Source organism: Rhodovulum steppense, from assembly GCF_004339675.1.
GTDB classification, from domain to species: Bacteria; Pseudomonadota; Alphaproteobacteria; order Rhodobacterales; family Rhodobacteraceae; genus Rhodovulum; species Rhodovulum steppense.
In genome coordinates, this window is sequence record NZ_SLVM01000007.1 from 115344 (window position 1) to 162888 (window position 47545).

Here is a 47545-nt window from a genome sequence, read left to right on the forward strand (position 1 = left end):
GGCGCAGAAGGCCTCGTACCGCTTGGTGACATCATCCGCGGCCGCGGCATCAAGGTTCCGGTAAGCCGCCGAGAGGCTGTCGGTCCGATGTTCATGCGGCACACCGCCGAGCGTCCAGAGCGCGTTCTGGAGGTTCTCCGCCAGCGCGGTGAAGCTCTCCCCGCCCAAGACCACGGCGACGTGTTCCCAACTGCTGTAGGCCAGGACAAAATGGTAAAGGCGATGCGCGAGCAGCTGCCCCCCGATCGTCACGCCCAGGGTGCCCGCATCGGTGAAGTCCGACAGGGCCATCCGCCCCGGCTCGGGTGTCTGGCGGAAGATCACGTCGCACTCGGGCCCGTGCAGGGCACGCCAGTCGCGGACCCGCCGCTCCAGCGTTCGGCGCACGCGGTCGTCCGGGAAGGCTTCGGGGTCGGTCAGCTGGAGGTGCCGCATCAAGGTGACGGCCTGAACGGCAGGATCGCGCTTGAGGATCGGCAGCAGCACCGCGTCCCACACCGCAGCGAGCGGGTCAGGCACGGTGCGGCCCCGGGCAGGCTTGCGTTGGGAGGGAAGGCGCGGATCAGCCTCGATCCGGCGGGCGGTGCGTTCGCTGAACCCTGCGCGGGCGGCAGCGACACGCTGGCTGTAATGGAGACGGTCAGTCATGTAGACTCTCACTTGCTGGTCGGTGACGGGTTTGCCCGGCACGGTCGGATCTCCGTTTGGCTTCAGAGACCTCGACCCTACCGGCCCGCAGCGGCCAGCACCCACTCCCCGGAAGAGAGCCGCGCCGGTGGCCCCAGCCTACGGTCGGGCTACGCCCTCCCTCCGGCTGGGGCCACCGGCCATCTCGGTTGACGCTGTCGGCCAAATTGGTTGTCGCTCATCAAACATGAGCCATCTGCGACAGTCTGGCGTTCGGGTCATGCGCACAGGCCGGAGGGCGCCGTCCCCCGAAGCCCGCTCGACCGTGCCCGCGTTTCTCGCCTAACGAGGACGAAACAGGTGACCCGGCGTGGCGCCGGGATCGCGTCCGGTTCGGTCGCGCCGGGGATGCCGGCGCGTCGGCTCTTTCGATCCGTGGCCCCGGGGGGATTCGTCGCCAGGCTTCGAACGCCCCCGCAGAGTTGGGGGAACCGCCGGTTCCCCCATGCAAGTCGGCCGCTGTCCGGCCCGGAAGGGGTGTCCCCGCCTTCCTCCGCCTCTGGCTCCGTGCAGACGGGTGATCCCCCTCCCTTCCGCGCCGACAGCCAACTTGCATGGCCCCCCCTGCCCTCGCCGGGAGGCAGTCCGGCAAGAGAAGCGCGCGCAGGGCGCAGCTCACCTGCTAGACCGCCCAACAGTTTCGGCAAAAGACCGGACAGGGGCGCACCACAAAGGAGCGACAGAAAATGGCTGCTGAGAAACGCGACATCTACCAGCATGTGACCGACCAGATCATCGGCCAGATCGAGGCGGGAACCCCGCCTTGGCGCCAGCCCTGGACCGGCGGCCAGTCCGGCGTCCACTTCCCCGTCCGCCACAATGGCGAGGAGTATCGCGGGATCAATGTCCTGATGCTCTGGGCGACCGCGGCGCGCAAGGGCTACGTCTCGGCGCGCTGGATGACCTATCGGCAGGCCCAGGAGCTGGGCGGGCAGCTCCGCAAGGGTGAGAAATCCGCCATTGTGGTCAAATACGGGACCATCGAGCGGGAAGGCGAGGATGGCGAGGAGCGCAGCATCCCCTATTGCCGCGCCTACCGGGTGTTCAACGCCGACCAGATCGAGGGCCTGCCCGAGGCCTGTTACATCCGGCCCGACCCCCCGCGCGACCTCGGCACGACCGCGGATCCCGCGCTGGACGCCTTCGTCCGGGCGACGGGCGCCGTGATCATCACGACCGAGGAGCCCCGCGCCTATTACGACCTCGCCCGAGACCACATCCACATGCCGCCCATCGGCACGTTCTTCTCGGCCAGCGGCTATTACGGCACGCTCGCCCATGAACTGACCCACTGGACCGGGGCCGACGCGCGCCTGGCCCGGATCCGGCGGTTTGCCGACCGGAAGACCTATGCCTTCGAGGAACTGGTCGCCGAGATCGGCGCCTGCATGCTCGGTGTCCGGCTGGGCGTCGAACCGCAATTCGACCAGAGCGGGGCCTATGTCGAAAGCTGGCTTGCGGCCCTCAAGGAGGACAAGCGCGCGATCTTCCGCGCCGCCTCGGAAGCCCAGAAGGCGTTGGATTTCATCATGGCGCAGGCCGGCAAGGAAACGGAGGCGGCCGCGTGAGCGGCCCCCCTGCCCCACGTGTCAGTGCGCGGTGCGAAGCCATGGGCGGCTCGTCGATGGTGACCTGTAAAGTGCCGATGACCGCTCTGGGCGGCGGGCTGATCGCACTTCAGGCCGTGGCGGTCTCGACCGGCCTGCCCTTCACGCTGGTGCTGCTGGCGGCCTGCTACGCGATCATCCGCGGCCTGCTGAACGAGCCGCGCTGAGGCTTCGACTGAACCGGTGATCGGCCGCGTAACCACCGGGATCAGCCTCCGGCAAGCCCGGTGCGGTTCACAACCGAGGCCAAAAAGTATCCGGTCAGGACGGTCCTGCGATCAAAGCAGGTCGGCGAATTGCTCCAGATCGGCAACCGTGGCGACCAGCCCTTGCTGCGTCAGGATCGCGAGATACTCGTCAACGCTTTTAGGCGGGTTCTTCAGACGCGCGCGAACTCTGCGCAGCGCCGAGCAAACAAGACCGGGCGCGAGAGAAAGTTGATTTCGGAAAAAATCGTCCGGATGCTGGCTCTCTATGCCGAAGGGCGCAAGGGCCTCTGGCGGGAAGTCCTTCAGGTTCTGGGTCAAGATGCGTCACAGCGCCCGACGATAGCCGCCGCCAGAACGTGGCGATCATCGGGGTCGGGTAATGTGATGGCCGGCACCAAGGCCTCATAGCCGGTGACCAGACAATCGCGTGTGGCCCTGTCCATCAAGTCGCGGGTTCGCTCCAGCGCCGCCCGCTCCCGATGAGGTTCGTTACGCAGAAGAGCGTCGATCCATTCCCGATGGATGTCGGCCGTCCACTTGGCCTTGAAAAGGTCCGTGACCGCCAACTGCATCAGCGCATCGCGCATCGGCGCGGGATATAGGACGTTCGCGTCGAACAGTACCGTGTACTGGCTCATCTGGACCCATAGCCCATGTCCTGCTCTTGAGCGTCCGCGGCCAGTTGATCGAGCACCGCTTCGCGCTCGCTGTCGATCGCGGCCTTGTAGGACATCACGTCCTCCATGCGGACGCGGCGATGCTTGCCGACCTTCCGATGCGGGATGCTGCCATCCTCGAGCAGCTTGATCAGGAACGGCCGCGAGACGTTCAGGACCTCAGCTGCCTGCACTGTCGAGAGCTCGGCGTTCTCGGGGATGAGGGTGACCCCGCGCCCCGCTGCCATCGCCTCAAGGATCTCCATGAGCAGTGATACGGCGCCCGCCGGAAGCTCGATCGGCGTCGTCTGTTCCGAGTCTGTAACGCGAAGCTTCAATGGTGCCCGCGCCTGCACATAGCGTGACAATGCCTGCCCAGAGACGCGCGCGATCGCCGCGTCCTGCGGTGTCGGTGGCAGGTGCCGGTGTGCCAACATGGCCATGATGGTGTCCTCTCCTTCCTCTGCTGTCTATCACCATATATGAAATAAGTGTATTAAGTGCAGCGGTTTTTGTGCACATCCTGCTTTGCGCGGGCTCTGACACCTCTTCCCTGCGGCCGAGCGGCTTGCCGCCCCGCAGGCCGAGGCCGGACTGACGGTTGCCGCGCTTGCGGAGCGCATCCAGGAGGTCCATCCGGGCGTCGAGCAGATCCGCCGGTCGTCCTCGGGCCGGATCACCGCCTACTGCTTCGATCAGGGCGCGCCCGGTGCCGCCGTGATCGACCCCGCGACCGGGCAGGACGTGGCCTCGGCCGACCCGAACCAACTCGAGCGCTGGCTCACCAACCTTCATCGCTCGCTGTTCCTCGGTGACGGCGGGCGCATCGCCATGGCGGCGGGTGCGGCGGCGATGCTGGTCCTCTCGCTTTCCGGCGCGGCGCTGGTCGCGCGGCGTATGGGCGGTTGGCGGCACTGGTTCGCGCCTCTGCGGGGTTCCCTCGCGGGCAGGCTGCACGTCGAGATCGCCCGGATCGCCGTTTTCGGCCTCATTTTGTCGTCCACCACAGCCCTCTGGATGACGGGCGTCCACCTTCGGTCTTCTGCCCGACGGAGGCGCCATGCCAGCCGTCCCCGCCGAGGTCAGCGGTGAGACGGGGGGCGCTCCGGACCAGATGGCCACGCTGCGGCAGACGCCCGTCGCCAAGCTCTCGGCCGAGGCCTAGGCAAATGCCGGACCGCACAGGGTTCGCTGACTCGACGGGACAGCATTTGCATTTGGCAAGTCGCCGGTGATGGCGTGGTACTTCCTGGCCGACGACGGCACCACCATGCGCAGGATCCCCCCGCAAAAAAGGCCGGGGTCGTCAAGGGCGGGCGGATTGCGGGCGCGTCCTGGGCAGCCCCGGCGGCGCGTGGCATGCCGGGCCGCGGATCACTCGGCCGCGATGCGGCTGGTGCGCATGACGCCGTCCGTCGGCAGCCGGAACTGGCGCACCAGATCGACCAGCGCGCCGGCTTCCTCGCGCAGACCCTGACCGGCCGCCGATGTCTGTGCCAGCGTGGCGGCGTTGTTCTGCACATCCTTTTCGAGCGCACCGACCGCGGTGTTGATCTCGGTAATCCCTGTCGCCTGATCCACGGTATTGCCCGCGATCTCGGTGACCTTCTCGACGACATGCAGGATCGACTCCTGGATCGCCGACAGCGCCGTGACCGAATCCGATACCAGCCTCACGCCATCGGCCACATGCGCTTCGCTGCTGCGGATCGCCGCCGATCGCTGAGGCTAGGCCAGGGGTTCGTATATTGCCCGCGCAGCATCTCAGGGGCGGTTGACCGGCACGGCGTCGAATTCGGGAACGTCGAGGCCAAGCCCGATATTGCGGGAAAGGTGGTGTGCCTGCTGTCGGATCACGTCGCAGAGACCTTTCGCGGCTGGGCGTGGGAGCTCGTCGGCTGCCTTGAGGAGTGTCTGGATGATCGACGCGGTCCGCCGCTGCTGCGGCTTGCCGAAGCTACGCGCGCCAAGTGCCTTCAGGAAGTGATCGAGATCTTCCCCGGTGATGTCGTCGGCAACCCGTGCCTCCCCGATGCGAAACGACATCTCGTGGGTCACGTTGTCGAGCATGACCGGGTCGATATCGTAGGCAGGCGCAAGCTCGGGTTTCGACCCGGTATGGAGAAGCGCATGGTTTTTCGCGTGATTGTCGGAATTCCCGAGGACGAGATTCACCAAGGTGATCTCGAAAAAGGCCTGCCGCGCTTTCGCTGGGACGCGGGTTGCATCGAGAAGGCGGCCGATCGCGCCCGCCGTGAAGGCCCTACCTTCCCCGCCGTTGCGTTCGTATTTCAGCCAATGGCCGAATCCGAGTGCCTGGCAGAAGTCTTCCTGATGCACCCGATGCACAACGTTCCCGTCGAGGCGGCGGTCGAAGCGTGCCACGAGAAGGCCCTTCAGGTCCCCTTCGCCCAACACGCAGGTTTCGGCCACCTGGTGCGTCTGGGCCCTGGCCATTAGGCGCGTGGCGAGGTGCTCGCGCAGGACCGAGGTCATGTCCGCCGCCCTTGGCACCTTCAGGATATGCGTCGTCGGTGCGCCGCTACCCGGATGCGGCAACCCCAGGCGCCCGTCGGGCAGTCGCGCGAGCGCGATCTTTCCCTGAACGCCAGCCAGTGGCGACGGATCCTCCGTTTGTGGCGGAACGCGCCGGTGATCCCGCAAGGAGACCATGATTTCTGCAAGTGACCCGGCGACGGGGAGCGGGTTCGTCACGGCCGACAGGGCTCCGGGTATCGCGGGCGAGCCGTCGAGCGCGCCATAGTCCAGGTCGAGCCGTCCCGGTCGCTTTCCCGGCGGGGACCCTTCCGGCACGCAGCTGATCGCACCGGGGCAATCGGCTCCTAGATGAAAGAGCAATCCGACGATATCGCGCTCCGAGATGCCGTGGCGCTGCATGATCTGATCGCGCATCTCGTTCTCGAAGAGCAGGTTGGAAAAGAAACCTCGCGTGATGACATCGCCATAAGGCTCTTCCCGTATCGGCATCGACAACGAGACCGGATGGGGAATGGCGTCTGTGATGTAGGCGAAAGACATGGTGCCGTCCTCCGAGGAGGAGAGTTTCCCGACAGGTTCCAGGCCAGCCTCGAGATAGACATCGAGGACGGTCATCTTCGATCCACGCCTTCGGGCGGCGTGACCTCGAGAGTCACGCCGAGGTCGCGGCAGATCTGGAGAACGAGACCCAGTTGGGCGGTCTCCTTGCCCTGCTCGATGCTCCGGATCGTCGGTCGGGATATCCCGGTCTGAAGCGACAGCGCCTCCTGCGTGATTCCGAGCGCCTTCCGCGTTCGCCTCAGTACGGTGCCGAGAGATGCGGCATCTGTAATCGGGAGTGTGGTCATGGGTCCCAAATGGAAAAAATCATTTTCAAATGCGGTCTATAAGGTAAGACGGCCTCAAAAGGCAAGGATCTTTTCCATTGCCGTGAAGCAAGAGTGAGTCGAGCAAAAAGGAAAAGATCACTTCCATATTTTGCCATGCTGCAGATATCGATGCCAGTCGCCGCGCCGTCCGGGGCGTTGCGCTCATCATGAATGGCCGCTTCGGGGAACGCCTGGCCGGCGCCATCCGCGCCGATCCGGAGCTGGCGACGAACAAGCTCGCCGAGGCAAGGGGAAGGTTCCTTGAGTGGCGGCCCTTCAAAATGCCATGGAAGAGGACATCCGTCCGAAGGAGCAACTATCGGCGCGCCAACACGTCGCCATGCGCGACCGCTACGCTGACGCTATCACGGGGTGATGATCGCAAGTAACGGAAGATGGGAATGTTCAGTACGCGCGTCCTTTTCGGTTCAACTGCACTGATGCTGGCCGCGGCTTGCCAGCCGACCACGGAGCAACTTGTCAAGCAGGGGAAACCGATCGAACTCATTTATCCTACGAAGTCCGGCGTAACTGCCGCAGGCAGGCAAAAAGACTTCACCAATTGCAGGATAGAGGCGGCTCAACGCGTACCGCAGCACACAATGACGCGCACGACACCCACCTACACCACACCCATTCAAACGCAGTGCTACAACTACGGTTACACGGTAAGCTGCAACACCACCGGTGGCCAAACCTATGGGGGCAACACCTACACCTATGACGCGAACTTGGAGCTTCGCGCGGCGGCCGAAGCACAATGCTTGCATCGAAAGGGCTACACGTTGACGACTATCCCCAAGTGCCCGCCTGGAGAAAAAACAAAGCCCGTCCGCGAGCAACTGTATGCCTTGTCCCGAAATACTTGCTACGTGGCTGACGAAAAGGGAAACTACGCTGTAACTGAAAAGCTCCGATGAGGCAGGGCGGCGGGCTTTGATGATGTGACCGTCCCCCTTTGTGGATCATTGCAGACCCACCTTGGCACATCGATGCCGTCGGGGGGGGGGCGGTCAGGTCACGTCCGTCAAGCTGGGGAACGTCCGAAAAACGTCCGTCCCCTCGGTTGATCAAATACACATTGACGCCAAATAGCCTTCTAACCTGCGGCTGGGGTCAATACCGGCGCCGATCATGATCCCTTCACTTCCATAGAAAACGCCGTGATTACAGAATGCTGAGTTTCCAAAGGCGGAAGGGTCACGTTTCCGTGCTGATCCACACCATGGCGCGCACTAGGGCCTCGACATCGAGCTTGCGTTTGCCCGAGCGCAGGGCACGGCCGAGGGCGCGATCGAAGCCGAGATCCTTCCACAACTCGTGCAGCGCGAAGACGTCGCCATAGGCCCGGGCCGGCTCATGGGTGATCTCGTCCGAGGTGTCGGCGAGGCGCTCCTAATGCCAGCGAAAAAATGGCACCTTTTTGTCACTCTCCCGTACAAGATCATGAAAAATCGACCCCAGTGAGGGTTGCGGACTGGGGATGCGTCTGCGTCTGCACGTTCGGCCAGCGCCTGCCAATGGCGCTGGAAGCTGGGCAGGCGCAGCGCGGAAAGCATGGCGGGCAGCGCGTGGACATCGACGGGGCGGGGAGCGGCGGGGGCGGTCATGCGCAGCCCTCCAGCAGGGCGTCGAAGCTGGCCAGTTCTGTCAGGGCGACGGGGGTGTCGATCGGGAGGGCCCGCTGTGGCGGCTCCAGTCGTTCCTTCAGCCGGCGGGCCTCGGGCAGCTCGCCCCGACCGAGGCTGTCGGCGATCAGGAGGGCCAGTTCGGCCTCGCAGCCTTCGTCATGGGCGAGGCAGAGCAGGTCGACCATGCGACGGCAGGCGTCGCGGCGGGGCAAGGCGGCGGAGAAGGCGGCCCAGGCCTCGGCGTATTCCGGGCGCGGAAACAGGCCGTCGCGATAGACCGAACCTGCCAGCGCCTGCGGCTTGCGGCGCAGGGCATGAATCACATGGCGATAGTTGACGCAATGGACGCGCACGCCGTCATCACGCCCCCGGCGTCGCGGGTGGGTGACGACATGGGTGGCGCCAAGGAAGGCCTCGATCCGGTCGTCGTAGACGTGAACCCGCAGCCGCTGACCGATCAGCTGCGAGGGCGCGGAGTAGAACACGCTGTGAACGAGGAAGCCCCCGGTCTTCGTCACGCCGGCCTAAAAGATCAAGAACTTGCGGGCCTGCAACGAAGCGCGCCACGCCCATGGCCTTGCGGGGTTCGACACCTCGCTGCCGGTTGCACCGCCCCGGCGCTGCCCGGATTGCGGGCTCACCCAGACGGGGCGCAGCGCGTGCCTCAACAGTTTCAGGCGGTCGCAGGCGGTAGCGGCAGGCGCGGGCCGCGCAGTGGTTGCGGCGCATCGCTGCGCGTGAAGCGTCCCGGCGGAAGCAGGATGTCGGCCAGGGTATAGCGGTCAAAGGCCGCAATGAAGGCCCCCACGCTCTCGTTGACAACCTCTGCAAGACGGCAACCGCGCGTGATCGGACACATGTTTTCGGTCTGGAAACACTCGACCATCCCGAAATCCGGCTCGGTCTTGCGCAACAGCACGCCCAGGTTGATCTGTTCGGGTGCCCGTGCCAGCATGAAGCCGCCATGATGGCCGCGCAGGGCGCTGACATAGCCCTCGGCCGACAGGAACATCACCACCTTCTTGAGGTGCATCCGCGAGATGCCGAAAAGCTGCGCCGTCTCCTCGACGGTCACGCGCTCGCCGGGGCGGCTGGCGGCGAAAAGCAGTGCGCGCAGGGCGTAGTCGCTGAACTTGGTGAGTCGCATGCAGGGCCTCCGAAACTGTTCGGCCGGTTTGCGGAAATATGTCGGCCACGGACTTGACATGGCTCAACCCGCGCCGACCCCGGGCAACAGCCAAGGCGGGAAGTTTTTCGATTCCGGCCGGCTTCCTGATGAAAATCACCATTTCAGGAGCATTCGCCTTGATCCTGATCAATGTCGTCTCCGCCCGGATCGGAAAGGTTGCGGTATGCAATCGCGTACCCGCCATCCGTTCCTGCCCCTGCTGCTTGCCCTGGCCTTGGTCCTGTCTGGACTTGCGCAAGGTCATGCGCTGGCCGGGACTGCGGCAGGCCAGATCGAGATGGAGATCTGCGCAGGCGGCGAGGCCCGCCGCGTGGTGATCGACGCGCTTGGCGCTCCGGTGGATCCGGACGAAACCTGCCAGCGCAAGCTCTGCCCCGATTGCGTGTCCGTCAAGGACGCCACGCTGGCAGGCGCCCCTGCGCCTGTCGGCCACCGGTTGCCGCGCCGCGGCGCAAGGGCCCGCCCCGCTTTCCGTTTCCGTCCGCACCGCCGGCCGCAGGCCGCGCAGGCGCGCGCCCCTCCAAGCATGGCCTGATCTGATGTTCCCTGCCCCCGCGCCGATCCGTTCCGTCCCGTTCCGACCCGCCCACCTCCGGCGCGTGGTGGCCTTGGCCCTGGCCCTGTTGCTCTGCCTGCTTCCGGCGCTGGCCATGGCGCAGGCGCCCCATCTGCCGCGCTATCTGGCCGAAACGGCCCCGGACAGCATCGTGGCGGGCGCCACGGGGTTCGGCGAGATGCGCACCGATATGCCGGTGGCGCCGATCCTCGGACCCGAGGGGCAGTTCGGCTGGGTTTTCGTCAACTCCGATTTCGTCGGCACCACCGGCTATTCCGGCAAGCCGATCCACATCATGGTCGCGGTTGACGACGATGCGCGGATCATCGGGCTGAACCTTGTCCAACACTGGGAACCGATCGTGCTGATCGGCATTCCCGAAATCCGCATCCGCACCCTGATGCAGGAGCATGTCGGGCTTGACCTTGCGGCCGCCGCAGCCGCAGGCGGGTCGTTCGAGATGCTCAACATCATTTCGGGCGTGACCGTCACCATCATGGTGATCGACGATTCCATCGTCCGCTCGGGTATTCGCGTGGCCCGCTCCCTGGGCCTCGGCGGGCTGGCGCCGCCCGGCGAACCGGTCGGCCCGCAGTTCGAGATCGACCCCGCCGCCGTGGCCGCCCCGGGCTGGATGACGCTGCTGGGCGACGGCACGCTGCGGCGGATGTCGCTGGATGTGGGGCAGGTGAACGACGCCTTCGCCGATCTCGATGATCCGCGCGCCGCTGCCCGGCCCCTCGCCGACCCGCCCGAGACCTCGTTCATCGACCTTTACGCCGCGCTGGTGAGCGTGCCCGCCATCGGCGAGCGGCTGCTCGGCCCGGCCGAGCACGCCAATCTGCGCCGCTGGCTGAACGAGGAAGAACACGCGATCCTGGTGGCCGGGCGGGGCACCTATTCCTTCAAGGGCTCAGGCTATGTCCGCGGTGGCCTGTTTGACCGGATCGTGCTGGTGCAGGGCGACATGTCGATCCGCTTTCGCGACCGCGACCACCGCCGACTGGGCGAGATCGCCGCCAGCGGGTCGCCGCGCTTTGCCGAACTTGACCTGTTCCGCATCCCCGCCGATGCGGGCTTCGACCCGACCGAGCCCTGGCGGCTGCAACTTCTGGTGCAGCGCGACGTGGCGGCGCTGGAGCGGGCATTCACCACCTTCGACCTGGCCTATCAACTGCCCCTGCCCTATCTGCGCGAAATTCCTCGCGCCGTCGCGCCGATTCCCGACATGGTGCAGGACACCGAGGCCGAACGCGCCGCGCAACTGGCGCTGATCGACCGCATCTGGCGCGACCGCGCCCGGGAGATCGCCGGACTGCTGATGATGCTGTCGGTGCTGACCGGGGCCTTCTTCTTCCAGATGGTCCTGACCCGGTCGGAACGGGCGGTCTACTGGTTCCGGATGGGGTTTCTCGGCTTCTCGCTTGTCTTCCTGGGCTGGTACGCGGCGGCACAACTCAGCGTGGTGAACATCCTGTCGCTGGTGCAATCCATGCGCTCGGGATTCAGCTGGCAGGCCTTCATGCTGGACCCGCTGACCTTCATCCTGTGGTGGGCGGTGGCCGCGGCGCTGATCTTCTGGGGACGCGGGGCCTATTGCGGCTGGCTGTGCCCGTTCGGCGCGTTGCAGGAACTGACGAACCAGATCGCGCGGGCACTGAAGGTTCCGCAAATCAGGATCCCCTGGACGCTGCACGAACGCCTTTGGCCGGCGAAATACATCATCTTTCTGGTGATGTTCGCGGCCAGCCTTGCCGCCGTGCCCTGGGCGAGCCAGCTCAACGAGGTCGAACCCTTCAAGACCGCGATCGTGCTGCGCTTCGACCGCGCCTGGCCCTTCGTGACCTTTGCGCTGGCGCTGCTGTTCATCGGGCTCTTCGTCGAACGCTTCTATTGCCGCTATCTCTGCCCGCTGGGCGCGGCGCTGGCGATCCCGGCCCGTATCCGCATGTTCGACTGGCTCAAGCGCTATCCCGAATGTGGCAGGCCCTGCCAGACCTGTGCCAACGAATGCTTCGTCCAGGCGATCCACCCCACCGGCGAGATCAATCCCAACGAATGCCTGAACTGCATGCACTGCCAGGTTCTTTACCAGTCCAAATCGAAATGCCCCGTCGTGATCCGCCAGATCAAGCGGCGTGCCGCGGTCGGCGGCAAGCCCGCCGGGGCGCTGGACAGCTTCCACACCGATACCCTCGCAGACAGGAAGGAGAAAACCCATGTCTGAGCGAACGAAACCCGACGGGATCAGCCGGCGCGGCCTTCTGGGCGCGACCGCCGGCGGCGCTGCCCTGGGCGTCACGGGCGCGCTTGGCGCCAGCCTCGCACCCTCGCGCGCTTCGGCCCAGACCTCGGCCGCGGCACAGGCCCATGTGGGGCCGGGCGAACTGGACGAATATTACGGCTTCTGGTCCTCGGGCCAGACCGGCGAACTGCGCATCCTCGGCGTGCCGTCCATGCGCGAACTGATGCGCATTCCCGTGTTCAACACCTGCTCGGCGACCGGCTGGGGCATCACCAACGAGTCGCTCGCCATCATGAACGGGAACCTCACCGAAAAGACCCGGAAATACATGGAGGCGAACGGGTTGAAGGTGCTGCCCAACGGCGACCTGCACCACGTCCACATGTCCTTCACCGAAGGCAAGTATGACGGCCGGTTCCTGTTCATGAACGACAAGGCCAACAGCCGCATCGCCCGCGTCCGCTGCGACGTGATGAAATGCGACCGGATCGTCCAGATCCCCAATGCCAAGGCGATCCACGGGCTGCGTCCGCAGAAATGGCCGCGCACCAACTATGTCTTCGCCAATGGCGAGGACGAGGCGCCGATGATCAATGACGGCCAGATCCTGGACGAGCCCGACAAGTACGTGAACTTCTATACCGCCCTGAACGCGGACACGATGGAGGTGGCCTGGCAGGTGATGGTGTCGGGCAATCTCGACAACACCGATGCCGATTACGAGGGCAAATGGGCCTTCTCGACCTCGTACAACTCGGAAATGGGCATGACCCTGCCCGACATGACCGCCGCGGACATGGACCATGTGGTGGTCTTCAACATCGCCGAGATCGAACGCGGCATCGTCGAGGGCGACTTTGTCGAACTCAACGGCGTCAAGGTGATCGACGGGCGCAAGGGGGTGAACAAGAAATACACCCGCTACATCCCGATCCCCAACAACCCGCATGGCTGCAACATGGCACCGGACAAGATCCACCTGTGCATCGGCGGCAAGCTCTCGCCCACGGTCAGCGTGATCGACGTGCGCAGGCTGGATGCGTATTTCGAGGATGACAGTCTCGATCCACGCTATCCGGTCGTGGCCGAGCCGGAACTGGGCCTCGGGCCGCTGCACACCGCCTTCGACGGCAAGGGCAACGCCTATACCACGCTCTTCCTCGACAGCCAGATCGTGTTCTGGAACATCGAGGGCGCCGTGCGCGCCCATGACGGTGAGAATGTCGATCCGATCATCTCCAAGACCGACGTGCATTACCAGCCCGGCCACAACTCGACCACCATGGGCGAGACCCTGGACGCGGACGGCAAGTTCTTCGTCTCGATGAACAAGTTCTCAAAGGATCGGTTCCTGAATGTCGGTCCGCTGAAGCCCGAGAACGAACAGCTTTTCGTCATCGACGGCGACCGGCTGCATCTGGTGCACGACGGACCGACCTTCGCCGAACCGCACGACTCGATCCTCGTGCACCGTTCGGTGATGAACCCCGTCCATGTCTGGGACCGCAACGACCCATCATGGGCCGCGGCGCGCGCTCAGGCCGAGGCCGACGGTGTGGACCTGGACTGGGGCGAAGACGTGATCCGCGACGGCAACAAGGTGCGCGTCTACATGCACTCGATGGCGCCGAGTTTCAGCCTTGAGAGCTTCACCGTGCAGGAGGGCGACGAGGTCACGGTCTATGTCACCAACCAGGACGACATCGAGGATCTGACCCACGGCTTCTGCCTGGGCGATCATGGCATCGCGATGGAGATCAGCCCGCAACAGACCGCCTCTGTCACCTTCGTCGCGGCCAAGCCCGGGGTCTTCTGGTACTATTGCCAGTGGTTCTGCCACGCGCTGCACATGGAGATGCGCGGGCGGATGTTCGTCGAACCGCGGGACGCCTGAGCCATGCGCCGGCGCGTCCGCACTCTCGCGCTGGCGTTGCTCGCCGCTTTCCCTGTCGGGGAAGCGGCGGCCGAGCGGCTGGTGCCCGCCAAACCCGGGGCGCTTGCCGCCGCCCTCGCCGGTGTGTCCGCCGGCGAGGTGCTGATCCTCGCACCGGGCCTGCATGAGGGTCCGGTGCGACTTGATCGCCCCGTAACGCTGGACGGGCGCGGGCAGGCCGTGCTGGATGCCGGTGGGCATGGCAGCGTGATCACCGTGACCGGCCCGGACGTGACGGTCCGCGGGTTGACCATCCGCGGCTCGGGCTCGTCGCACCAGGACATCGACGCAGGCGTAAAGCTCGACCGCAGCGCCACCGGCGCGCTGATCTCGGACAACCGCATTCTCGGCAACCTTGTCGGCGTCCATGTCTTTGGCGCCCGCGACAGCGAGGTGCGCGGCAACACCATCGAGGGCCGTCGCCACCACCGCATGAACGAGCGCGGCAATGGCGTCTATGTCTGGAACGCGCCCGGAACGGTGGTCGAGGGCAACGACATCCGCTGGGGGCGCGACGGCATCTTCGCCAACGCCTCGCGCGAGAATGTCTTTCGCGGCAACCTGTTCCGCGACCTGCGCTTTGCCGTGCACTACATGTACACCCACAGCAGCGAGGTCTCGGGAAATGTCTCGCTGGGCAATCACCTCGGCTTCGCGGTGATGTTCTCGAACCGCGTGACGGTCACCGACAACCTGTCGCTGATGGACCGCAGCCATGGCGTGATGCTGAACTTCGCGAACAATGCCGATGTGCGCGGCAATCTCGTGCGCGGCGGCACAACCGAGAAATGCACCTTCATCTACAACGCGCATCGCAACCTGATCGTTGGCAACCGCTTCGAGGGTTGCGAGATCGGCATCCATTTCACCGCCGGCTCCGAGCGCAATGCGCTGACCGGCAACGCCTTCATCGGCAACCGGACGCAGGTGAAATATGTCGGCACCCGCGATATCGAATGGAGCGTGGGCGAGCGCGGCAATTACTGGTCCGACCACCCCGCCTTTGACCTGAACGGCGACGGCATCGCCGATGCGCGTTTCCGCCCCAACGACCTGATGGACCATATCCTGTGGTCGCAGCCCGCCGCGGCGCTATTGATTGGCTCGCCTGCGGTGCAACTGGTGCGCTGGAGCCAGGCCGCCTTTCCCGCCATCCTGCCCGGCGGCGTGGTGGACAGCCATCCGCTGATGCGCCCGCCCGAAATCGCCGTTCCCCCCCACATCGCCGCGCTGGAGGCCGAGGCCCGGCCCGCATGGCTGCATGGAAGACTATCCGATGACGAGCCTGACGATCTCACATCTCACTAAGCGCTTCGAGGGCGTCACGGCGCTGGACGATGTCGGCTTCGACGTCGCCCCGGGCGAGCGCGTGGCGCTGCTGGGCCATAACGGGGCGGGAAAGTCCACGCTTATGAAGATCGTGCTGGGGCTGATCCCCGCCAGTTCGGGCAGCGTTGCGCTGATGGGTGCAGCCCCGGGCAGCCGGGCGGCGCGCAGTCTTGCCGCCTATCTGCCCGAGAACGTGGCGTTTCACCCTGCGCTCACGGGGCTGGAGCAGCTCGGTTTCTATCTGCGCATGCGCGGCGAGCCTGCGCGGGGCGCCATGCCGCTTCTGGAAAAGGTCGGGCTGGGCCATGCCGCCCGCCGCCGCATCGGCACCTATTCCAAGGGCATGCGCCAGCGCGTCGGGCTGGCGCAGGCGCTGATCGGACGGCCCCGGCTGATGGTGCTGGACGAGCCGACCAGCGGATTGGACCCGGTCTCGCGCCGCGAATTCTATGCCATCCTCGACGAGCTGGCGGGCGAGGGCGCGGCGATCCTGCTGTCCTCGCACGCCCTGACCGAGGTCGAGGCCCGGACCGACCGCATCGTGATCCTGTCGCAGGGGCGGCTCAGGGCGAACGACACGCTGGCAAACCTGCGCCGCAAGGCCGCGCTGCCGATACGGTTGCAGGTGACCGCGCGGCCCGACACCGCCGACAGCGTGGCCGGCCAGCTTGCCGGCGCGCGGCGCAACGGGGTGATGGTGGACCTGATGTGCCGCCATCACGAGAAACTTGCCCGGCTGGGCCAGATCGCCGGGCTTCAGCCCCTCATCGAGGATGTCGAGGTGCTGCCGCCCAGCCTTGAAGACCTTTACAGCCATTACAGCCGGAGCGAAGGCCAATGACCCGCATCCTTGCCGCCGCCGCCGCCGAGGCCCGCATCGCGCTGCGCAACCGCTGGGTCGCCATCGCCGTCGCCATGATGGCGCTGTTTTCCATGGTGCTGTCGGCCACCGGCAGTGCCCCCACCGGCATTCTCGGCGCCGACCGTCTGTCGGTGACGGTGGCGAGCCTGACCAGCCTTGCCGTCTATCTCGTGCCCCTCGTCGCGCTTTTGATGGCCTTCGACGCGGTCGCGGGCGAGGTCGAACGCGGCACGCTGCCGCTGGTGCTGACATATCCCGTCTCGCGCGCCGAACTGATCCTGGGCAAGTTCCTAGCCCATCTCGGGGTGCTCGCGCTGGCCGTGGCGGTGGGCTACGGCATTGCCGCCGCGGCTGCGATCTGGACCGATCCGCGGGCACAGGCGGGGTTGCCCGCGCTCTGGCGGCTGGGCTGGAGCTCGGTGCTGCTGGGCGCGACCTTCCTTGGCATCGGCTATGCGCTGTCGGCGCTGGCGCGGCGGCCCGGGGCGGCGGCGGGTCTGGCGATCGGGCTCTGGCTGGTGCTGATCGTGCTGTACGATCTGGGTCTGCTGGCCGCGGTGGTGACCGATGGCGGCGGCCGGTTCACCACGCAGGTCTTCCCGTGGCTGCTGCTGGCCAATCCGGCCGATGCCTTCCGCCTCTACAACCTCGCCGCGTCCGAGGCGACCGCCGCCGCCGCCGGTCTCGGCGGTGCTGCCAGCACCATCCCCACGACACTGGCGCTGGCCTCGGTCGCGCTCTGGCCGCTGTTCTCGCTTGTCCTTGCCACACTGGCCTTCCGGAGGGTCACGCCATGAGACCTTTTCTCGCCGCCCTTGTCCTTGTCCCGCTCGTCGCGTGCCGCGATGATCTGGCCGACCTGCCCGCCCCTGTCACCATGACCGCAGAGGCGGTTGGCCATTACTGCCAGATGGACCTGCTTGAACATCCCGGGCCCAAGGGACAGGTGCATCTGACCGGCCTGCCCCACCCGCTGTTCTTCAGCCAGGTGCGCGATTCCATCGCCTATCAGCGCATGCCCGAACAAAGCCACATGATCGCGGTCATCTACGTTTCGGACATGGGCGCGCCGGGCGCCAGTTGGGACGACCCGGGTGCGGCGAACTGGATCGCCGCCGAGACGGCCCATTTCGTCGTCGGCTCGGCCATCGCCGGGGGTATGGGCGCGCCCGAACTGGTGCCCTTTTCCGACCCCGCCCGCGCTGCCGCCTTCGCCGCCAGGAATGGCGGGCAGGTGCTGCGGCTGGCCGACATCCCCGACGCCGCCGTGCTGACCCCGGTCGAGATCGAGGGCGATATCGGCGCCGGGGACGATGGCGATTTCCTGAACCGGCTGCGCGCGCTTCAGGCCGAACAGGAGAGTTGAACCATGCCCACCCGCCGCCGCCTGCTGACCATCGCTGCGGCTGCCGCCGCCTGTGCCGGGCTTCCCGCCGGTGCCGCACCGCTGACACGCTGGCAGGGTGTTGCGCTGGGGGCACCGGCCTCGATCCACCTTGCCCACCCGCAGGCCGACAGGCTGATCGCAAGGGCTCTGGCCGAGATCGCCCGGCTTGAGGCCATCTTCAGCATGCACAGGCCGGATTCGGCGCTTGCCCGGCTCAACCACACAGGGCGGCTGGACGCGCCGCCTTTCGAGCTTCTCGAATGCCTGTCGCTCTGCGCCGCCGTCCATGCCGCCAGCGGCGGTGCTTTCGACCCCTCGGTGCAACCACTCTGGCGGCTGCATGCCGAAACCCACGCGACGAGCCGCGCCCCCAGCGCCGCCGAGATCGCCGCCACCCTGCCACGCATCGGCTGGACCGGCGTGCAGGCCGAGGCACAGGCGATCACGCTTCTCCGGCCCGGCATGGCGCTGACGCTCAACGGCGTGGCGCAGGGGCTCATCGCCGACAAGGTGGCCGACCTGCTGGCGGCCGAGGGACTGACCGACATTCTGGTGAACACCGGCGAGTTCCGCGCGCTCGGCGGCCAGCCCGAGGGCGGCCCATGGCCGGTGCATCTGGACGACGCCGCAGCGACGCCCGTGCGCCTGCGCGACCGCGCGCTGGCCAGTTCCGGCCCCCTTGGCACCACCTTCGACGCGGCAGGCCGCGCGGGCCACATCCTCGATCCGCGCACCGGCAGCCCTGCCCCGCCGCGCTGGCGGCTGGTCAGCGTCACCGCCCCCCGCGCGGGGCTCGCCGACGCGCTGTCCACCGCGGCCTGCCTGCTTGACGAAACCGGCATCGCCGCGATGATTGCCGATTTCCCCGAGGCGCGGCTTGTTGGTCTTGAGGTCTGAACACCATCTTCCTCCGCACCCCACGAAACCCCTGCACCACGCCCCGGCGCCGGATCATGGAGCGAGGGCAGGCTCGGTGGTTGTCATGGGTGGCTTCAGGATCAACGGGTTCTTGTGTAATGACCGCAGAATAGAATTCTTTCGCGGATAACATGGGGGATTTTCGATCGCGGCATTTCCAGCCCTCCAGCCCGGCCACCGCGCACGGCGCATGTGACGCCGGAAAACGGCTCTGTTCTGGCCCAAAACGCAGGAACCGGCCTTCCGCGCGCCCCGCAAACGTCCTTGCATACGATGACAAACGGTCGTTTACTGGTGACATCGTGAATTGAAAGGCGCCCCACCCCATGCCCCTGATCGGCTATGCCCGCGTCTCGACCGAGGACCAGACCCCCCTGCCCCAGACCCAGGCCCTGAAATCAGCGGGCTGCGCCGAGATCCACGAGGAACAGGCCTCGGGCGGCAACCGCGCCCGCCCCGTGCTGGCCCGCGTGCTGGAGAGGATCGGCAAGGGCGACACGCTGGTGGTCGTGCGCATCGATCGGCTGGCGCGGTCGCTGTCGCATCTGCTCGAGGTGATCGAGCGGCTGGAGGCCAAGGGCGCGCATTTCCGCTCGCTGCAAGACCCGATCGACACGGCCTCGCCGCAGGGCAAGTTCACGCTTCAGGTGCTGGGCGCCGCGGCCGAGTTCGAGCGCGCCCTGATCCGCGAGCGCACCGTGGCCGGGCTGGCCAGCGCCCGCGCCCAGGGCCGGATCGGCGGCAATCCCGGCCTGCGCGCCCGCGATCCGGCGGCGCTGCGCAAGGTGCGCCTCGCCCGGCTGGACGGCTACATGCAGCGTCTGGGCGAGACCGCGCAGGACTGGGTGCCGCATGTCCGCCGCCTGCGCCCCGACATGGCGTGGGAGGATGTGCTGCGCATCGTCAACGCCCCCCTGCCCCCGGACCGGCGCTGGACGCAAAGCCGCCTGCTGCGCGCGGTCAAGTCCTATGTCCGCGACGGCTACCTGCCCGACACGGTCCTGGGCCGCGCCGGACGCCGCGAAACCGACGAACGCCTGCCCGCCATCGTCGCCGCGATCAAGGGCGCCGACCCCGACATCACCCTGCAAGCCATCTGCGACCGGCTTGAGGCGATGCGCGAACGCACCCCCCGCGGCCGGACCCGCTGGCAGGTGTCATCGGTCAAGATGCTGCTGGATCGGGCAGAACGGTTGGGCTTGCTCGGCTGAGCAAGGAGGAAACAACCCGCTCATGCAAACGGGTTCACAATCCGCAACTGGTTTTCAACGAGCAGGCCATCTTGCATGTCCTCGCTCCACAGCGTGGTGCAACCCGCAATCAATGCGCTTGCCACGATCATCGCGTCGTAGATCGAGAAGCCGTAGCGCTCCGCCAAGGCACGGCCTACGTCATGGGTGTGCAGCGTCAGGTCTTCGACGGGACATAATGCGCGCACGCCCTCGAGAAACGCCCCGGACTCCTCCCAACTGAGCCCGGCTTTGCGCCGACAGTTGACCAGCATCTCGTTCAGGACCTGGACGCTGATCCGGGGCCCCTGCCCCAGAATGACCTCGGCTCGATCGGACTTCGGGCCGTTGTCGAGCAGGTAGAGGACAATATTCGTGTCCGCGAACTCAGCGCTCATGCGTGACGTCGCGGCTCAGGCGTTCCGAAGCAGGCAACTTGCCCCGGAAGCGGCGCAGGCCGGTCAGCACCTCGTCCGCGCGCGCGAGGCGCCGTACTCTCACCTTCCCGTCGTCCTTGATCAGGTCGATCTGATCGCCTTCTTTGAGGTCAAGCTCACGGACAAGTTCCGCGGGCAAGCGGACGGCTAGCGAGTTGCCCCATTTTGCGACCTGCATCGTGACCTCCTGTAAGGATATACTTTCGTGAACGTATATCAATGGGGTTCGGAGGGCAAGCGAGACCTCTTGCCCGAGCCACTCTTGTGCGTGACTCAACGCCTGACACCAGATTTAGAAATAGCTTGCGCGAATCTGGTCGGTCAGGCAATAGTCTCGAAAAATACCGCGCGGTCACATAAAAATCGCGCCCACGGATCGAGGCAGAGATGAGCGAAGCCGAGCAAGACCTAGACATTGCTATCGGGCACTACGCAGAGCTTCTCGCGTCGAACCTTCACGCGCAACGTGCGGCTCACTTCCCTCCCGACGCCAAGAAGGTCATGCGCAGCCTGACCAGCGGCGAAGCGGCCGAGTTGCTCGGCGTCGATCATACCTATCTTCGCAAGCTTCATCGAGAAGGAAAGATCGCTGACGTCGAGACGACTGCGGGAAGTCACCGTCGGTATACGCTGGATGATGTCTGGGACATCCGCCACGCCCTTGAGGCAAATGCAAAAAAACCTGGCACCTACGTCCCGGGACGCCGTGCCGGGGACGAGCTTCAGGTTGTCTCTGTCGTCAATTTCAAGGGCGGGTCCGGTAAGACGACCACGTCGGCGCACCTTGCGCAACGCTTGGCGCTCAAGGGATATCGGGTGCTCGCGATCGACCTCGACCCTCAGGCCTCCCTTTCCGCGCTGCATGGCATCCAACCTGAACTGGATTTGATGGAGGGCGGCACCCTCTATGACGCGGTGCGCTACGATGAGCCGGTTCCGATTTCGGATGTGATCCGCAAGACCTACATCCGCGGTCTTGACCTGATTCCCGGCAACCTCGAACTCATGGAATTCGAGCACGAAACGCCCGCCGCCATTCAGCGTGGTGGCGCGCGTGCCTTTTTCGCGCGTGTGCGTGACGCGCTCGACAGTGTCGAAGCGGACTATGACGTCGTCGTCATCGACTGCCCGCCGCAGCTTGGCTTTCTGACCATGTCCGCCCTGTCTGCATCTTCTGGGGTCCTTGTAACCGTTCACCCGCAAATGCTCGATCTGATGTCCATGTCGCAGTTCCTGCGCATGACCGCTGATCTGCTTGGTGTCATCCGGGATGCCGGTGCAAATCTTCGTTTCGATTGGCTGCGTTTCCTCCCGACCCGATACAAGGTGGGTGATGCCCCGCAGACAGAGGTTATTGCCTTCATCCGCGGTCTGTTCGGTAGGTCAGTTCTGACCAACCATATGGTTGAGTCGACCGCGATCTCTGACGCAGGGCTGACGAAGCAGACGCTCTATGAGGCCGACAAGAAGGACTTCACGCGTCAGACTTTCGACCGCGCAATCGAGTCCATGAACGCTGTCAACGACGAGATCGCGACGATCATTCAGAACACGTGGGGCCGCAATGGCAAGAAAGCCTAAACTGGGGCTGCCGTTGCAGACCCTTCGCAACGCGCCCGACGCGCTCGAGGGGCGCAGGCTGCGCGGCGGCGTCTTCGAAATTGAGCCTGACCAAATCGAGGCCGCAGGTCGGCTCGATGACCGGCTGCAGATCGAGACTGAGGGTCTCAAAGCGTCGATTTCCAAGAATGGACAGCGCGTGCCGATCCTCGTCCGGCCGCTTGAGGGTGACCGCTACAGCCTGATCTATGGCCGTCGTCGACTGGAAGCTTGCAGGGAACTGGGGATCAAGGTCCGCGCCATCGTCACGGAGATGGAGGGCGATCAGGCGCTTCGCGATCAGCTTTTGGAGAACCAGGAGCGGCGGGATCTGAGCTTCATCGAACGCGCGCTTGTCGCCGCCGCCTTGCTTGACGGTGACCATCTGAGCGCATCCGAACGCACGAACAAGGGTGTCGCCGAGGTTCTCAATTTGACCGAGGCAGGAGTTTCTCAGCTGTTAGGCGTGGTTCGCACCGTTGGGGAGGACTTGATCCTAGCCATTGGTGCTGCGCCGGGTATCGGTCGGCCCCGATGGGAAGAGCTCAAGAAGTTGCTTGGGTCTACGGATGTCGAGCGCGAACGGCTCGCCGCTTTGGCCGGTGAGGCGAAGACCGCCCACCAAGGCGGTATCGACGAGAAATCCGATCATGCATTTTTGGCCGTCCTCTCTGCTGCAGGGAAGCCCGAACAGATCACATCCTCGTCTCGCCCTCGAGGGCAGCTCGGCAGGGTCATTCCGGGCGTCGGTGCCGCCACTGTCACGACCGGACGTCGTGGAAAGCAACTCAAGCTCGAGTTGAAGGCCGAGGATAGTGATTTCGTCAGCTGGTTGGAGGGCAATGCCCCACAGCTGATCGCCGAGCTTCACGAGCGCTGGAAGCGCTCGGAAGATTGAGGAAGAGCAACAACCAAAAAGGAGGCACGAGACAGGCAGAAAAGAAAAAGGCCCCGAGAAGCTAGCTTCACGAGACCTTTCTTAGGTTTCGCACGGGACCAGCCCGCTACAAAACTCAGTTTTCGCACCTCTGAACGTAGCGATCTGGTCCCTTTCCCGCAAGCGCAAAGCGATTCGCGGGCCAGGGAAATTTTGCCTTCGTGAACTGACAACATGGAGTACACGCCGATCTCGCCGTTTATGCGGCCAATTTCGCACGCCCATCTGCATGTAGTTGAGCGGTCTGAGGGATCAGTTCCGGCTAGGCCCGCCAACAAGTGGGAGCTCTTGCGCGAGCTGTCCAAGGCTCAAGGGGCCTTCGGGGTCACAGAGCGCGATCTGACCGTCCTCCAAGGGCTTCTCAGCTTTTTTCCGGGCGATGCGCTTGGCGGGAACGCGGAAATGGTCGTCTTCCCCTCCAACAAGGCGATCTGCGAGCGGCTGAACGGCATGCCCTGCTCGACGATGCGTCGCCACCTTGCCCGTCTGGTGGAAGCTGGCTTGCTTGCGCGGCGCGATAGCCCCAATGGGAAGCGCTATGTCCGCAAGCATGGCGAAGAGCGGGTGGCCTTCGGCTTCGACCTCTCGCCGCTCTACTGCCGGGCAGAGGAGATCGCAAGGGCGGCAGAAGCAGTGCGGGAAGCCGAGGACCGAATGCGGCGACTGAGAGAGGTCGTGAGCCTCATGCGGCGCGACATCGCCGCCCTGGCGGAGTTCGGGGAGGAGGTGCAGCCCGGGCTCGGTCTATGGCACCAGCTCCGCGATAAGGCCGCGCTCACGGCCCGTGCGCTACGCCGCAAGCTTTCGCTTGAGGATCTGTCGGCTTGCCGGACCGACCTTGAGACCCTTCTTGATCATGCGCGCAACGTCATCGATGGTCCAGAGACAGAAAAAATGAACACCAATGATGCCCTATCTGAGCATCACCATCTTAATTCAATAAAAGACTCTACCGATTTTGAACCTGCCTTGAATAAAGGCGGGCCGGCGGGTCCCGGATCCGAACTGGAGCTGGAGCTGGAGCCTGAGGCGGAGATTGAAGAGCCGGACATAAGGCGGGCGCCAAGGATCCCGCTCCATCTGGTGATCAGTGGCTGTCCGTCGCTCAAGACCTTCTACCATGGGGATATCCGACACTGGCACCAGCTATTCGACGCCGCGTGCCATGTCCGACCGGCGATGGGGATCAGTGCATCGGCTTGGGAAGAAGCGCAGCGCTGCATGGGACCAGAGCAGGCGTCGATCGTCCTTGTTGCCATGCTGGAACGTTTTGCCGAAATCAGGTCGCCCGGCGGATACCTGCGTGCGCTGACGTCCAAGGCGGCGGCGGGAGAATTCTCCTGCGGGCCGATGGTCATGGCGCTGATCGCCCGACGGAACGCGGCTTAACAGCTGTTAAGTGCTCGGAGAATGCAGGCCGATTGGTGGTGATTTAACAGCTGTTAAGTCGATTCTTGGCAGCCACCCGGTGTTCAAGAGGGAAAGGACTGGGGGTTTGAGGGTGACGGGAAGCGAGATCGGGAGAGAGGCTTCCGGCGCCCGTCTTGGAGAAGTTCTGATGGCCAAAGCAGCCCAGAAAGTCACCCTGTCCCCCTCGCGGGACGTCCCCTTCGACAAGCTCGTCCTGAGCCAGTCCAACGTCCGGCGCATCAAGGCGGGCGTCTCGGTCGAGGAACTGGCCGAGGACATCGCGCGGCGCGGGCTCCTGCAGAGCTTGAACGTCCGGCCCGTGCTCGATGCTGACGGTGTCGAGACCGGCATGTTCGAGATCCCGGCCGGCGGCCGTCGCTTCCAGGCGCTGTCGCTGCTGGTGAAGCAGAAGCGGCTGACGAAGACCGCGCCGATCCCCTGCATCGTGCGGGATGCCGCATCGGAGATCCTGGCCGAGGACGACTCGCTCGCGGAGAACATGCAGCGCGTCGCCCTGCACCCGCTTGACCAGTTCCGCGCCTTCGTGGCCCTGCGCGAAAAGGGTCAGGGCGAAGAAGCGATCGCGGCCGCCTTCTTCGTCACGCCCCAGATCGTCAAGCAGCGCCTGAAACTCGCCTCCGTGGCCCCTGCCCTGCTCGACGTCTATGCCGAGGATGGCATGACGCTGGAACAGCTCACAGCTTTCACGGTGAACCCGGATCACGCACGTCAGATGCAGGTCTGGGATGCAGTGAGGAACTCCTGGAACAAGGAGCCCTACGCGATCCGGCGCATGCTGACCGAGACCTCGGTCAGGGCCTCGGATGGTCGCGCGGTCTTCGTCGGTATCGATGCCTATGAGGCGGCGGGCGGTGGCGTCCTGCGCGATCTGTTCCAGGCCGATGACGGTGGCTGGCTCGAGCACCCTGCCCTGCTCGACCGGCTGGTCACCGAGAAGCTTCAGGCGGAAGCCGAAGCGCTCGCTTCCGAGGGCTGGAAGTGGATCGAGGTGGCGACCGATCTGCCCTATGGCTACAGCCACGGGCTCAGGCGTCTGGCCGGTGATCCGGCGCCGATGACCGACGAGGAAAGCGCCGCGCATGCCGCGCTCCTCGCCGAGTATCGTGCGCTGGAGGGGGAATACGCCGGCAATGACGAATACCCCGAGGAGATCGATGCCCGGCTCGGTCAGCTAGAGGCGGCGATGGAGGCTCTCGAACAGCGTCCGTTGATCTTCGACCCGGCCGAGGTCGCTTGCGCGGGCGCCTTCGTGACGCTGGATCGGGATGGCAGCCTCGCGGTCTATCGTGGCTATGTCCGGCCTGAGGACGAACCGCGGGAAGAGTCCGCGGTCCCGGGCGACGGCGATGCGGATGCGACGGGGCAGGGGGCAGTTGCTGGAATCCCCGGTTGGCAGCCTTCGGCGTCGTCCGCGGGCGTGACCGTCATCACCTCGGGTGGGCAGCCGATCGGCACGGACCCGTCCGATGATGACGATGACGGGGCGCTGAAGCCATTGCCCGAGCGGTTGGTCATGGAACTGACCGCACATCGGACGCTGGCGCTGCGCGAGGCCATCGGGCGATCTCCCGACGTGGCGTTGACGCTCCTGCTCCTGAAGCTCGTCTCGGACACCTTCCGCACGTCGAGTTCCTCGGGCAGCTGCCTCGAGGCCTCGGTCCGCCATGTCTACATGACCGCGCAGGCGCCCGATCTGAAGGACAGCGTCGTGGCCAAGCTCGTCGACGAGCGTCACGCAGCGTGGGAGGCCGATCTGCCCCTCGGCGACGATGCCGCCCTCTGGGACTATCTGGCCGCGCTCGACCAGAGCAGCCGACTGGCTCTGCTGGCGCACTGCCTCAGCTTCGGGATCAACGCGCTGCATGAGAAGGTGAACCCCTATGGTGCGGGCATTTCTGCCAGCGGCCTGGCGCGGCGGATGGCGCAGGCCGATCTCGTGGCCCGGGCGGTCGACCTCGACATGGTCGAAGCCGGCTGGGAGCCGACGGTCGACGGCTATCTCAACCGCGTGCCCAAGGCCCGGATCCTCGAGGCCGTGCGCGAGGCGAAGGGGGAGGGGACAGCGCAGCTTCTCGACCATCTGAAGAAGGGCGAGATGGCCAGTGAGGCCGAGCGTCTTCTGAAGGGCAGCGGCTGGTTGCCCGAGGTCCTGCGCCGCGCCGATCTGGAAGCACGTGACGGTGAGGCGATCGCAGAAGGGCAGGGGGAGGACGCAGGTCAGCCCGAGGATATCGATCTCCCCGCCTTCCTGACCGCCGATCTGCCGGAGAACGCCGCGTCGATGATGGCGGCAGAGTGATCCGAGCCATCCGGGGGCGGGGAAACCCGCCCCCAGTCAAACAAAATACCGCGATATCAATAAGATGAATGCGAAAGCGCGCATTCGGGAAGAGGAATCATGTCTGCAACGACCATCATCGACACAGCCCCCCTTGGGGCGCTGATCCGCTACACCGACGGCAGTCCCAGGCCGCCGGCACGTTTCACCAAGAAGCTCGCGGCTTGGGAACGATCAAACGGCGTCGGTCGTCTCGTGAAGAAGGAACCACCCCGGCCGTATCCGACCTGGACGGCACCGGCCTCCTTCACGCTGCACGAGGGGAACTTCTCGTCGGACGGGGTGCTCCTCGTCACCATCATGCGCAGCCATTCGACCGATAGCCGCCTTGTCTTCGAGGTGGCCGAGGAACCCAAGCCCGGGCAGGTGCGCGTGCTGCTGGACTTCGGTGGCAACACCGAGCTGTTGCATCTGGCGGAATCCATCATCGCGGCCGGGCTCTGGATCGCGCGGGAAGGCTATCGCAACGCGCGGCTCGAAATCGTCGGTGCCGAGGACGGCGATAGGGCAGGGGGCGCGGACCTGGCCGCCTGAGCCCTGACAAGGCGTGAGGGGCCTGCCGAAAGGCGGGCCTCTCACCAACCACAACCTAGTCCCGCGATGTCGCGGGGCGCCGAAGGTTCCATCCCCCAAGAAGTAGGTCTTCAACCAAGAGCCTGGCCGGGAGGCTGGCGGCGTTAGAAGCATCAGCGGGACAATGGGCTCCTGACGTCGGAGCACCATCCCCCGCTCGCCATTCCCTTCCTTGCCCCGAATCCCGTCTTCGAGATCAACCCCAAGGGGTCGGACTACGGGCGAGCCCGTGCCGCCGGGCGGATTCGGCCCCGTTTGAAGAGGGGGCCGAACGCACCCGGTGATGTCAGCCAGTCTTCGGGCCTGCGGGGTCCTGTCGCGCGGGGGATGGTCCCCCGCCTCCAAGACAGGAGCCAAACAGATGTCCCGCAAAGATGCTCACGCTTTCGCCGCCTCCCTCGCCGCCACGCTCATGGTCTCCATCGTCGTCTTCCAGGCAGGGGATGGAACCTATGGCGCTGTCCCCGCCGATGAAATCGACGGCGACGAGGTCGTGATCGTTTCGGAATACGATCCCTTCGGGTGAGGCATTGGCCTCACTTCCAGCGGGCTCGGGGACGGCGCTGATGCGCCTCCCGATCTATCGCCGACCGCGTGATCGGCGGTGCCGATCTTGGGAACCCAGTGTGCCACTTGCGCACATCGTGGTACCCAAGGGCGGAAAGCGGACCGCTGGCTCTGCGGCATTGCCTCCGCAGCATTCCGCAAAACCGCCCGCTCACGCCGACGAAGCGAACGGGCGCGAACCGGATCAATCTGTGCAGCAATTTCCCGGACCTCCACGAAACCTCCACGGAACCTCCCCGTTTTGTCAACGCCGGCATGTCATCTGGCGCAGCAGAACCGATCCGTGGATTTCCGACATGACATGCCTGCTTGTTCCAAGGCTACTTCTGATCTGCTGCCTTGCTGCGGCGCCGACCCTCGCTTCCGCCGTCGAGGTCTTGGCCGGGGCCGAGCCGGCTGGCGACCGGCCCGTCCAGCTGACGCTCGTCACCCTGACGCCTGAACGGATCGTGCTTTCCGATACATTCCCGGGACGCGTCGCGGCGTGGCGACGGGTGGAGATTCGGCCGCAGGTGGGCGGGATCATCCTGGAGCGGCCGGTGACCGAGGGGATGCGGGTCGCGGCCGGAGACGTGCTGTTCCGCATCGACCCCGCGCCGCTGAAGGCCGATCTCGCGACCGCCGAGGCGGGGCTTGCCCGCGCCAAGGCCGCGGAGGCCCATGCACGGCGCGGTCTGGAACGGTCCGACGCACTGATGGCGAAGAACGCCACCAGCGGCGAGAAGAACGACGCCGCCCGCAATGATCTGGCGCTGGCCGAGGCGAACCGCGCCGAAGCGCAGGCCATCGTCGATCGCCGCCGGTTGGATCTGGAGTTTGCCACGCTGTGCACCCCCATTGCGGGCCATGTCGCGGGCGGGCTGGCCGATGTCGGGGGGCTGGCGGCGCCGGGCGCCGAGCGGGTGCTGGCCGTGGTGCAGGATCTTGACCGGGTGCATGTCGATCTCCGCCTGCCCGCGGCCTCGCTCGACGCTATCCGGACCGCCGCCGCAGCGGGGCTGGGCGGGGTCGAGATCCTGATCGACGGAGACCGGCCCCATGTACGGCAGGGACAGCTGAAAACCTTGGACGTGATCGTCGATCCGGGCACCGGCACCGTCTCGGTCCGGGTCGAGGTCGAGAACCCCGGCCTTGCCCTGCTGCCCGGCATGTATGTCCGCGCCCGGCTGCCGCGCGGCGTGCTGCCCGAGGCGCTGCTTGTCCCCGAGGACGCGGTGCTGCGCGACGAGGCGGGCCAGGCGCAGGTCGTGGTCGTATCCGGCGCTGGCCGGGCGGCGCGGCGCCCCGTGACGCTGGGCGACGCCATCGGCGGGCGCGTGGTGGTCACCTCCGGGCTGAGGCCCGGCGAGGTGATTGCCATTCGCGGGCAGGACCGCGTGGCCGACGGCGTGCCGGTTCCCGTGGCGGCCATGGCCGCCGATGCAGCCCCTGCCTCCGTGAAGAACTGAAGCCCGAGCCGATCCCATGTCCCGTTTCTTCATCGACCGCCCGATCTTTGCCATGGTCATCGCGATCTTCATCGCGCTGGCCGGGCTCGTGGCCATTCCGCAGCTTCCGGTGGCGCGCTTCCCCGACATCGCGCCCCCCGGCATCAGTATCTTTGCCACCTATGCCGGCGCGGATGCCCGGACCGTCAACGACAGCGTGGTCCGCCCGATCGAGAAGGAACTCTCCAGCGTCCGGAACGTGCTTCATGTCGAATCCACCGCGGATTCGACCGGAGGCGCGAATGTCTTTGTGACCTTCAAGCCCGGCACCGATCCCGAGATGGCGCAGGTCGATGTCCAGAACCGGCTGAAGAACGCCGAGGCCCTGCTGCCCGAGCCGGTGCGCCGCGCGGGTATCGGCGTCGAGGCGGCCGAGTCCGGTTTCCTGATGGTCATCACGCTGAAATCGCGCGAGGGCGCGACGGACGAACTGAGCCTCGGCGAATACCTGTCGCGCACCCTTGCCGAAGAGATCAAGCGCCTCCCCGGCGTGGGGCGGGTGCAGCCCTTCGGGTCCGACCGCGCGATGCGGGTCTGGGTCGATCCGGCGAAGCTGGCGGCCTACGGGCTGACCATGGCCGACGTGACCGAGGCGATCGCGCGCGACAACGCGCCCACGACGCCGGGCCGTGTCGGCGAAGAGCCGACGGTGCCCGGCACGCGGCTCTCGACGCCGCTGATCCTGCGCGGCCAGCTGACGACGCCCGAGGCCTTCGCCGCCATCCCGCTGCGCGCGCAGGCCGACGGGTCGCGGCTGGAGCTGGGCGACGTGGCGCGGGTGGAGTCGGGCGCGCAGACGCTCGCCTTCAGCGTCAGCAGCAACGGCAAGCCCGCCGCCGCCGCCGCGATCCAGATGTCGCCCGGCGCCAATGCCGTGCGCACCGCCGCCGCCATCGAGGCGCGGCTGGCCGAGCTGCGCCCCGCGCTGCCCGGCGACATGGAGCTGTCGATCTCCTACAACACCGCGCCCTTCGTGAAGGTGTCGATCGCCAAGGTGATCAGCACCCTGATCGAGGCGATGGTGCTGGTCTTCTTCGTGATGTTGCTGTTCCTGCAGAACCTGCGCTGCACGCTGATCCCGACCCTCGTGGCGCCGATCGCGCTTCTGGGCACCTTCGCCGTCATGGCCGTCGCGGGCTATTCGATCAACGTGCTGACCATGTTCGGCATGGTGCTCGCCATCGGCATCATCGTTGACGATGCCATCGTCGTGGTCGAGAACGTCGAGCGGATCATGACCCGGCAGGGTGTCACGCCCCGCGCTGCCACCCGGCAGGCCATGCAGGGGATCTCGGGCGCCATCGTCGGCATCACGCTCGTCCTCGCGGCCGTCTTCATCCCGATGGGGTTCGCGGGCGGATCGGTCGGCGCGATCTACCGGCAGTTCACCCTGTCGATGGCGGTCTCGATCCTGCTGTCGGCGTTTCTGGCGCTGACGCTGACGCCCGCGCTCTGCGCCACACTCCTGAGGCCCGGAACGGGTCACGCCACGCGGGGTTTCTTCGGCGGGTTCAACCGCCGGTTCGAGGCGCTGAGCGCGCGTTACACCGGCTGGGTCGGCTGGGGGCTGCGCCGCGGCGGGCGGATGCTGGTGCTCTATGCCGCCCTTCTGACGGTGCTGGCGGTGGGCTACCAGCGCCTGCCGACCGCCTTCGTGCCCGACGAGGATCAGGGCAGCTTCATGGCCGCCGTCGAACTGCCCGCCGGGGCCACGGCCGAACGCACGCGCGCCATCGTGGCCGCCTACGAGGCCTACACCGCCACCCGGCACGACATCGTGGAGAATACGGTGATCCTGGGCTTCGGCTTCTCGGGCTCGGGCCCCAACGCCGCGCAGGCCTTCACCAGCCTCAGGGACTGGAGCGAGCGCAGCTCGACCGTCGACGACGAGATCGCCGCGGCCGAGGCGGCGATGGCCGATGTTCCCGAAGGCATGGTCATGATCCTGAAGCCGCCGGCGATCGAGTCGCTCGGCACGACCTCGGGCTTTTCGCTGCGGCTGGAAGACCGCGCCAACGCCGGCCCCGCCGCGCTGAAGGCGGCGGAGGACCGGCTGATCGCGCTGGCCGCGGAAAGCCCGCTTCTCAGCGACGTGATGTCGGAGGGGCTGCCCGACGGCCCCAGCATCGAGCTGCAGGTCGACCGGCCGAAGGCGCAGGCGCTTGGCCTGTCGTTCGCCGCCATCAACGACACGATCTCGACCGCGGTCGGCTCGGGCTATGTCAACGACTTCCCGAACGGCGGACGCCTGCAACAGGTCATCGTGCAGGCCGACGCCCCCAACCGAATGCACGTCGAGGATGTGCTGCGCCTTGAAGTGCGCAACTCCGAGGGCGGCATGGTGCCGCTGTCCGAGGTGGTGACGCCGGCCTGGACCACGGCTCCGCTGCAACTGGCGCGTTACAACGGCTATCCCGCGGCCCGCATCTCGGGTTCGGCCGCGCCGGGCACCTCGAGCGGCGCCGCGATGGCCGAGATGGAGCGGCTGGCGCAGGCGCTGCCGGAGGGTTTCGCGCTGGAATGGACGGGACAGTCCCTGCAGGAGAAGCAGTCGGCCGGTCAGGCGCCGATGTTGCTGGCGGCGTCGATGCTGGTGGTGTTCCTGGTGCTGGCCGCCCTTTACGAAAGCTGGTCGATCCCGCTGGCGGTGCTGCTGGTGGTGCCGCTGGGCGTGCTGGGCGCGGTGCTGGCGGTGCTGGCGCGCGGCGGCGAGAACGACGTGTTCTTCAAGGTGGGCCTCGTCACCATCATCGGCCTCTCGGCCAAGAACGCCATCCTGATGATCGAATTCGCGCGCCACCTGCGCGGCCAGGGCGTGGGGCCGCATCGCGCGATCCTGCGCGCGGCGCGCCTTCGGCTGCGGCCGATCCTGATGACCTCGCTCGCCTTCATCCTCGGCGTGGTGCCGCTGATGCTGGCGCGCGGCGCCGGGTCCGAGATCCAGAACGCCATTGGCACCGGCGTCTTCGGCGGCATGGTCTCGGCCACGGTGCTGGCGATCTTCTTCATACCCGTGCTCTATGTCACGGTCAGCCGGATCGGCCGGGGCCTCTCCGCCCCCGGCCTGTCCGCCCCTCCCGTCCGGACCGCAAAGCCATGACCAACGCCCTGATCCTGATCATCGAAGACGAACCCGAGATCGCCGAGATCCTCGAGACCTATTTCGCCCGCGAGGGGTTCCGGGTGATCTGCGCGGGCGACGGGCCGACCGGCCTTGCCCATCACCAGCGGCTGCGGCCCGATCTGGTGGTGCTCGACATCAAGCTGCCGGGACAGGACGGCTACGAGGTGCTGGCGGCGATCCGGCGCCGGGGCGCGACGCCGGTGATCATGGTGACCGCGCTGGCCGAGGATCTGGACAAGCTGCAGGCGCTGCGCATCGGCGCGGACGACTACGTGGTCAAGCCCTTCAACCCGCTTGAGGTGGTGGCCCGCGCGCGGGCGGTGCTGCGCCGCACCCTCGGACGGGGGCCCGAGACCATTCTCCGCCTCGGGCCGCTGACGGTCGATCCGCAGGCGCACCGCGCGGTGGTCGAGACCGGCCGGGGTCCGGTCCCGCTGGACCTGACGCCGACCGAGTTCCGCATCCTCGCCCACATGGCCGCGTCACCGGGGCGCGCCTTCGCGCGCGCCGATCTCGTCGACGCCTGCCTGCCCGAAGGCGAGGCGCTCGACCGCACCGTGGACAGCCACGTCAGCAACCTGCGCCGCAAGCTGGCCGCGGCGGGGGCCGAGGGGCTGCTGAGCGGCGTGCGCGGCGTGGGCTACCGGCTGGAGGCACTCGATGCACCGTGAACGCGGCGGCAGCCTCAATTCCCGCATCACCCTCGCCATGATCGGGCTGACGCTGACGGCCTTTGCCGTCGTCTATGTCGGGATGATGGCCTATTTCTTCGTCATCTACGAATGGCTCTATCCGCAGGCCACCCCTGACGAGAGCTGGCGGCTGGGCGACACGGTGATGGTCGGGCTCGTGCTGGGCTTCGGGCTCATGACGGCCTCGCTCATCGGCTGGCGACTGGCGCGCCGGATCATCGCGCCGCTCAAGACGGTCGCCGCCGCCGCGCGCCGGATCGCCACCGGCGACTTCTCGGCCCGGGCCGATCTGCCGCCCGGCAGCTTCGGCGAGGCGCGGGATCTGGTCGCCGACTTCAACCGCATGGCCGAGCGCCTGCAACATGCCGAGACCGAGCTTGCCTATTCCAATTCCGCCATCGCGCACGAGTTGCGCACGCCGCTGACCATCCTGCGCGGGCGGCTGCAGGGGCTGCTTGACGGCGTGTTCGAGCCGGGCCCGCAATTCTACTGTCGGCTGATTGCGCATGTCGATGACCTCTCCGGCATCGTCGAGGAGTTGCGCACGCTCGCGCTGAGCAATGCGGGCCAGCTGGATCTTGCCGTCACACCGGTCGATCTGGCCGACGAAGCCGCGGCCGCGCTGACCGCGCTGGAAGCCGAACTGGCCGCGGCGGGCATCGCGGTGACGCGCAACCTCGACCCGGCCGCCACCCTCGCCGACCGGGCACGGCTGAGGCAGGCCTTCGTCGCGGTGCTCGAGAACGCCTGCCGCTACGCGCCGCACGCGCCGGTTCAGGTGGAGACCGGCATCGACGGCACCGATGTGGTCTTTCGCTGCACTGACGGCGGTCCCGGCCTTTCCGAGGCCGGCCGGGCCCGCGCCTTCGACCGGTTCTGGCGCGCCGACGAGTCGCGCGGGCGCAGCCTTGGCGGCTCGGGTCTGGGCCTGCCCATCGTGCGCGCCATCGCCCGCGCCCATGGCGGCGAGGCGCTGATCCTGGCCTCCGACACGCCCGGCCTTGCGGTCGAGATCCGCCTGCCGCGCCGCGCATCGCCCGTTTCCGGCTGAGACCTCCATGTTCCCTGTTCACGACGACAGCGCAGGCTACGACGACCTCGCCGCCCGCCACGTGTCCGTGCGCCGCGTGCTTGGGCTGTTTGCCCCCTATCGCATCCGGATCGCCGGGGTGGCGGCGCTGATGATCCTCGCCTCGGCCATCGGGCTGGCCGGTCCCTTCCTGCTGCGCGCCGTGATCGACGTGGCGCTGCCGCAGCACGACCTGACGCTGCTGCTCGGGCTGGTGGCGGGGATGGTCGCGGTGGCGCTGGCTGCCGCCGCGGTAGGGGCGCTGCAGGTGGTGCTGACCTCGCGCATCGGGCAGGCGATCCTGCACGACCTGCGGGTCAGGCTCTACGCCCATCTGCAAAGCCTGTCGCTGGGCTTTTTCGCCGGCACCCGGACCGGCGAGGTGCAGTCGCGCATCGCAGGCGACATCTCGGGGTTGCAATCGCTGATGACCGAGACCGGCAGCGACCTCGGCCGCGCACTGAGCGCGGTCGCGATGACTGCCGTCGCCATTCTGATCCTCGACTGGCGGCTGGCCGTGTTCGTGCTGCTGATCGTGCCGGGAACGGTGCTGATCAGCCACCGTGTCGCCCACCTGCGCGAGACGCCGACCTGTCGGCGGTGGTGCAGGAAACCCTGTCGGTCCCGGGTGTCATCCTGGCCCGTACCATGGCGCGCGGCCCGCACCTGACGCAGCGGTTCGCCCGCATCTCGGGCGATCTGGCGCGGCTCGAGGTCCGCTCGCACACGGCCGGCGAGTGGCAGTGGATGCTGATCGGCTTTGCGCTGGCGGTCCTGCCCGCGCTGACGCTGCTTGCGGGCGGGTTGCTCATGCGCACCGACGATCCGGCCAGCGTCGGCACGCTGGTCGCGATGATCGCCCTGCAGGAACAACTTCTCTGGCCGTTCGAGCAACTGCTCGAGATCGGCCGTGACATGCGCAAGGCGCGTGCGCTCTTCGCCCGCATCTTCGAATATCTCGACAGGCCGGTCGAAATCACCGAGCGCGCGGACCCGGTCATCCTGCCGCGCGCCCGGATGCGGGGCGAAGTCCAGCTCGATCGCGTCCGCTTCGCCTATGCCCCAAGCGGCCGCCCCGCCGTTCATGACGTCAGCCTGACCATCCCCGCGGGCAGCCGCATAGCCATCGTGGGGCCCACGGGCTCGGGCAAGACGACGCTCGGCTATCTTCTTGCGCGGCTCCATGACGTCGACGGCGGAGCGATCCGCTTCGACGGCGTGGACCTGCGCGACCTGAGCTTCGACACGCTGGCGCAGATGCTGGGCGTGGTGTCGTAGGAGCCGTATCTTCTCCACGCCTCGGTGGCCGAGAACCTGCGCTTTGCCAAACCAGATGCGTCCGAAGCCGACCTGATCGCCGCCGCACGGGTAGCCCAGATTCACGATCATGTGGTGGCGCTCCCCGATGGCTACGACACTCTGGTGGGCGAGGGCGGCCATCGTTTCTCGGGCGGCGAGAAGCAGCGGCTGGCGCTGGCCCGGACCATCCTGCGCGATCCGCCGATCCTGCTGCTCGACGAGGCGACGAGCGCCCTCGACACCCGCACCGAACGCGCCATGTCGCTGGCGCTGGACGAGTTGTCGAAGGGACGGACCACGATCACGATCGCGCATCGTCTCTCGACGATCCGGGGTGCCGACCGGATCATCGTGATGCAGGCCGGACACCTGGTCGAGCAAGGCACGCACGACGAACTGGTCGACCGGGCCGGGCTCTACGCGAGCCTGCTGCGCGCGGGGTGAACCATCTCGGGCGCGATACCCAACCCAAGGTCGTTCGGGAAGTGCCGCGATCGTAGGCCCGTGTCGACGATCTGACCGAAGACGCCCCACAGCGCACGGGCTGCACCGTGCGCGCCTTTCCGAGAGCCCTCGACCGGTTTTGCTTCGCAATGCAGGAGTGGCCGCTTCTGTGAAGACGCTCACGACGCGGCGTGTTGGTCAACTGGCGGCGATGGGCCGAGTGTGCAGGTCAGAAGCTGCCCTGCACCGTTCCCATCATGCGAGGCGGCAGATCAGCATAGAGATTGCAAAGCGGTTCGTCGGCCCCGATGCCGCCTCCTGCCTCCTGCCTCCTGCTGCCACAATCAGCTAAGAATTTGGCGCAAATGGCCTTGCAAGACGACTTATCTACCCTTTGCTGTTGCGGGTGCAGAGAGCATCCCATTCCCGTCTCAGCAGCGCGTATTGCATGGTGTTCTCGTAGATCGGTTGCCCGGCATCGTCGTTCCGGAAGGAGATGTAGTCTAGGAACAGCCCCTCCCGCCGCATACCCAACTGCTCGCAGAGCTTCTGCGAGGGCAGGTTGTGATCCGCGACATAGGCGTAGAGGCGGCGGATGCCTTGGACCTCGAACAGATCCGTGAAGAGGGCATGCGCGGCCTCGAAGGCATAGCCCCGTCCTGAAAACGCCGGATTGAAGTTCCACCCGACCGAGACCGTGTCGTCCTCGGGATGCGCGAACAGGTCCCCGATCAGCTGGTCGCTGTCCTTGAGGCAGACGGCGATCTGGGCGTCATCGGCGCCGCGACGGTCGGCCTCGGCCAAGGCGGCATCCATGTCCCGCAGGGTCAGCGAGAGAAAACAGCTCGCGACCGGGGATTCCAGATAGGCCAGCAGCCCGGCCGCGTCCTCGCGGCGGAAGTTTCGCAGAATGAGGCGGTCGGTTTCGATCGGTTTCATGGGTTTCGCTTTCGGTCCGGGGTCAATGGTTTGTGGCATCGGCGGGCTGGCGGTGCCCGGCAAGGGCGATCCAGACGGCCGCCGCCAGCGCCATGATCACCGCCGCCGCGCTGGTCAGCAGGACGGCATGGGTCTGACTGAAGGCCGCCCTGCCGACCGCGATCAGCGCCGCGCTCTGGACATCCGACAGCCCCGCGGCGACGATATAGGCATCGCCGATGCTGCGGGATGCAACGGCGGCCAGGTCGGGGGACAGCGACGCAGGTATCTCGATAGCGCGAGCGAAGGTGCTGGCCATGAACACGCCGAAGACGGTGATGCCTAGGCCGGTCCCCAGCTCGTAGCCCGTGGCCTCCAGCGATCCCGCCGCGCCGCCCTTTTCGGCCTCGACGGCGCCCATGATCGCGATGGAGGACGCGGTCAGCCCGATGCTGAGCGTCAGCCCCAGCAGGGCCAGCGCCGCGGGCACATGCCAGCCGGGATCGTGGAAATCCTGACGCGCCAGAAACAGCAGAGCCAGCGCCGCCACCGCCAGCGACAGGGCCGCGACCAGGCGCAGGCCGAGGCGGTTGGACAGCCAGCCCGCGACCGGCCCGCCCACCGCCGCCGCCGCCATGATCGGCACCATGAACAGCCCCGCCTCCAGCGGCGTCTTGCCCAGCACGTATTGCAGCTCCTGCGCCAAGGTCAGCTCAACCCCGGCCAGCGCACCGGAGGCCACCAGCGCCATCATCAGACCCGCCAGGATGGCCGGGCGCGACAGCAGCGACAGGTCCAGCATCGGTGCCGCAGCAAGCAACTGCATCCGCACGAAGACCACCAGCAGGGCCGCACCGCCTGCGATCACGGCAGCCGTCAGCGCGGCCGGGTGCTTGGCGCCGAAGCCTGCCTTGATGCCATAGACCACCGCGATCATCCCCGCGATCAGCAGCAGCGCCTGACCGACGGGCCAAGGGCCCGGGGTCACGCGCTCGGCCCGGGGCAGCAGCAGAAAGCATGCCGGGCCCACGACCAGCATGACCGGCACGTTGATCAGAAAGACCGAGCCCCACCAAAAATGCTCCAGCAGCGCGCCACCGACCAAGGGACCCATGGCCGCACCCGCGGCCCCGACCGTCCCCCAGAGGCCGAGCGCCATGGCGCGTTCGCCCGGATCCTCGAAGGTCTTGCGGATCAGCCCCAGCACGCAGGGCATGATCATCGCCCCGCCAAGCGCCAGCACCACCCGTGCGCCGATCAGCTGCGCCGGGCTCTGCGCGAAGGCCGCGAAGGCCGAGGCGACGGCGAAGACCAGCAGCCCGCACAGCAGGACACGCCGGTTGCCGACCCGGTCCGACAGCGTGCCCAGCGGCACCAGCAGGCCTGCCATGAGCAGCGGATAGATGTCGATGATCCACAGCACCTCGGTCCCCGTCGCGCCGAGCGCCTGTGTCAGCCGGGGCACCGCGACATGCAGGATCGTCATGTCCAGAACTACCGGCAGGAAGGCCAGCATCACCGCCAGCAGGACCAGCCAGCGCTTCGGATCGGGACGGGGGGTGGTCATGGCGCACCTGTTGATGCCTTTGACAGGCGCCGATATAAATACATATGTATGGATTTCAATGGGGCGGAGGACAGCGATGGGGCGGACGGCGATGATCACCCGTGACAGGCTGCTGGAGGTGGCCGAGGACATCGTGCGCAGCCGCGGCGGGGCGGCGCTGACCATCGGCGCGCTGGCGCAGGCCGCGGGCGTGTCCAAGGGCGGGGTGCAGTATTCCTTCGCCAGCAAGGACGCGATCGTGCGCGCGCTGATCGACCGCTGGACGGCGCAGTTCGACGCGCTGCTGGGCGATCCGCCACCCGAGGATCCAGTGCTCTTCGTCGATCGCTACATCGCGGCGACTCGTGCCTCGCAGCAGGCGCTGGATGCCAAGATGGCGGCCCTGCTGGTCAGCTATCTGGAGGATCCGGCCAACCTGCGCGAGACCCGCGCCTGGTATCGCGGCGTCTTCGCCCGCCTGTCAGGCGATGGGCCGGAGGCCCGCGCCGCCCGCGTGGCCTTTCTGGCGGTCGAGGGCCTGTTCCTGATGCGCATCAACGGCATCGACGACAAGGACAGCTGGGCGGGCCTGCTGGACGACGTGGAGGCAACCTTGCTGAGGCTAATCGAAACACCAGTCAAGTGAACGGGTCGACATGCCCAAATGCGCTTGCCCCGCATGATGACGGCCAAGCCTTCAACTGATGGCTAGGTCGCTCGCGGACTTCCCTGCCTCCAACGCCTCCACGAACCACTGCGGTTTGCGCCCCCGGCCGGACCAGGTGAGTGCCGGGTTCTCAGGGTGCCGGTATTTCGCCGCTGCCGGAGCACGGGTGATTTTCGTCTCGGTGCCGACAAGTTCGGCCAGGGAGTAGCCCAGATCCCGGGCGAGAGCTTCCACCTTGGCGCGGGCTTCCGCCTTCTGCCGGTCCTCGAATGTGGAGATCGCCTTGGCGACGTCCCCCTGCATTTTCTTCAGTTCGCTGAGCGACAGTGCCTCGAGATCGTAATCAGCCATAGATGCGCTCCGTGTCCTGAATGTCCCGTTATTGATAGTCTGTCGCGGCAGAGTGCCGCAATTCCCGGAAGGCAAGGGCAGGGGTGGCGGAGGCTTGTGATAGCTGTTTTCGCCGCCATGCAGGTGCTGGACTGGGGTCAGACTGTCCCGATCGGCAGGGTACAAGTTCTGCCATGGGCTCCCGCGCATCTCTGTCTCCTGGGCCATCCCGTCGACTGACAATCCCCTAATCCCGTTCGGTCTCTCGCGCGCAACCCCGCGTCAGTCCGGGCCGTGTTGGCCGCCTCCGGCGTCCTGCCCGCACCAACCCGGTCCTCTGGGGGTTTCCGGCGTCCGTGCCGTCCGCCGTGCACGCGTCAACCGACGGGCTTTTTCCGGGTCTTGTCGACGGGACGGTCCCGAAGACAGGACACACAGGAGCTTGACCCATGCAGAACATCGTCATCCTCGCCGGCAACATTGGCCAGAAACCCGAAGTCCGCACCACCCAGGGGGCTACCCGCATCACCAACTTCAGCCTCGCCACCTCGCGCCCCCGCCTTTCGGAAGGTCGCGTCCTGCGCGACGAGAACGGCTACCGGATCATGGACACGGAATGGCACCGCATCACCTGCTTCAACGGTCTCGGCAAGACGGTCGCGGAGCATTGCGAAAAGGGCATGAAGGTCCTCGTCCACGGCCGCATCCACTACACCAAGTGGATCGACAGCATGGGCAACGACCGCTACGGCTGCGAGATCATCGCCGAGAAGGTCGACTTCCTGAGCCGCCCGAAATCGGCCGAGAACGAAAACCCCGAGCTGGTCGACCGCGACGACGAGATCCCGTTCTGAGGAACGGGGCCTCCCCCTCGGGCCCGGCGGGGTAACCCGCCGGGTTCGGCGCGTGCTGACGGCAAGCCGCGCAGCGCGGCACCGGCATAGTTTGAAAAACATCGCTAATCTGTGCCAACTTCCTCGCAAAGGAGATCGCGACGATGGCCACGATGAACGTCTCTTTGCCCGGTCCCATGAAGGCTTGGGTCGAGGCTCAGACTCAGGACGGGCGCTACAGCAATGCCAGCGATTATGTGCGCGACCAGATCCGCTGCGATCAGGACCGCCAGCAGGCCATTTCCGAGTTGCAGCGGCTTGTCGATGAAGGTCTCGCAAGCGGTCCGGGTGCGCGTCTGGATGTGGAGGCATTTCTTGCCCGCAAGCGGGAGCAGAATACCAGAGCCGAAGATCGTTGAATACCATCTCTCACCCGCGGGGGCCGATCATCGAGAGGACTTGCGCATGAAGGTCGAGGACGAAGAGCGCATCGCGGCCAATCTCTCGAAGATCATGGCGATGATCTGCATCCGCAACACGCGGCTGGAGGATTTGCATGCCGGCATGCAGCCGGTGACGCTGACTGGTGATTACTCGGACGTCAGGGTGATAGACGCGACGGGCCAGACCATTCCGTGGCGCGAGGTTTCGCATGTCGATGATGCGCAGATGGCGGACTTGATGCGGGAGATCGTCAACCGGCTGTTCACTTTCCACATGAGGCGGGACGACCCGAGCTTCCGGGACCATCTGGAGCGCTGGATGACCGCGTCGAATAAATGGGACAACCCGGTGCTCGATACGGCCTTTCTCGACGCAGTGGCCGAGCCGGGAGCCGCCCCGAAAACCCGAGGCGCCTGACGGCTTGACGGTGCCCAAGTCCCAGCCGGAGGCCCGGCCTGCGATGACGGCCTGCGCATCAGCGTGCCGAGAGTCAGAGGGGGGCTGGTCGCTTTCGTGACGGGTTGAGGGCTGGGAGAGTGGCTCCCGGCGCCTGTCACGGGAGATAACCGATGGGCGTTGTTGACATTTTGGATCCGGATCAGCCGGTGCGGACTGGCGGCTGGAAAGTGGATGTGAGCCGGGGTGAGCGGAACGGGCGGGTGTCGTCGGAATGGTTCAACCGGCCCGATGACGAGCGGTATCTTTCGCTCGATGATCTCTGGGCCAACGTGAAGGCTCGGTCCGAGCGCAGCCGCAGCCGTGTGGTGCAGACGGCCGACATCCGCGTCGAGGCGACGCGCGAGAGCGCCGAACGACTGCACCTTGTCCTGCCGAAGGCGCCGGAGCCGGTCGCGCCCACGCACTGGGCCTTCGGCCAGCTTGCCAGCATCGTCGGCGCCCCGGCCTCGTACCTGCGGCAGTTGCCCGCGCCGCTGGCGGGGATCAACCTGCAATACGGTCTGACCAACCACCGCGCAGAGCAAGTGAAGACTTTCGAAACCGAAGATGGCCGCACCGAACTGCGCGCAGTGACCGGCCCCGACTACGGCCGTATCCACGACCACGAACTGGTCGAGGCGGTGCAGCGCATCGCGGGCAATGGCACCGGCGACACGCGCTGGAAGGTGCCGGGCGTGCTCGACTGGTCGACCGGCGTCTACAACCCCGATGTCGAGATCAGCCGCGACACGACCACGCTCTATGCGTCGGACCGGGATGTCTTCCTGTTCCTGGTCGACGATCAAAACCCGATCGAGGCGGGCCGCCTGCCTGACGGTTCCCCCGATCTCTACTTCCGGGGCTTCTACTGCTGGAACTCCGAGGTGGGGGCCAAGACCCTCGGCATGGCGAGCTTCTACCTGCGGGCGGTGTGCCAGAACCGTAACCTATGGGGCGTCGAGGATTTTCAGGAGATCAAGATCCGCCACTCGAAATACGCCGCCTCCCGCTTCGCCCATGAGGCCGCCCCGGCGCTGACACGGTTCGCCAATTCCTCGCCGCAGGGCTTCGTGAACGGCATCAAGGCGGCGCGGCAACAGATCGTCGCGCGGACGGACGAGGACCGGGATGACTTTCTGCGTAAACGTGGCTTCTCGAAGGCCGAATCCGGCAAGATCATCGAGAAGGTGCTGATGGAAGAGGGCCGCCCGCCCGAAAGCATCTTCGATTTCGTGCAGGGCATCACGCGGCTTGCGCGCGACAAGACCCAGCAGGATGCCCGCCTCGACATGGAAGGGCGCGCCAAGAAGCTCCTCGACCGGGTCGGCTGACGCGGACCCCGCCACAGCGACCGCCCGCATGCGCGGCGGTCGCGCTTTCCCCTTCCAAATGCATGCCGCTGGCCCCGCCCCGAGAGGGCAGGGGGCCTTGGTGTGTGCAAGTCAGCGAGACCCCTATGACCCCCCAGGAAGAAACCGTCATCCTTGAGGCCCGTGACATCCTCGGCCGATACCTCAGCCAGAACGCGGTCATCGGCAGCTGGCAGGCGCTGATGGACTATTGCGCACTGACCGTCCGCGGGCCCATCGAGCGCTTCCACGTCCTCTACCTCGACCGCAAGAACAGTGTCATTTCCGATGAGCTTCTCTCGACCGGCACGGTTGACCATGTCCCGGTCTATCCGCGCGAGGCGATCAAGCGGGCGCTGATGCTGAACGCCAGCGCCCTGATCCTGATCCACAACCACCCCTCGGGCGATCCGACGCCGTCGGAGGCCGATCTCAGCATGACCAGGCAGATTCGGAAGGGCTGCAAGTATCTCGGTCTGACGCTGCATGACCACATCATCGTCGGTGCGGGGACGGAGCTGAGCCTGCGGGTCCTGGGCAAGTTCTGAGGGTTCATCAGACCTGCCTCCGTCGCCCCTTCGAGGAAGAGGGCGGCGGTTTGGTCTTTGACGGATGAGGCGGGCAGAGAGGCTTCCCGCGCCGTCGGAGGTTTCCCCATGTTCGACTTGTCCCTGCCTATCCACCCGACCACCGGCGTGCGGGGCGTCCCGCCGGGTTTTCCGTCTGGCGACACCGACCCCAGTCACCCTTTCGCCCTGACCCTGTCGCGCCGCGCACCGGCCGATCTGATGTCGGGCCGCGCCGCCCCGCTGGTCCTCGCCCGCTTCCCGACGCTCGCCGAAGCCATGCAGGGTGCGATCGACCACGCCGAGGGGATGGCCACGGATGCCGCGCCCCAGCTTCTGGCGATCTTCGACCGCGACGAGCGCCTCGTGCTGGCCGGGGCCGCCAGCGACGGGTCCGTCGCGTGGTGCTACCCAGTGACGAGCGCGGCCGAGGCGCGCTGCGTCGTGACCGAGGCGATTCAGCTGCGTGCGCAGGCGGGCCGCGCGGCCGACTGGGATGAGCCCGATCTGGCGCAGCGGCTGCGCCACCGTGCCGATCTTCTGGATGCGCGGCTGGTCGATCCGCTCTGGCGCGCCTTCGCCGCCCGGGCGCTCCAGGTCGCGGCGTGACGCCGGAGAGGCAGAGACGGGCAGGGGGGATTTGGAGCTTGCCCGGGGGAGAGAGATCGTCCGGACCGGCTCCGATCCTTCCCTTTGCCGGAGACACCCGATGACCCTGACTGAACCCACCCTCGCGCCGCCGATGGCACCCTCGACCGTCGACATGGCGCAGATCTTCGCGGCGCACGTCGAGCGCGCCGCCCGGATCGACGCCCTGCGCCCCGGCAACAAGGACCGCCTCTTCGACGGCCTCATGGCCGCCGGCATCACCCATGTCACCGTGACCTTCGACGGTGCCGGGGACAGCGGCCAGATCGAAAGCATCGGTGCCTGGTCCGGCGAGACCGCCATCGACTTCCCCGCGGCCGAAATCGAATATGCGGCGCTGACTTGGGACGACCCCGAGGTCGAGATGCGGCAGCTCTCGCTGGAGGATGTCGTCGAGCAGCTCGCCTACGACTTCCTCTCCGACACCCATGGCGGCTGGGAAAACAACGACGGCGCTTACGGCGAGTTCTGCTTCGACGCCGCGGCCCGCTGCATCCACCTCGAGTTCAACGAGCGCTTCACCTCGTCCGAACTCTACACCCATGATTTCTGAGGGGGCGGCGATGGCACATCCCTATCACCACGCCCTGTCCTCGGTGAAGAAATGGGGCGGCACGGTCGACGATTTCATCGCGGTGCATGCCTGGTTAGGCGTTATCTGGACAAGCAAGCCGTTTCTGCCCTCTGCGCTTTGAATTCGGGAGCGATAGTCCATAGGAGGGGCCCCGCCGTCCGCGCCGCGCGGATCAAAGCGCTGGCGGGGCGGACGGCGGGGAGGTGCCTGTGGTCTATCGCGGCGGCCGCGGTCTAGCGAGGATCATGCTCGCTTCGATCTTTCCCAGTTGATTGGATGATTGGGCATCTGAGTTCAGTCATGTTTGGCCTGATGATTGCCGAACAGTTGCAGGGTCAGTGCCAGGGCACGTTCAGAGCGATCGGCAATCGTGGCCACATCAAGCGGTGCGAGGCGGCCCATTGCCTGTTGCAGCGGAACCTCGCCGAACAACAAGCTGATATAGGTCTCTGCGGCCACTGAGGGTTCTGTGCCTTCGACGAAGCGCCCAGAGACGACGAGCTGTGTCATGATCTCGTTGATCATCGCGATCATCTCTTGCCGTGCGGTGGTGTCGATCGCCGTGCCCAGAATACCCGTTTCGCTTGCATCCGCGATTGCGGCTCGGTTCATGATGATCGCTTTTTCTCCGGTCGTGAACGTCAGCAGAAGTGGGCCCAAGGACCGCAAAGCCTCGATTTCGTCGGTCTGCCCCGCGACTGCATCGCGCAAGAGCGCTTTGACTGCCTTTGCATTTTCTTCGATCAGGCTCTGGAACAGAGTTTGCTTGTTGCCATACCAAGCATAGAGCGTCTGGTTCGACGCCGCCGCACGCTTGGCGATTTGAAGCATGCTGGTGCTCCGATAGCCTTTCTCCGCCAGGAGTTCAAAAGCTGCCGCCTCGATCTCGCGCCGTCTGTCCTCGGGTCCTTCGCCTGTCATCCTGTCCATCCGTCATGATGCTTGACATGAGGTGTACACACATGTACCTCAAGATCAAGAGCAGTACATACGTGTACGGCAAAGGAGAGCCTGATGACATCACTCAGACTACTTACATTCGGCGCGGCAGCCCTTGTCGCGGGCGCGGTCGCCGTCGTGGCCTGGTCCTCCTGGAGGACCGAGGCCGATATCGCCGCGTTCCAGTCACGCATCACGGCACTGGGGGCTGCCACGCCCGCCCCGACGTTCGACAGCGCAGCCGCCTCTGAGTTGCCGGAGCCAGTGCAACGCTACTTTGCATTCGTGTTCACCGGCCCGGTCCCGGCCTATGGCTCAGTTCATCTGGAGGCTGAGGGCCAGTTCCGCCGCCCGCTGACCGACGGGTTCAACCCCACCACGGCCGAACAGGTGATAGCCATCGGCACGCCCGCGTTGATGTTCTCGGCGACGACGCCGGTTTTGCCCGGTATCTGGGCGCGGGCCTATGACTTCTTTGCGGAAGGTCGGATGGATATGCGGGCCAAGGTCTTGTCCACGCTGACGGTCATGGCCGAGCGGGAGACGCCGGAGTTGAACCGCATATCGCTACGTCGCTGGCTTCTGGAAAGCGCGCTCTACCCGCAGGCCCTTCTTCCCGGCGGGCCGGTCGTTTGGGAACCAATCGATAGCGCCAGCGCGCGCGCCGTCGTGTCGCACGGGGGGCTGAGCGCGTCTATGATCGCGCATTTCGATGAAACAGGCCGAATGACACAAATGGTGGCCGAGGAGGATGGCGATCTCGCGACGCCTTTTCACGGTTCGGGCGAACATGTGGCGCGCAGCGACTATCGCCGCGTCGGCAACCAGATGATCCCCCATGCCTTTACCATTTCCCGAGCCGCCGGCGGTGCGCTCTACCCATTCTGGGATGCCCGGATCACAGCGATCCGTTTCAATGCCGAGTGAAGTGAGGAACGCCATGATCAAGTACCCCCTCATTCTCATCTGTCTGATGATCATCGCCGTCGGCATTGGATTTCTGCGCGCTTCACGCGAGAATGCGCGTCTGATCGATAGCGAAATTACAGGACCTGCGCCCGTTGTCACGATTGACCTGCGCCCTGAAGTCTATACCGATCTGCCGCTGCCGGTGCGACGCTATTTCGACTTTGCCTTCAACGGTCAGACCGAGGTGGCTCTGCGCGGCGTCAGGTGGCGCGAGGACGGAGACTTCTTGCTGCCGGTTGGCGAGTTCCGTGCGCGTGGGCAACAGATCAATCAGGCAACGACACCCGACTATGCCTGGACCGGCACGTTTCATCGGTTTGGCCTCCCGATCATCGAAAGCCGAGACGCCTTCTTCGGCGGCAGTCACGACATGCGCGCCAAGCTGTTCGGCTGGATAACTGTCATGCAGACCGACTATGCGCGGCCCGAACAGATTGCCTCTCTGCACAGCTACCTGACGCTGCGCTACTATGGGCAGGCCCCGCTGATGCCCTGGGCTCTTTTGCCAAATGACTATGTTGCATGGGAGGCCCGTGACGAAACCTCGGCTGTGCTGCGCATCACCCGACCTGGCCTGGACGGGGCCTACATCGTCAGTTTCGGAAAAGACGGCCAGATCACTGAAATGGCGACGGACCGACTGCTGATGGAGGGCAACGAAACGATGCAGCGCGAGGTGGGCCAGAAACTCGAATACCGCGACGTGGGCGGCTTCATGGTGCCGACGCGGATGGACTATTTGTGGACATTGGAAGATGGCGCGGTGTCGAGCCACTACCGCTTTGCCGTCCGTGATCTGGAGTGGCTGCAATGACCCGACAGGGTTCCTTCCCGGCCCATATGGCGGACGGTCTTTCGATCCTGACGGTGATGTTCAGCGGTGCGATGTTCGGCTTCTTCTTTGCCTGGACCAGTTCTACTCTCTGGGGATTGGACCGGACCGCTCCCGAAGTGGCAATCGTGGCCATGCAGGCGATGAACTCCGCCGTTCGCAATCCGGTCTTTGGCTTGGCCTTCTTCGGAACACCACCGCTGATGGTCTTGACCACCGCTGTCCTGTTTTGGCGTGGACGTCGGCCTGCAGCTTTGCTCATGGCTCTCGCCAGCCTGCTTTATCTCGGTGGTGCACTGATCGTTACTGTCGCCGTGAATGTGCCGATGAACGAGGCGCTTGCGGCTCTGGCCCCCGGCTCAGGCGGCTCCGCTACCCATCAATGGGAGGACTATTCCGAACCTTGGCAGCGCGCAAATTTGGTCCGAACCTGTGCGTCTGGCGGTGCGCTGTTTCTGGCGGCGATGGCGCTGCACGTTTCGCATAGAGGGAGACCCCGATGGACCTGACACTCGTTGCATTCGCCGTTGTGGTGCTGATCGCTGTTGCCACGCCCGGCCCGACCGTTCTGCTGGCACTTTCCAACGGTTCCCGGTAACCGCCCGATTGCCACCGCCTGCCTGCGTGGGGCTTGATGGCCTAAGACACGTGCATAGCGACGTCGGTAACGACGTCCCTTATGCGCGGAG

The 47545-nt window shown here is 66.1% G+C and carries 49 protein-coding genes and 3 pseudogenes (1 of these 52 running past the window's edge); 37 read left to right on the plus strand and 15 right to left on the minus strand.

What is annotated here, in order from left to right:
* Positions 1 to 690, minus strand: the start of a protein-coding gene (istA, locus tag EV216_RS06380) for an IS21 family transposase (RefSeq protein ID WP_424511172.1). Its footprint begins 819 nt before the window's first position; 690 of the gene's 1509 nt are visible here — the first part of the coding sequence; it begins with the start codon at positions 688 to 690; its stop codon lies off the left edge, out of view.
* Positions 691 to 1373: 683 nt separating this feature from the next.
* On the opposite strand from istA, the gene EV216_RS06385 reads away from it, so the two are divergent.
* Together EV216_RS06385 and EV216_RS18830 are read left to right on the plus strand one after the other, a co-directional pair.
* Positions 1374 to 2255 (plus strand): ArdC family protein, encoded by an 882-nt coding sequence (locus EV216_RS06385; protein WP_132694220.1) that lies wholly within the window; start codon positions 1374 to 1376, stop codon positions 2253 to 2255.
* On the plus strand, positions 2252 to 2461 hold the full coding sequence (locus tag EV216_RS18830; protein ID WP_165899160.1) for a BCCT family transporter: 210 nt from the start codon (positions 2252 to 2254) through the stop codon (positions 2459 to 2461). The genes EV216_RS06385 and EV216_RS18830 overlap by 4 nt, the downstream gene beginning before the upstream one ends.
* Before the next feature lie 111 nt (positions 2462 to 2572).
* On the opposite strand, the gene EV216_RS18635 is transcribed toward EV216_RS18830, so the two are convergent.
* Genes EV216_RS18635 through EV216_RS06400 form a run of 3 tightly spaced genes read right to left on the minus strand, consistent with a single transcriptional unit; the run spans position 2573 to position 3602 of the window.
* Positions 2573 to 2821, minus strand: coding sequence for a VapC50 family PIN domain-containing toxin (locus EV216_RS18635; protein ID WP_243641996.1), 249 nt, complete (start codon positions 2819 to 2821; stop codon positions 2573 to 2575).
* Positions 2818 to 3141: a PIN domain-containing protein gene (locus tag EV216_RS18640; RefSeq protein WP_243641997.1), complete on the minus strand. Its 324-nt coding sequence runs from the start codon at positions 3139 to 3141 to the stop codon at positions 2818 to 2820. The genes EV216_RS18635 and EV216_RS18640 overlap by 4 nt, the downstream gene beginning before the upstream one ends.
* Positions 3138 to 3602 carry a helix-turn-helix domain-containing protein gene (locus EV216_RS06400; RefSeq protein ID WP_132694221.1) on the minus strand — a complete coding sequence of 155 codons (465 nt, stop codon included), beginning with the start codon at positions 3600 to 3602 and terminating at the stop codon, positions 3138 to 3140. The genes EV216_RS18640 and EV216_RS06400 overlap by 4 nt, the downstream gene beginning before the upstream one ends.
* A 103-nt stretch (positions 3603 to 3705) precedes the next feature.
* Between EV216_RS06400 and EV216_RS06405 the strand changes: the two are divergent.
* Positions 3706 to 4309: pseudogene (locus EV216_RS06405) on the plus strand (PepSY domain-containing protein); the annotation flags it as partial.
* A gap of 224 nt (positions 4310 to 4533) precedes the next feature.
* Here EV216_RS06405 and EV216_RS06410 read toward each other — a convergent pair.
* The 3 genes from EV216_RS06410 to EV216_RS06420 form a co-directional block, all read right to left on the minus strand.
* Entirely contained in the window at positions 4534 to 4836 is a 303-nt protein-coding gene (locus EV216_RS06410) for a hypothetical protein (RefSeq protein WP_165899172.1), read from the minus strand.
* Between the two features lie 87 nt (positions 4837 to 4923).
* The gene (locus EV216_RS06415) at positions 4924 to 6273 is read right to left on the minus strand and encodes a HipA domain-containing protein (RefSeq protein WP_132694223.1); all 1350 of its coding nucleotides are present in this window, start codon (positions 6271 to 6273) and stop codon (positions 4924 to 4926) included.
* Complete coding sequence (locus EV216_RS06420; RefSeq protein ID WP_132694224.1) at positions 6270 to 6506, minus strand: helix-turn-helix transcriptional regulator; 237 nt, start codon at positions 6504 to 6506, stop codon at positions 6270 to 6272. Before EV216_RS06420 ends, EV216_RS06415 begins: the two co-directional genes overlap by 4 nt.
* A gap of 422 nt (positions 6507 to 6928) precedes the next feature.
* Between EV216_RS06420 and EV216_RS06425 the strand changes: the two genes are divergently transcribed.
* Positions 6929 to 7447 carry a hypothetical protein gene (locus EV216_RS06425; protein WP_132694225.1) on the plus strand — a complete coding sequence of 173 codons (519 nt, stop codon included), beginning with the start codon at positions 6929 to 6931 and terminating at the stop codon, positions 7445 to 7447.
* A gap of 686 nt (positions 7448 to 8133) precedes the next feature.
* Here the strand turns inward: EV216_RS06425 and EV216_RS06435 are convergent.
* Both EV216_RS06435 and EV216_RS06440 read right to left on the minus strand, forming a co-directional pair.
* On the minus strand, positions 8134 to 8676 hold the full coding sequence (locus EV216_RS06435; RefSeq protein ID WP_132694227.1) for a Mu transposase domain-containing protein: 543 nt from the start codon (positions 8674 to 8676) through the stop codon (positions 8134 to 8136).
* A gap of 155 nt (positions 8677 to 8831) precedes the next feature.
* On the minus strand, positions 8832 to 9305 hold the full coding sequence (locus EV216_RS06440; protein ID WP_132694228.1) for an RrF2 family transcriptional regulator: 474 nt from the start codon (positions 9303 to 9305) through the stop codon (positions 8832 to 8834).
* Between the two features lie 205 nt (positions 9306 to 9510).
* Here EV216_RS06440 and EV216_RS06445 point away from each other — a divergent pair, with 205 nt between their 5' ends.
* The 9 genes from EV216_RS06445 (at position 9511) to EV216_RS06485 (ending at position 19788) form a co-directional block, all read left to right on the plus strand.
* The gene (locus EV216_RS06445) at positions 9511 to 9882 is read left to right on the plus strand and encodes a hypothetical protein (RefSeq protein ID WP_132694229.1); all 372 of its coding nucleotides are present in this window, start codon (positions 9511 to 9513) and stop codon (positions 9880 to 9882) included.
* A 4-nt stretch (positions 9883 to 9886) separates the two neighbouring features.
* Positions 9887 to 12130: a NosR/NirI family protein gene (locus EV216_RS06450; protein ID WP_132694230.1), complete on the plus strand. Its 2244-nt coding sequence runs from the start codon at positions 9887 to 9889 to the stop codon at positions 12128 to 12130.
* Positions 12123 to 14042, plus strand: a complete 1920-nt coding sequence (nosZ, locus tag EV216_RS06455) for a TAT-dependent nitrous-oxide reductase (RefSeq protein WP_132694231.1) — start codon at positions 12123 to 12125, stop codon at positions 14040 to 14042. The genes EV216_RS06450 and nosZ overlap by 8 nt, the downstream gene beginning before the upstream one ends.
* Positions 14043 to 14045: 3 nt before the next feature.
* Positions 14046 to 15389 carry a nitrous oxide reductase family maturation protein NosD gene (locus EV216_RS06460; RefSeq protein WP_132694232.1) on the plus strand — a complete coding sequence of 448 codons (1344 nt, stop codon included), beginning with the start codon at positions 14046 to 14048 and terminating at the stop codon, positions 15387 to 15389.
* The gene (locus EV216_RS06465; protein ID WP_132694233.1) at positions 15358 to 16251 is read left to right on the plus strand and encodes an ABC transporter ATP-binding protein; all 894 of its coding nucleotides are present in this window, start codon (positions 15358 to 15360) and stop codon (positions 16249 to 16251) included. Before EV216_RS06460 ends, EV216_RS06465 begins: the two co-directional genes overlap by 32 nt.
* On the plus strand, positions 16248 to 17069 hold the full coding sequence (locus tag EV216_RS06470; protein ID WP_132694234.1) for an ABC transporter permease: 822 nt from the start codon (positions 16248 to 16250) through the stop codon (positions 17067 to 17069). Before EV216_RS06465 ends, EV216_RS06470 begins: the two co-directional genes overlap by 4 nt.
* Complete coding sequence (locus EV216_RS06475) at positions 17066 to 17638, plus strand: nitrous oxide reductase accessory protein NosL (RefSeq protein WP_132694235.1); 573 nt, start codon at positions 17066 to 17068, stop codon at positions 17636 to 17638. The genes EV216_RS06470 and EV216_RS06475 overlap by 4 nt, the downstream gene beginning before the upstream one ends.
* Before the next feature lie 3 nt (positions 17639 to 17641).
* Complete coding sequence (locus EV216_RS06480) at positions 17642 to 18556, plus strand: FAD:protein FMN transferase (protein ID WP_132694236.1); 915 nt, start codon at positions 17642 to 17644, stop codon at positions 18554 to 18556.
* A gap of 347 nt (positions 18557 to 18903) precedes the next feature.
* On the plus strand, positions 18904 to 19788 hold the full coding sequence (locus EV216_RS06485; RefSeq protein WP_132694237.1) for a recombinase family protein: 885 nt from the start codon (positions 18904 to 18906) through the stop codon (positions 19786 to 19788).
* 20 nt (positions 19789 to 19808) lie between these two features.
* On the opposite strand, the gene EV216_RS06490 is transcribed toward EV216_RS06485, so the two are convergent.
* Together EV216_RS06490 and EV216_RS06495 are read right to left on the minus strand one after the other, a co-directional pair.
* The gene (locus EV216_RS06490; RefSeq protein ID WP_132694238.1) at positions 19809 to 20204 is read right to left on the minus strand and encodes a PIN domain-containing protein; all 396 of its coding nucleotides are present in this window, start codon (positions 20202 to 20204) and stop codon (positions 19809 to 19811) included.
* Positions 20194 to 20421, minus strand: a complete 228-nt coding sequence (locus EV216_RS06495) for an AbrB/MazE/SpoVT family DNA-binding domain-containing protein (RefSeq protein ID WP_132694239.1) — start codon at positions 20419 to 20421, stop codon at positions 20194 to 20196. Before EV216_RS06495 ends, EV216_RS06490 begins: the two co-directional genes overlap by 11 nt.
* A 209-nt stretch (positions 20422 to 20630) precedes the next feature.
* Here EV216_RS06495 and repA point away from each other — a divergent pair, with 209 nt between their 5' ends.
* From repA to EV216_RS18650, 12 genes and pseudogenes are all read left to right on the plus strand, one after another.
* A complete protein-coding gene (repA, locus tag EV216_RS06500) occupies positions 20631 to 21824 on the plus strand; it encodes a plasmid partitioning protein RepA (protein WP_132694240.1) in 1194 nt (397 codons plus the stop codon).
* Positions 21808 to 22740, plus strand: a complete 933-nt coding sequence (gene repB / locus EV216_RS06505) for a plasmid partitioning protein RepB (protein WP_132694241.1) — start codon at positions 21808 to 21810, stop codon at positions 22738 to 22740. Before repA ends, repB begins: the two co-directional genes overlap by 17 nt.
* Before the next feature lie 213 nt (positions 22741 to 22953).
* On the plus strand, positions 22954 to 24168 hold the full coding sequence (repC, locus tag EV216_RS06510) for a plasmid replication protein RepC (protein ID WP_132694242.1): 1215 nt from the start codon (positions 22954 to 22956) through the stop codon (positions 24166 to 24168).
* Between the two features lie 169 nt (positions 24169 to 24337).
* Complete coding sequence (locus tag EV216_RS06515; protein ID WP_132694243.1) at positions 24338 to 26509, plus strand: ParB/RepB/Spo0J family partition protein; 2172 nt, start codon at positions 24338 to 24340, stop codon at positions 26507 to 26509.
* A gap of 99 nt (positions 26510 to 26608) precedes the next feature.
* On the plus strand, positions 26609 to 27082 hold the full coding sequence (locus EV216_RS06520; protein ID WP_132694244.1) for a hypothetical protein: 474 nt from the start codon (positions 26609 to 26611) through the stop codon (positions 27080 to 27082).
* A 400-nt stretch (positions 27083 to 27482) separates the two neighbouring features.
* On the plus strand, positions 27483 to 27647 hold the full coding sequence (locus EV216_RS18175) for a hypothetical protein (protein WP_009574204.1): 165 nt from the start codon (positions 27483 to 27485) through the stop codon (positions 27645 to 27647).
* A gap of 337 nt (positions 27648 to 27984) precedes the next feature.
* Positions 27985 to 29136 (plus strand): efflux RND transporter periplasmic adaptor subunit, encoded by a 1152-nt coding sequence (locus EV216_RS06525; RefSeq protein WP_132694245.1) that lies wholly within the window; start codon positions 27985 to 27987, stop codon positions 29134 to 29136.
* 16 nt (positions 29137 to 29152) lie between these two features.
* A complete protein-coding gene (locus EV216_RS06530) occupies positions 29153 to 32275 on the plus strand; it encodes a multidrug efflux RND transporter permease subunit (RefSeq protein WP_132694246.1) in 3123 nt (1040 codons plus the stop codon).
* Positions 32272 to 32970, plus strand: coding sequence for a response regulator (locus tag EV216_RS06535; RefSeq protein ID WP_132694247.1), 699 nt, complete (start codon positions 32272 to 32274; stop codon positions 32968 to 32970). Before EV216_RS06530 ends, EV216_RS06535 begins: the two co-directional genes overlap by 4 nt.
* Entirely contained in the window at positions 32960 to 34042 is a 1083-nt protein-coding gene (locus EV216_RS06540) for an ATP-binding protein (protein ID WP_132694248.1), read from the plus strand. Before EV216_RS06535 ends, EV216_RS06540 begins: the two co-directional genes overlap by 11 nt.
* Before the next feature lie 7 nt (positions 34043 to 34049).
* Positions 34050 to 34730 carry an ABC transporter transmembrane domain-containing protein gene (locus EV216_RS18645; protein ID WP_243641998.1) on the plus strand — a complete coding sequence of 227 codons (681 nt, stop codon included), beginning with the start codon at positions 34050 to 34052 and terminating at the stop codon, positions 34728 to 34730.
* 245 nt (positions 34731 to 34975) lie between these two features.
* Positions 34976 to 35803: pseudogene (locus tag EV216_RS18650) on the plus strand (ABC transporter ATP-binding protein).
* A gap of 387 nt (positions 35804 to 36190) precedes the next feature.
* Here EV216_RS18650 and EV216_RS06550 read toward each other — a convergent pair.
* Complete coding sequence (locus EV216_RS06550) at positions 36191 to 36742, minus strand: GNAT family N-acetyltransferase (RefSeq protein WP_132694249.1); 552 nt, start codon at positions 36740 to 36742, stop codon at positions 36191 to 36193.
* Between the two features lie 22 nt (positions 36743 to 36764).
* On the minus strand, positions 36765 to 38288 hold the full coding sequence (locus EV216_RS06555; protein ID WP_132694250.1) for an MFS transporter: 1524 nt from the start codon (positions 38286 to 38288) through the stop codon (positions 36765 to 36767).
* A gap of 76 nt (positions 38289 to 38364) precedes the next feature.
* Here EV216_RS06555 and EV216_RS06560 point away from each other — a divergent pair, with 76 nt between their 5' ends.
* Entirely contained in the window at positions 38365 to 38913 is a 549-nt protein-coding gene (locus EV216_RS06560; protein ID WP_132694251.1) for a TetR/AcrR family transcriptional regulator, read from the plus strand.
* A 51-nt stretch (positions 38914 to 38964) separates the two neighbouring features.
* Here EV216_RS06560 and EV216_RS06565 read toward each other — a convergent pair whose 3' ends face one another.
* Positions 38965 to 39285, minus strand: a complete 321-nt coding sequence (locus EV216_RS06565; RefSeq protein ID WP_132694252.1) for an H-NS histone family protein — start codon at positions 39283 to 39285, stop codon at positions 38965 to 38967.
* Positions 39286 to 39713: 428 nt separating this feature from the next.
* Between EV216_RS06565 and EV216_RS06570 the strand changes: the two genes are divergently transcribed.
* The 8 genes and pseudogenes from EV216_RS06570 to EV216_RS18875 form a co-directional block, all read left to right on the plus strand.
* Positions 39714 to 40118, plus strand: coding sequence for a single-stranded DNA-binding protein (locus EV216_RS06570; protein ID WP_132694253.1), 405 nt, complete (start codon positions 39714 to 39716; stop codon positions 40116 to 40118).
* A 143-nt stretch (positions 40119 to 40261) separates the two neighbouring features.
* Positions 40262 to 40516, plus strand: coding sequence for a type II toxin-antitoxin system ParD family antitoxin (locus tag EV216_RS06575; protein WP_132694254.1), 255 nt, complete (start codon positions 40262 to 40264; stop codon positions 40514 to 40516).
* Between the two features lie 46 nt (positions 40517 to 40562).
* Positions 40563 to 40958 (plus strand): hypothetical protein, encoded by a 396-nt coding sequence (locus EV216_RS06580; RefSeq protein WP_132694255.1) that lies wholly within the window; start codon positions 40563 to 40565, stop codon positions 40956 to 40958.
* Positions 40959 to 41110: 152 nt separating this feature from the next.
* Positions 41111 to 42310, plus strand: a complete 1200-nt coding sequence (locus tag EV216_RS06585; protein WP_132694256.1) for a DUF932 domain-containing protein — start codon at positions 41111 to 41113, stop codon at positions 42308 to 42310.
* Between the two features lie 125 nt (positions 42311 to 42435).
* The gene (locus EV216_RS06590) at positions 42436 to 42876 is read left to right on the plus strand and encodes a JAB domain-containing protein (RefSeq protein WP_132694257.1); all 441 of its coding nucleotides are present in this window, start codon (positions 42436 to 42438) and stop codon (positions 42874 to 42876) included.
* A 108-nt stretch (positions 42877 to 42984) separates the two neighbouring features.
* Complete coding sequence (locus tag EV216_RS06595; RefSeq protein WP_132694258.1) at positions 42985 to 43503, plus strand: DNA repair protein RadC; 519 nt, start codon at positions 42985 to 42987, stop codon at positions 43501 to 43503.
* Between the two features lie 100 nt (positions 43504 to 43603).
* Entirely contained in the window at positions 43604 to 44095 is a 492-nt protein-coding gene (locus EV216_RS06600; protein ID WP_132694259.1) for a DUF6878 family protein, read from the plus strand.
* Between the two features lie 10 nt (positions 44096 to 44105).
* Positions 44106 to 44189: pseudogene (locus EV216_RS18875) on the plus strand (DUF6915 family protein); the annotation flags it as partial.
* A gap of 221 nt (positions 44190 to 44410) precedes the next feature.
* Here EV216_RS18875 and EV216_RS06605 read toward each other — a convergent pair.
* A complete protein-coding gene (locus EV216_RS06605; RefSeq protein WP_165899173.1) occupies positions 44411 to 45037 on the minus strand; it encodes a TetR/AcrR family transcriptional regulator in 627 nt (208 codons plus the stop codon).
* 156 nt (positions 45038 to 45193) lie between these two features.
* Here EV216_RS06605 and EV216_RS06610 point away from each other — a divergent pair, with 156 nt between their 5' ends.
* The 3 genes from EV216_RS06610 to EV216_RS06620 are packed head-to-tail and all read left to right on the plus strand — an operon-like array spanning position 45194 to position 47365.
* Complete coding sequence (locus tag EV216_RS06610) at positions 45194 to 45982, plus strand: DUF6920 family protein (RefSeq protein ID WP_207893979.1); 789 nt, start codon at positions 45194 to 45196, stop codon at positions 45980 to 45982.
* Positions 45983 to 45995: 13 nt separating this feature from the next.
* Complete coding sequence (locus EV216_RS06615; RefSeq protein WP_132694262.1) at positions 45996 to 46838, plus strand: DUF6544 family protein; 843 nt, start codon at positions 45996 to 45998, stop codon at positions 46836 to 46838.
* A gap of 26 nt (positions 46839 to 46864) precedes the next feature.
* Positions 46865 to 47365: an anthrone oxygenase family protein gene (locus EV216_RS06620; protein WP_132694276.1), complete on the plus strand. Its 501-nt coding sequence runs from the start codon at positions 46865 to 46867 to the stop codon at positions 47363 to 47365.
* Positions 47366 to 47545: the final 180 nt, after the last annotated feature.

Excerpts from the sequence above, each read along its gene's own strand:
- EV216_RS06385 (WP_132694220.1), top strand. The coding sequence starts at position 1,374 with ATGGCTGCTGAGAAACGCGACATCTACCAGCATGTGACCGACCAGATC.
- EV216_RS18640 (WP_243641997.1), bottom strand. The coding sequence starts at position 3,141 with ATGAGCCAGTACACGGTACTGTTCGACGCGAACGTCCTATATCCCGCG.
- EV216_RS06400 (WP_132694221.1), bottom strand. The coding sequence starts at position 3,602 with ATGGCCATGTTGGCACACCGGCACCTGCCACCGACACCGCAGGACGCG.
- EV216_RS06415 (WP_132694223.1), bottom strand. The coding sequence starts at position 6,273 with ATGACCGTCCTCGATGTCTATCTCGAGGCTGGCCTGGAACCTGTCGGG.
- EV216_RS06420 (WP_132694224.1), bottom strand. The coding sequence starts at position 6,506 with ATGACCACACTCCCGATTACAGATGCCGCATCTCTCGGCACCGTACTG.
- EV216_RS06425 (WP_132694225.1), top strand. The coding sequence starts at position 6,929 with ATGTTCAGTACGCGCGTCCTTTTCGGTTCAACTGCACTGATGCTGGCC.
- EV216_RS06440 (WP_132694228.1), bottom strand. The coding sequence starts at position 9,305 with ATGCGACTCACCAAGTTCAGCGACTACGCCCTGCGCGCACTGCTTTTC.
- EV216_RS06445 (WP_132694229.1), top strand. The coding sequence starts at position 9,511 with ATGCAATCGCGTACCCGCCATCCGTTCCTGCCCCTGCTGCTTGCCCTG.
- EV216_RS06450 (WP_132694230.1), top strand. The coding sequence starts at position 9,887 with ATGTTCCCTGCCCCCGCGCCGATCCGTTCCGTCCCGTTCCGACCCGCC.
- nosZ (WP_132694231.1), top strand. The coding sequence starts at position 12,123 with ATGTCTGAGCGAACGAAACCCGACGGGATCAGCCGGCGCGGCCTTCTG.
- EV216_RS06460 (WP_132694232.1), top strand. The coding sequence starts at position 14,046 with ATGCGCCGGCGCGTCCGCACTCTCGCGCTGGCGTTGCTCGCCGCTTTC.
- EV216_RS06465 (WP_132694233.1), top strand. The coding sequence starts at position 15,358 with ATGACGAGCCTGACGATCTCACATCTCACTAAGCGCTTCGAGGGCGTC.
- EV216_RS06470 (WP_132694234.1), top strand. The coding sequence starts at position 16,248 with ATGACCCGCATCCTTGCCGCCGCCGCCGCCGAGGCCCGCATCGCGCTG.
- EV216_RS06475 (WP_132694235.1), top strand. The coding sequence starts at position 17,066 with ATGAGACCTTTTCTCGCCGCCCTTGTCCTTGTCCCGCTCGTCGCGTGC.
- EV216_RS06480 (WP_132694236.1), top strand. The coding sequence starts at position 17,642 with ATGCCCACCCGCCGCCGCCTGCTGACCATCGCTGCGGCTGCCGCCGCC.
- EV216_RS06485 (WP_132694237.1), top strand. The coding sequence starts at position 18,904 with ATGCCCCTGATCGGCTATGCCCGCGTCTCGACCGAGGACCAGACCCCC.
- EV216_RS06490 (WP_132694238.1), bottom strand. The coding sequence starts at position 20,204 with ATGAGCGCTGAGTTCGCGGACACGAATATTGTCCTCTACCTGCTCGAC.
- EV216_RS06495 (WP_132694239.1), bottom strand. The coding sequence starts at position 20,421 with ATGCAGGTCGCAAAATGGGGCAACTCGCTAGCCGTCCGCTTGCCCGCG.
- repA (WP_132694240.1), top strand. The coding sequence starts at position 20,631 with ATGAGCGAAGCCGAGCAAGACCTAGACATTGCTATCGGGCACTACGCA.
- repB (WP_132694241.1), top strand. The coding sequence starts at position 21,808 with ATGGCAAGAAAGCCTAAACTGGGGCTGCCGTTGCAGACCCTTCGCAAC.
- repC (WP_132694242.1), top strand. The coding sequence starts at position 22,954 with ATGGAGTACACGCCGATCTCGCCGTTTATGCGGCCAATTTCGCACGCC.
- EV216_RS06515 (WP_132694243.1), top strand. The coding sequence starts at position 24,338 with ATGGCCAAAGCAGCCCAGAAAGTCACCCTGTCCCCCTCGCGGGACGTC.
- EV216_RS06520 (WP_132694244.1), top strand. The coding sequence starts at position 26,609 with ATGTCTGCAACGACCATCATCGACACAGCCCCCCTTGGGGCGCTGATC.
- EV216_RS18175 (WP_009574204.1), top strand. The coding sequence starts at position 27,483 with ATGTCCCGCAAAGATGCTCACGCTTTCGCCGCCTCCCTCGCCGCCACG.
- EV216_RS06525 (WP_132694245.1), top strand. The coding sequence starts at position 27,985 with ATGACATGCCTGCTTGTTCCAAGGCTACTTCTGATCTGCTGCCTTGCT.
- EV216_RS06530 (WP_132694246.1), top strand. The coding sequence starts at position 29,153 with ATGTCCCGTTTCTTCATCGACCGCCCGATCTTTGCCATGGTCATCGCG.
- EV216_RS06535 (WP_132694247.1), top strand. The coding sequence starts at position 32,272 with ATGACCAACGCCCTGATCCTGATCATCGAAGACGAACCCGAGATCGCC.
- EV216_RS06540 (WP_132694248.1), top strand. The coding sequence starts at position 32,960 with ATGCACCGTGAACGCGGCGGCAGCCTCAATTCCCGCATCACCCTCGCC.
- EV216_RS18645 (WP_243641998.1), top strand. The coding sequence starts at position 34,050 with ATGTTCCCTGTTCACGACGACAGCGCAGGCTACGACGACCTCGCCGCC.
- EV216_RS06550 (WP_132694249.1), bottom strand. The coding sequence starts at position 36,742 with ATGAAACCGATCGAAACCGACCGCCTCATTCTGCGAAACTTCCGCCGC.
- EV216_RS06555 (WP_132694250.1), bottom strand. The coding sequence starts at position 38,288 with ATGACCACCCCCCGTCCCGATCCGAAGCGCTGGCTGGTCCTGCTGGCG.
- EV216_RS06560 (WP_132694251.1), top strand. The coding sequence starts at position 38,365 with ATGGGGCGGACGGCGATGATCACCCGTGACAGGCTGCTGGAGGTGGCC.
- EV216_RS06565 (WP_132694252.1), bottom strand. The coding sequence starts at position 39,285 with ATGGCTGATTACGATCTCGAGGCACTGTCGCTCAGCGAACTGAAGAAA.
- EV216_RS06570 (WP_132694253.1), top strand. The coding sequence starts at position 39,714 with ATGCAGAACATCGTCATCCTCGCCGGCAACATTGGCCAGAAACCCGAA.
- EV216_RS06575 (WP_132694254.1), top strand. The coding sequence starts at position 40,262 with ATGGCCACGATGAACGTCTCTTTGCCCGGTCCCATGAAGGCTTGGGTC.
- EV216_RS06580 (WP_132694255.1), top strand. The coding sequence starts at position 40,563 with ATGAAGGTCGAGGACGAAGAGCGCATCGCGGCCAATCTCTCGAAGATC.
- EV216_RS06585 (WP_132694256.1), top strand. The coding sequence starts at position 41,111 with ATGGGCGTTGTTGACATTTTGGATCCGGATCAGCCGGTGCGGACTGGC.
- EV216_RS06590 (WP_132694257.1), top strand. The coding sequence starts at position 42,436 with ATGACCCCCCAGGAAGAAACCGTCATCCTTGAGGCCCGTGACATCCTC.
- EV216_RS06595 (WP_132694258.1), top strand. The coding sequence starts at position 42,985 with ATGTTCGACTTGTCCCTGCCTATCCACCCGACCACCGGCGTGCGGGGC.
- EV216_RS06600 (WP_132694259.1), top strand. The coding sequence starts at position 43,604 with ATGACCCTGACTGAACCCACCCTCGCGCCGCCGATGGCACCCTCGACC.
- EV216_RS06605 (WP_165899173.1), bottom strand. The coding sequence starts at position 45,037 with ATGACAGGCGAAGGACCCGAGGACAGACGGCGCGAGATCGAGGCGGCA.
- EV216_RS06615 (WP_132694262.1), top strand. The coding sequence starts at position 45,996 with ATGATCAAGTACCCCCTCATTCTCATCTGTCTGATGATCATCGCCGTC.
- EV216_RS06620 (WP_132694276.1), top strand. The coding sequence starts at position 46,865 with ATGGCGGACGGTCTTTCGATCCTGACGGTGATGTTCAGCGGTGCGATG.